At 66.5% G+C, this 44,001-nt stretch carries 30 protein-coding genes and 3 pseudogenes; 14 read left to right on the top strand and 19 right to left on the bottom strand.

Going from position 1 to position 44,001, the window contains the following annotated elements; translation table 11 throughout:
* Positions 1-38: 38 nt before the first annotated feature.
* Both AC0V2Y_RS10615 and AC0V2Y_RS10610 read left to right on the top strand, forming a co-directional pair.
* A pseudogene (locus AC0V2Y_RS10615) lies at positions 39-311 on the top strand (helix-turn-helix domain-containing protein); the annotation flags it as partial.
* 80 nt (positions 312-391) lie between these two features.
* Positions 392-910, top strand: coding sequence for an N-acetyltransferase family protein (locus tag AC0V2Y_RS10610; RefSeq protein ID WP_475417615.1), 519 nt, complete (start codon positions 392-394; stop codon positions 908-910).
* A 14-nt stretch (positions 911-924) separates the two neighbouring features.
* On the opposite strand, the gene AC0V2Y_RS10605 is transcribed toward AC0V2Y_RS10610, so the two are convergent.
* The 9 genes from AC0V2Y_RS10605 to AC0V2Y_RS10565 all read right to left on the bottom strand — a co-directional run bounded on the left by AC0V2Y_RS10605 (position 925) and on the right by AC0V2Y_RS10565 (position 11,671).
* A complete protein-coding gene (locus AC0V2Y_RS10605) occupies positions 925-1,350 on the bottom strand; it encodes a Fur family transcriptional regulator (RefSeq protein ID WP_070218730.1) in 426 nt (141 codons plus the stop codon).
* Positions 1,351-1,452: 102 nt separating this feature from the next.
* Positions 1,453-2,817 (bottom strand): alpha/beta hydrolase, encoded by a 1,365-nt coding sequence (locus AC0V2Y_RS10600; protein ID WP_475417616.1) that lies wholly within the window; start codon positions 2,815-2,817, stop codon positions 1,453-1,455.
* 108 nt (positions 2,818-2,925) lie between these two features.
* Positions 2,926-3,804 (bottom strand): proteasome-type protease, encoded by an 879-nt coding sequence (locus tag AC0V2Y_RS10595; RefSeq protein ID WP_475417617.1) that lies wholly within the window; start codon positions 3,802-3,804, stop codon positions 2,926-2,928.
* 91 nt (positions 3,805-3,895) lie between these two features.
* Positions 3,896-4,705, bottom strand: coding sequence for a transglutaminase family protein (locus tag AC0V2Y_RS10590; protein ID WP_475417618.1), 810 nt, complete (start codon positions 4,703-4,705; stop codon positions 3,896-3,898).
* Positions 4,705-5,649, bottom strand: coding sequence for an alpha-E domain-containing protein (locus tag AC0V2Y_RS10585; protein ID WP_475417619.1), 945 nt, complete (start codon positions 5,647-5,649; stop codon positions 4,705-4,707). The genes AC0V2Y_RS10590 and AC0V2Y_RS10585 overlap by 1 nt, the downstream gene beginning before the upstream one ends.
* The gene (locus tag AC0V2Y_RS10580; RefSeq protein WP_475417620.1) at positions 5,643-7,112 is read right to left on the bottom strand and encodes a circularly permuted type 2 ATP-grasp protein; all 1,470 of its coding nucleotides are present in this window, start codon (positions 7,110-7,112) and stop codon (positions 5,643-5,645) included. Before AC0V2Y_RS10580 ends, AC0V2Y_RS10585 begins: the two co-directional genes overlap by 7 nt.
* 174 nt (positions 7,113-7,286) lie before the next feature.
* Positions 7,287-8,414: a sensor histidine kinase gene (locus AC0V2Y_RS10575; protein WP_475417621.1), complete on the bottom strand. Its 1,128-nt coding sequence runs from the start codon at positions 8,412-8,414 to the stop codon at positions 7,287-7,289.
* Positions 8,415-8,497: 83 nt separating this feature from the next.
* Positions 8,498-9,373, bottom strand: coding sequence for a hypothetical protein (locus AC0V2Y_RS10570; protein WP_475417622.1), 876 nt, complete (start codon positions 9,371-9,373; stop codon positions 8,498-8,500).
* Between the two features lie 99 nt (positions 9,374-9,472).
* A complete protein-coding gene (locus AC0V2Y_RS10565) occupies positions 9,473-11,671 on the bottom strand; it encodes a TonB-dependent receptor (RefSeq protein ID WP_475417623.1) in 2,199 nt (732 codons plus the stop codon).
* 232 nt (positions 11,672-11,903) lie between these two features.
* On the opposite strand from AC0V2Y_RS10565, the gene AC0V2Y_RS10560 reads away from it, so the two are divergent.
* Complete coding sequence (locus AC0V2Y_RS10560) at positions 11,904-12,575, top strand: hypothetical protein (RefSeq protein ID WP_475417624.1); 672 nt, start codon at positions 11,904-11,906, stop codon at positions 12,573-12,575.
* 192 nt (positions 12,576-12,767) lie between these two features.
* Positions 12,768-13,718, top strand: a complete 951-nt coding sequence (locus AC0V2Y_RS10555; protein WP_475417625.1) for a 2-hydroxyacid dehydrogenase — start codon at positions 12,768-12,770, stop codon at positions 13,716-13,718.
* Between the two features lie 15 nt (positions 13,719-13,733).
* Here the strand turns inward: AC0V2Y_RS10555 and AC0V2Y_RS10550 are convergent, their stop codons facing one another.
* From AC0V2Y_RS10550 to AC0V2Y_RS10535, 4 genes are all read right to left on the bottom strand, one after another.
* The gene (locus AC0V2Y_RS10550) at positions 13,734-24,275 is read right to left on the bottom strand and encodes a LysM peptidoglycan-binding domain-containing protein (protein WP_475417626.1); all 10,542 of its coding nucleotides are present in this window, start codon (positions 24,273-24,275) and stop codon (positions 13,734-13,736) included.
* A gap of 67 nt (positions 24,276-24,342) precedes the next feature.
* Positions 24,343-25,842, bottom strand: coding sequence for a hypothetical protein (locus AC0V2Y_RS10545; protein WP_475417627.1), 1,500 nt, complete (start codon positions 25,840-25,842; stop codon positions 24,343-24,345).
* Positions 25,839-29,519 (bottom strand): hypothetical protein, encoded by a 3,681-nt coding sequence (locus AC0V2Y_RS10540; protein WP_475417628.1) that lies wholly within the window; start codon positions 29,517-29,519, stop codon positions 25,839-25,841. The genes AC0V2Y_RS10545 and AC0V2Y_RS10540 overlap by 4 nt, the downstream gene beginning before the upstream one ends.
* Before the next feature lie 182 nt (positions 29,520-29,701).
* Positions 29,702-30,079: a hypothetical protein gene (locus AC0V2Y_RS10535; RefSeq protein ID WP_230538010.1), complete on the bottom strand. Its 378-nt coding sequence runs from the start codon at positions 30,077-30,079 to the stop codon at positions 29,702-29,704.
* Positions 30,080-30,173: 94 nt separating this feature from the next.
* On the opposite strand from AC0V2Y_RS10535, the gene AC0V2Y_RS10530 reads away from it, so the two are divergent.
* Positions 30,174-30,341 carry a hypothetical protein gene (locus tag AC0V2Y_RS10530; RefSeq protein ID WP_475417629.1) on the top strand — a complete coding sequence of 56 codons (168 nt, stop codon included), beginning with the start codon at positions 30,174-30,176 and terminating at the stop codon, positions 30,339-30,341.
* Between the two features lie 198 nt (positions 30,342-30,539).
* Here AC0V2Y_RS10530 and AC0V2Y_RS10525 read toward each other — a convergent pair whose 3' ends face one another.
* Complete coding sequence (locus tag AC0V2Y_RS10525; RefSeq protein WP_475417630.1) at positions 30,540-31,100, bottom strand: hypothetical protein; 561 nt, start codon at positions 31,098-31,100, stop codon at positions 30,540-30,542.
* 66 nt (positions 31,101-31,166) lie between these two features.
* Here AC0V2Y_RS10525 and AC0V2Y_RS10520 point away from each other — a divergent pair, with 66 nt between their 5' ends.
* Positions 31,167-32,357 carry a low temperature requirement protein A gene (locus AC0V2Y_RS10520; protein ID WP_475417631.1) on the top strand — a complete coding sequence of 397 codons (1,191 nt, stop codon included), beginning with the start codon at positions 31,167-31,169 and terminating at the stop codon, positions 32,355-32,357.
* Between the two features lie 13 nt (positions 32,358-32,370).
* On the opposite strand, the gene AC0V2Y_RS10515 is transcribed toward AC0V2Y_RS10520, so the two are convergent.
* Positions 32,371-32,901 (bottom strand): N-acetyltransferase family protein, encoded by a 531-nt coding sequence (locus AC0V2Y_RS10515; protein WP_475417632.1) that lies wholly within the window; start codon positions 32,899-32,901, stop codon positions 32,371-32,373.
* Between the two features lie 91 nt (positions 32,902-32,992).
* Here AC0V2Y_RS10515 and AC0V2Y_RS10510 point away from each other — a divergent pair, with 91 nt between their 5' ends.
* Positions 32,993-33,565, top strand: coding sequence for a helix-turn-helix domain-containing protein (locus AC0V2Y_RS10510; protein WP_475417633.1), 573 nt, complete (start codon positions 32,993-32,995; stop codon positions 33,563-33,565).
* Here the strand turns inward: AC0V2Y_RS10510 and AC0V2Y_RS10505 are convergent.
* On the bottom strand, positions 33,562-34,437 hold the full coding sequence (locus tag AC0V2Y_RS10505; RefSeq protein WP_475417634.1) for a LysR family transcriptional regulator: 876 nt from the start codon (positions 34,435-34,437) through the stop codon (positions 33,562-33,564). The two genes, AC0V2Y_RS10510 and AC0V2Y_RS10505, sit on opposite strands and share 4 nt — an antisense overlap.
* 84 nt (positions 34,438-34,521) lie before the next feature.
* Here AC0V2Y_RS10505 and AC0V2Y_RS10500 point away from each other — a divergent pair, with 84 nt between their 5' ends.
* The 3 genes from AC0V2Y_RS10500 to AC0V2Y_RS10490 all read left to right on the top strand — a co-directional run bounded on the left by AC0V2Y_RS10500 (position 34,522) and on the right by AC0V2Y_RS10490 (position 38,029).
* Positions 34,522-36,018 (top strand): MFS transporter, encoded by a 1,497-nt coding sequence (locus tag AC0V2Y_RS10500; protein WP_475417635.1) that lies wholly within the window; start codon positions 34,522-34,524, stop codon positions 36,016-36,018.
* Between the two features lie 92 nt (positions 36,019-36,110).
* Positions 36,111-37,679 carry an EAL domain-containing protein gene (locus tag AC0V2Y_RS10495; RefSeq protein ID WP_475417636.1) on the top strand — a complete coding sequence of 523 codons (1,569 nt, stop codon included), beginning with the start codon at positions 36,111-36,113 and terminating at the stop codon, positions 37,677-37,679.
* Positions 37,676-38,029 carry a hypothetical protein gene (locus tag AC0V2Y_RS10490; RefSeq protein WP_475417637.1) on the top strand — a complete coding sequence of 118 codons (354 nt, stop codon included), beginning with the start codon at positions 37,676-37,678 and terminating at the stop codon, positions 38,027-38,029. Before AC0V2Y_RS10495 ends, AC0V2Y_RS10490 begins: the two co-directional genes overlap by 4 nt.
* Positions 38,030-38,032: 3 nt before the next feature.
* Here the strand turns inward: AC0V2Y_RS10490 and AC0V2Y_RS10485 are convergent.
* Positions 38,033-39,270 (bottom strand): annotated as a pseudogene (locus AC0V2Y_RS10485) (serine hydrolase domain-containing protein).
* 249 nt (positions 39,271-39,519) lie between these two features.
* A complete protein-coding gene (locus AC0V2Y_RS10480; RefSeq protein ID WP_475417638.1) occupies positions 39,520-40,419 on the bottom strand; it encodes a VirK/YbjX family protein in 900 nt (299 codons plus the stop codon).
* Positions 40,420-40,748: 329 nt separating this feature from the next.
* On the opposite strand from AC0V2Y_RS10480, the gene AC0V2Y_RS10475 reads away from it, so the two are divergent.
* The 3 genes and pseudogenes from AC0V2Y_RS10475 to AC0V2Y_RS10465 all read left to right on the top strand — a co-directional run bounded on the left by AC0V2Y_RS10475 (position 40,749) and on the right by AC0V2Y_RS10465 (position 41,625).
* Complete coding sequence (locus AC0V2Y_RS10475) at positions 40,749-40,871, top strand: hypothetical protein (protein WP_475417639.1); 123 nt, start codon at positions 40,749-40,751, stop codon at positions 40,869-40,871.
* Between the two features lie 2 nt (positions 40,872-40,873).
* A pseudogene (locus AC0V2Y_RS10470) lies at positions 40,874-41,077 on the top strand (DUF1801 domain-containing protein); the annotation flags it as partial.
* Positions 41,074-41,625 carry a hypothetical protein gene (locus AC0V2Y_RS10465; protein WP_475417640.1) on the top strand — a complete coding sequence of 184 codons (552 nt, stop codon included), beginning with the start codon at positions 41,074-41,076 and terminating at the stop codon, positions 41,623-41,625. The pseudogene AC0V2Y_RS10470 and the gene AC0V2Y_RS10465, both read left to right, overlap by 4 nt.
* Positions 41,626-41,695: 70 nt before the next feature.
* On the opposite strand, the gene AC0V2Y_RS10460 is transcribed toward AC0V2Y_RS10465, so the two are convergent.
* Complete coding sequence (locus tag AC0V2Y_RS10460; RefSeq protein WP_475417641.1) at positions 41,696-42,712, bottom strand: DNA-binding protein; 1,017 nt, start codon at positions 42,710-42,712, stop codon at positions 41,696-41,698.
* Positions 42,713-42,969: 257 nt separating this feature from the next.
* Here AC0V2Y_RS10460 and AC0V2Y_RS10455 point away from each other — a divergent pair, with 257 nt between their 5' ends.
* Positions 42,970-43,953 carry a site-specific integrase gene (locus tag AC0V2Y_RS10455; protein WP_475417642.1) on the top strand — a complete coding sequence of 328 codons (984 nt, stop codon included), beginning with the start codon at positions 42,970-42,972 and terminating at the stop codon, positions 43,951-43,953.
* The last annotated feature ends 48 nt before the right edge of the window (positions 43,954-44,001 follow it).

Genomic DNA, 44,001 nt, shown 5'->3' with positions numbered 1-44,001 from the left:
GATGACAAAGTGAGCAGTACGCAGGCAGAGCGGCCTGTACTGGCACGCCGTCCCGTCGTTTCTTTTTCCCCGTGATGGCCAGCCTCGCCGAAATGGAACGCGAGCTGACAGTCGAAGGCACCCGTGCCGGGCTGGAAGTCGCGCGACAACTTGGTCGGAAAGGCGGACGCAAAGTCAAAATGACCGACAGCAAGATCGAATCGGCCAAAAAGCTGCTGGCGAGCGGTGTACCGCCCAGGGATGTAGCCAAGAGCCTCGGTGTGTCCATTTCTACACTGTACCGATGGGTTCCCGCTTCAACGCAGGCTTAGCGTGCGATTTTTCCGTTTTCTGAGACGTCCCCATGAGGGAAGGGCGTGGGTATAATGGCAAAAAACTGCCGAGTCCTCCCATGCCCGCCTCCGATATCGTCATCCGCCTGCTCACGCCAGCCGACGCCACCGCCTTTTGCGCGCTGCGCCTGCGCGCCATCCAGGATTCGCCCAGCTCGTTTTCCTCGTCGCGCGAGGATGAGCTGGCGCGCACGCCCGAGGAACACGTGCAGCGCATCGCTGACGGCGCCATACAGCGCAGCTTTGGCGCCTTCGATGGCGAGCGTCTCGTCGGTTTTGCCGGCTTGCGGCGCGAGCCCCTGCGCCAGCTGTCGCACAAGGCCGTGCTATGGGGCGTGTTCGTCGATGTGACGCAGCGGGGCCGTGGCGTGGCGCGGCGTCTGGTGAACGCCTGCATCGAACTGGCCGAGACGGACCCTGCCGTCATGCAAGTGCACTTGAGCGTGAATGCGGAAAACAATGCCGCCCTGCGCCTGTATGAATCCTTGGGATTTATCGCGTATGGCACCGAGCCGCGCTCGATGCGCGTGGGCGACTTGTTTTATGACGAGCATCACCTGGCCTTGCTGCTCAAGTGATGTCTTTTTAAAAATTACTTGCAGCGCGGGCACAGGCCCTTGATCAGGTAATCGACTTCGCCGCCGCTGAAGCCTTCCGGCAAGAGTACGGGCGGCGGCAGCTTGACTTCATTGAAGCAGGTCACGTTGGCGCACTTGGTGCACTGGAAGTGCGCGTGCTCGTGCGCCTGGTGGCCGGCGCCGGCGCTGAAGCGCCACACTTGGTCGGCGCCCGCGATGCGGTGCACCAGCTCATTTTCCGTCAGCCATTCCAGCACCCGGTACAGGGTGACGGAATCGATATCGCTGTCCTGCGACAGCGCCTGCTGGATTTCATGGTGGGTCAGCGAACGGCTTTGCGCCATTAAAAAGTCGAGCACCTTCACGCGCGTCTTGGTGACGCGGGCGTTGGTGTTGCGGATCAGCGATTCGGCGTGCGGTGTAGAAGATGATGTCAACATGATAAGCCTGCTTGCGGGGGATCGGCTGGCGGCGTCATCGCCGTGCCTGTGCCACCCTCTGGGCCATATCTTAGCATGCGTGCCGCACCGGATGGAACGGCGTCATGGTTTGAACGTCCAATAGCGGCCCGCCAGCGTATCGACGGGCTCGAGAAAGCGCTGGTCGGCGCGCGCATGGTTGCGTATCAGATAGAACATGTCGGACAGGGCCGAGTGCTTTTCCGCAAAGTACGAGTGCTTCATGAAGCTCGTGTCGACGCCCGTGGCGTCGATGGTTTCCACGCCCGCCACGATCAGCATGCCGGCGCCGCTGTCGCCTGCGCGCGGGTAGCCGTGCACGGCTTTCGAGGCGGCCAGGGCCAGGTCTTGCGAGGAGGCATACAAGGTGACGGGATTGCGCGCGCGGGCCAGTTGCGGCGCGATATCGTGCTTGAAGATGGCCGCGTCGATGTCGGGCGCGGAGAGGATGATTTCCGTGATCTTTTGCGCCAGCTGCGGCTGCGCGGCCAGCAAGCCGGCCACGGCCCGCGCCAGGCCACGGTTGCCCATGCTGTGGCCCACCAGATACACTTGCGCCGCTTCGGTGCTGGCGAGAAAGTCGGCCAGGAAGGCCGTGATGTGGGGCGTGCTCCATTCGATATTGTTTTCATCGATGGTGTAGGCGGCGATGTCGCCCCGCGACGGCCAGCTGTAGAACACGGGCGCGCCATCGAAACCGAGGTCGTAGGCCATCTGCCCCGTGCGCCGCGCCGCATCCTCGAAACTCACGTTGTAGCCGTGCACGAAGACAAAGGCGCTCTTGCCGGCCGAGGCGCGGATCTGCGTCTTCAAGGCCGCAAAGAGGTTGTCGCGGTCCCGCACCTCGGCCGACAGCAGCACCACGTGCTTGGCCGGGTCGTCGCGAAATTCCAGGCGCCACAGCGACGGCGATTCCAGCTGGCCCATGCGGTGGTCGCGGGGAATGCTGATGTCGCAGCTGCCATAGCTGAGTGGGCCCTCGCCGCCGTTGCCGCCATTGCCGTGACTCATTCCTGTGCTGCGTTCGCCGCTGAAGCGCTGGGGCGGCGGCTTGCCCACGTCGCGCTGGCGGTCCGTGGCGAAATACACTTTCACCACGGCATAGTTCGACACGACGGTGCTTTTATCGGCCGGGGCGGGCGCGGTCCCCACCTCTGGCAACGGGGAAGGCGGGCGCTGCAGCGCATCGAGCAAGCCTTGCGCGGCAAACAGGGTCTCCATGTCATCGGGCACTTTCGCCGTGGACAGGGCGGCCGACAGGGCCAGTTGCAGCTGGGAATTGGCAGGTTCGGCCTCCAGCGCGGCGATGGCGGCCAGGATGGCGGCGGCGCCGTCGAACTTGGCGATGGCCAGCTTGAGGCGCTGATAGTGGCTGGCGACGGCTTCCGGCGCGTGGCCGGGCGCGCCATGTCCGATGGCCGCCACCACGGCGGAAGTGATCAAGTCCATGCGCCACCTGCCTCTCTGATCAATATGAATTAAATATCAACTCATATTGCCATAAAAGCACGCGAAAAGCGACTTGTCCAGCAGCGCGCGCAGGCGGTGCGCGGCAGATCAATGCTGGCTGTCGTCGCTGAACTGCTGCGCCAAGGATTGCAGGGGCGCCACCGTCAGGCCGCCGCGGCTCACGTGCTCGGGGATGGCCACGCGCACGGGCTTGCTGTGCATGTTGCTTGATGACAGCACGTTCGTCGTGGTTTCCGGCGCCGCGTTCCACACAGGATCGACGATGCCTTCGAACACATGTTTCAATTGCTCGCCCCAGGTGTCGCGGATCATGCGGAAATACTGGTTCTTTTCATCGATGGTGACGAAGCGCGTGACGGCCAGGCTGCCCGTCTCGTAGACGAGCAAGTCCAGCGGCAAGCCGACGGAAATGTTCGAGCGCAAGGTCGAATCCATGGAAATGAGCGCGCACTTGGCCGCCTCGTCCAGGCGCGTGAACGGGTTGATGACCCTGTCGATGATGGGCTTGCCATACTTGGCTTCGCCGATCTGGAAATACGTGTTTTCATCGTGCGATTCGATGAAATTGCCAGCCGAATACACCTGGAACAATCGGCAGCGCTCGGCGCCTATCTGGCCGCCCAGGATGATGCTGACGTTGAAATCGATGCCGCAGTCGGCCAGGGCCTTCGCTTCGCGCAGGTGCACGGTGCGCACGGCTTCGCCCACGATGCGCGCCGCGTCATACATGCTGGATACGTTCCAGATGCTGCGTCCGTCCGCATCAACGTGTTCGGAGACGATCTGGCGGATCGCTTGCGAGATCGATAAGTTGCCGGCCGTCATCAGGACCAGCATGCGGTCGCCCGGGTTCTCGAACACGCTCATCTTGCGGAAGGTGCCCACCTGGTCCACGCCGGCGTTGGTGCGGGAGTCGGACAGGAAGACCAGGCCTTCGTTCAGGCGCATGCCTATGCAATAAGTCATCGTCGTAAATCAAGTCAAAAGGGCTAGCATTCTACACCAGCCGGGGCCAGGCTATCCGCCGCAAGCCCCGGCCAGCCACGTTCTTGCCGGTTCAGCCAGGCACGATCTGCACGTCCACGTGCAGGGTTTCCGTGCCGCCGCCCTGGCGCACGCCCCGCACGGGCGCCGCCGAATCGTAGTCGCGCCCGATGGCCAGGCGGCAATACGCGTCCGTCATCAGCCGCGCATGCGTGACGTCGATGCTGACCCAGCCCGCGAAATCCGTGTCTTCCGTCCAGGCGTCGACCCAGGCATGGCTGGCCGCATGGCCCGTCGTGCCCGGATCGATGTAGCCGGACACATAGCGGGCCGGGATGCCCCAGGCGTGGCAGCAGGCGAGGAACAGGTGCGCGTGGTCCTGGCACACGCCGCGCCCCAGGGCCAGGGCGTCGCCGGCCGTGGTGGTGACCATGGTGGCGCCGCTTTCATAGGCCACCTTGCCGACGATGTGCTCGGCCAGGCGCAGCAGATGGCCCGTGCCGGCCGTGACGCGGCGGTCGGGCAGGCTGGCGGCCGTCAGTTCCACGATGGCGGGGTTGGCCTGGGTCAGCGGCGTCGGCATGGTAAACAACAGCGGCGACAAGGTGTCGACCAGGTTCAGCCGCCCCTTGTGCGGGTAGATGGTTTCCACCACGCCCTGGGCGACCAGGCTCAGCGATTGATGGCTGCCGTTGATCGTCAGCATGTGCGACAGGTTGCCGTAGGCATCCGTGTAGGCGTGGCACTGGCCCGGCGTGGTGATTTGCCAGGACAGGGCCCGCTGCTGCGGCTCGATACGCGGCGTCAGGTGCAGCTGCTGGATGGTGTAGGCCAGCGGCGCACTGTAGGCGTAGTGGGTTTCGTGGCGGATGGTGAGCTGCATCAGGCCGCCAAGGGAACGAGGAAATCGCGGCTGACCCGGTTGCCCAGCTCATAGATGTTTTCCAGAAACTCCGTCAAGGTATGGTGCAATCCCGCCTTCATGATGTCGTCGATATGGCCGAATTTCAGCTCCGCATGCAGCTTGCCGGCGAACCGTTCCGTATCGGCCGACACATCATTGCGGATATGCTTCAGATTTTCCACCACGTCATCCATACAGGCCAGGAGCGACCTGGGCATGTCGCCGCGCAGCATCAGCAATTCCGCCACGCGCGCCGGCGTGATCACGTCGCGGTAGACCTTGCGGTAGATCTCGAAGCCGGAAACGGAGCGCAGCAGGGCCGCCCAGTAGTAAAAGTCACGCTGCGCGACGTCTTTCGACGTATCGCGCGCGCCGTGGAACTTGACGTCGAGGATGCGCGCCGTGTTGTCGGCCCGCTCCAGGAAGGTGCCCAGGCGGATGAAGTGGATGGCTTCGTCCTTGAGCATGGTGCCTAAAGTGACGCCGCGCGACAGGTGCGAGCGGTATTTGACCCATTCGAAGAAGGCGCTGGGGTCCGTTTCCAGCAGATTGCTTTTCAGGCGCTTCTGCACGTCGAGCCAGGTGGCGTTCTGGATTTCCCACACTTCCGTCGTCAAGGTTCCCCGCACGGCGCGGGCGTTTTCGCGCGCGCCCGTCAGGCAGGCCAGGATGGATGACGGGTTGTTCGGGTCGCGTACCATGAAGTCGAGCACGTCGCGCGTGTGGAAGCGGCCGTATTTGTGGTCGTATGCGCTTTGCAGCTCGGAAATACCCAGCGTGGCGCGCCAGCCTTGCTCCGCGTCCTGCTCGGACTGCGGCAGCATGGACGTTTGCATGTTGACGTCCAGCATGCGCGCCGTGTTTTCCGCCCGCTCCGTGTAGCGGGCCATCCAGAATAAATGATCGGCAGTGCGGCTCAGCATGTTTTCTCTCCTGCAAAAGCTGCTTTTTCTTCTGATAATGTGGCTTCCAGTACCCAGGTATCCTTGGTGCCGCCCCCCTGCGAGGAATTGACCACCAGCGAGCCTTCTTCCAGCGCCACGCGGGTCAGGCCGCCCGGCACCATGGAAATCGTCTTGCCGGATAGCACGAACGGACGCAGGTCGATGTGGCGCGGCGCGATGCCGGCCTCGACATACGTGGGGCAGGCGGACAGGGCCAAGGTCGGCTGGGCGATGTAGCCGCCCGGATTGGCCAGCAGGCGCTGGCGGAAATCCTCGATCTGCGCCAGGCTGGACGCCGGCCCCACCAGCATGCCGTAGCCGCCCGCGCCATGCACTTCCTTGACCACCAGTTTCGCCAGGTTCGCCAGCACGTAGGACAGGTCGGCCGCCTTGCGGCATTGATACGTGGGAACATTGTTGAGTATCGGTTCCTGCGACAGGTAGAACTTGATCATGTCGGGAACAAAAGGGTAGATCGACTTGTCGTCGGCCACACCCGTGCCGATGGCGTTGGCCAAGGTGACCCGTCCCGCGCGGTAGACGGACAGCAGGCCCGGCACGCCCAGCGAGGAATCGGAGCGGAAGGCCAGCGGATCGAGGAAATCGTCGTCGACCCTGCGGTAGATGACGTCGACGCGCTTGGGCCCGCGCGTGGTGCGCATGTAGACGGAGTTGTCGTTGACAAACAAATCCTTGCCTTCCACCAGTTCCACGCCCATCTGCTGGGCCAGGAAAGCGTGCTCGAAGTAGGCGGAGTTGTACATGCCGGGCGTCATGACGACGACCGTCGGGTCGTCCACGCCCATGGGCGCGACGGAGCGCAGGTTGTCGAGCAGCATGTCCGGATAATGGTCGACGGGAGCGATGCGGTTGCGCGCGAACAGTTCCGGGAACAGCCGCATCATCATCTTGCGGTCTTCCAGCATGTAGGACACGCCTGAGGGCACCCGCAGATTGTCTTCCAGCACATAGAATTCGCCCTGGCCCGCGCGCACGATGTCGACGCCGGCGATGTGCGCATAGATGTCGGAGGCGACGGCGATGCCCTGCATTTCCGGGCGGTACTGGGCATTCTTGTAGATTTGCTCGGCTGGAATGATGCCTGCCTTGATGATGTTTTGTTCATGGTAAATGTCATGGATGAACATGTTCAAGGCTTGCACGCGCTGCACCAGGCCCGTCTGCATCTGCGCCCATTCCGTGGCGGGGATGATGCGGGGGATGGTGTCGAACGGAATCAGGCGCTCCGTGCCGGCATCGTCGCCGTAGACGGCAAACGTGATGCCGACGCGGCGGAACGTCAGGTCGGCTTCTGCCCGCTTGCGGGCGATGGTTTCGGGCGATTGCTGTTCCAGCCAGTTGTTGAATTCACGATAGTGTTCACGTACCTTGCTGTCCGTACCCACTTCATCTGCAGTCATTTCATTGAAAAAATTTGCCATGTTGTGATTTCCCTTGAGCCGTGTCTGACTATAGCTCAGCAGGAAGCGTGCCAATGCCGCACACCCGAAAGTATGTAAAGAATGACCATTATTGTGGCGTAAAACCGTCATTTGCACCGATTTGGTGCGCTACGGCATCGATTTTGCCGGCAGATGGGGCGCAGGCAGGTGAGATCAGCCGTCTGGCGTGACGAAGGGCCGGCAGTCGACGGGCAGGTCGATGGTGAACGTGGTGCCCGTTTCCGGCGCGCTGTCGACCAGCGCGCTGCCGCCATGGCTTTCCGCCACGTTTTGCACGAAGGGCAGGCCGATGCCCCAGCCGGGCGCGCTGCCTTCGTGCTCGCGGCGCAGGTATTCGAAGATGCGCTGCGTCTGGTCTTGCGCGATGTTGCTGCCCGTGTTGTGCACGCTCAAGACCATGCGTTCGCGCAAATTGTCGATATGAATATGGATGGGACCGGCGTCGCCATACTTGACGGCATTGCCCACGAGGTTATCCAGGGCACGGCGCAGCGAATTTTCGCACCACCAGCCCGTCACGGAGGTGCCGCTGACCACGCACTTGCCCGGATGGCCGATATTGACGCTGTCGGCGACTTGCCGCGCCAGCGGCAAGACGTCGAAGCGCCGCAGGACCAGCGGCAGCTTTTGACCCCGGTGATAGCTGAGCGTATCGAGCAATTCCTGGATCATGACGTCGAGGCGCTTGCCGTGCTCGAGAATTTTCAGCGCCAGCGCCGCCACGTCCGGCTGTTGCGCGCGCCGCTGCAGCAGCTGCGCACTGTTGAGCATGACGGACAGGGGATTGCGCATGTCGTGCGACAGCCCGGCGGCGACGCGGCGCTGAAAGCTTGCGTGCATGGCGGTAAATTCCAGGATGGCTTCGCGGATGCCCGTATCGATCGAGGCATTGATCACCTTCCAGTCCTTGCGCCGCAGGGGCACGCCCGCCTCCAGCGCGGCGGCGGCGAAGCAGTCGCGGAAAATCTGGTATTCCTGGATCACCTGTTCCGGGCCATAGCTGGTCATGCGCGCCCGTTCATTGCCGTGCACGGCGGGAGCGTTGGTGTTGCTGGTGGCGTCGTCGCGCGGGTAGCCGGGCGTGAGCGCTTCGGCCAGGTTGTCGAAGAAGGCGGGCAAGGTGTTGATGAGGATGGGCGTGAGCAAGGCGTCGGCGCCGCGCACCTTGGCGCGCACCTCGTGTTCCCACTGCGTCAGCACGGCATCGCGCATGCTGAAGATGCGCCGCGTGCGCGCGGGCATGTCCAGCGCGTGCATTTTCTGGTCAGAGGCATAGGTCATCGCGGCTCCCCATCGGCATCCCGGCATCCGCGCGATGCAAGGCGGGAGCTAAAGTATCCTCCAAATCGGCGCGCAGGTGGTGTTCAATTCGGCGCGCGGGCGCCCGTCATGACGGCGCTCAAATGGCTGAGGGCGGCATCCCATTGCTCCAGCGAAAAGTTCTGCGGATCGTCATGACCGTTCGCATAGCCCGTATCGAGCACGGCGTGGAAGGCGGGGATCAGCCACGTGCCCTTGCGCACGCTGGCGGCGATGTAGAGCAGGGCCAGGCGCTCGTATTGCGCGGGGGTAAAGCCGGGATCTGGCGCCAGCCCGTCGTTGCCCTTGCCGCCGCCGGGCACGGAATGGCGCGGCTGCACCAGTTCCACGTGCAGGAACAGGCCCGTCAGCGACGGCTTGTCCTTTTCCAGCTTGCTGGCATAGCTTGCCGTGCCAAAGTCGCGCACGGCCAGGGAATCGCCCAGGCGGTTCACGTAGACATGGCCTTTCGGACCGCCGCCCAGCGCGGGGTTACGTAGAGTGAAATCGTTGAAATCCCAGCTGGCGTCGTTGATGTGGGCGGGAATGGTTTCTAGCAAGAAATTCGGGTAGCTGGTGTCGTGGATGACGAAATAGCGGGCCATCGGCGCGGCCAGCCGGCCCACGGCGCGCGACAGCGGTGCATCGACGGCACCGCCCGCGTCCGCCTCGGCGATATCATGCTGCGCCAGCCAGGCGCGCAGGGCGACGGGGGCGATGTCCGTGCGCTGGCCGACGCGGGCGGCAAGAAAGGCCGGCAGCGGCGCGCTGTCGCCCAGGCGCGCATACAGTTTCACGGGGCGCAGCAGACACGTGGCTTGCGCCCGCGCATCGCCCTTGAAGCCGCTTTTCCAGGCGGCATACGGGCAGGCGGCTTGCTTTTGGGCAAGGGCGGGCAGGGACAGGCAAAGCAAAAGCAGCAGGGCAGGGAGTCGTTTCATGTCGGCATTGTCGCCGAAGCGCGGCTTGCGGCACAGGCGCGCACACATAAAAAAAGCTGCCCGAAGGCAGCTTTTCGTCGTGCGACAGGCGCGCGGTCTTTAAAACGCCACGCTGGCCGACACCACCACGGTGCGCGGCGCGGCCAGCACCAGCGAGCCGATATTGAAGGACGGCACGGCCGACGACCAGTAATTGCGGTCCGTCACGTTGTCCACGCGGGCGCGCAAGGTCACGTCACGGCCCGCCACTTGCGTCAGGTAGCGCGCGCCGATGTCGAGGCGGGTCCACGATGGCAGTTGCCTGGTGTTGGCCAGGTCCGCGTATTGCGTCGAGGTGTAGATGGTGCGGGCGTTCAGGGTCAGGCCCGGCGCGCCGGGCACGTCCCATTCGCCGCCAACGCTCATCTGCGTTTCCGGTGCGCCGATGGGCTTCTTGCCGTTGTTGGCGGCTACGCCGGTATTGCTGAGCTTTGCATCGAGCCAGGTCAAGCCGCCCAGCAGGCGCACGCCCTGCATCGGCGTGCCGAAAATCGACAATTCCAGGCCGCGGTTGCGCTGTTCGCCATCAAGTTCGGCCCGCTTGCCGACCACGGCCAGCAAAGGCTTGCTTGTCGTGAACAGGGCGGCGCTCATGCCCAGCTTGCCGCCGTCATACTTGACGCCGATTTCCTTCTGCTTGGATTTATACGGCGCAAACACCTCGCCCATGTTGTCGACCTTGAGCTGCTGGCCGTTTTCCACGTACGTTCCCGTGGCCGCCGGTCCCTTGACCAGCGCCTCGATGTAGTTGGCGTACAGCGACACGTCCTTGCTGGCCTTGAAGACGATGCCAGCCACGGGCGTCGTGGCGCTCTCGTCATAGGCCTTGCCTTGCGGCGCCGAGGTGTTGTAGTCGTAACCGGCATCCTTGATCTGCTGGCGGCGCAAGCCCACGGTCAGCAGCAGCTTGTCGTCGAGGAAGGCCATGGTGTCGGCCAGGGCGTAGCTGTTGAGGATGGTTTTCTGGGTGATGCGCGGGTCGCTCATGATGCCGCCCGCGTATGGCGTCGGCGGCGGGGTCACGTCGACCGGTGTGTAAATGTTGGTGGCAAACTTGTCGCCGATCGCATACGCGTTCTTCGCTTCATTCCAGTGCCCGGACCAGCTGGCCACCAGGGTGTGCTTGACGGCGCCCGTAACGAGCTTGCCGCGAATGCCCAGTTCGCCCGTGCGGATTTCCTGCTTGCGCGCATTGTCGAAGCGTGACACCTCGGCGTCGCCATTGATCGAAGTCAACGTCGGCTCGGCCAGGCTGTTGGCTTCCCTGGTCGAGCGGGAGCCAAATGCGGCCCAGGCCACGACATCCTTGGCCAGATCCACTTCGGCGCGCGCCGTGCCGAACACATCGTGTTCCTTCGAATAGCTCCACGGCTGGGCAAAGTTCTTCGACGCATCGGGTGCGGATGGCAGCACGGCCACGCTGCCAATGCCGACGGACGGGCGCGGCGATGTCAGGTCGAAATTCTGGTAGCCGGCGTCGGCCGACAGGCGATAATTGCGGCCCCGATAGTCGAGGCCAACGGAAAACATGCCCACGTCGTGGTCTTCGCGCTTGATGCCGGTCTCGCCCTGGCGCTTGGCGGCGTTCACGCGCACGCCGAATTCCTTGTTCTCGCCAAAGCGGCGCGCCACGTCGATGGCCGCATAGGCGTGGCCGCCCGATTCCACGCCCACGGTCAGTTCCGTCAGCGGCGCGTTGCCGGCGCGCTTGGGCATCAGGTTGATGGCGCCGCCGATGCCGCTGCCGCCGGGTGCCGCGCCGTTGAGGAAGGCGCTGGCGCCACGGAACACTTCCACGCGCTCCAGCAATTCCGGCGATACATATTGGCGGGGCAGCACGCCGTACAGGCCGTTATACGCCACATCGTCCGAATCGAGGGCGAAGCCGCGGATCACATACACTTCCTGGAAATTGCCATAGCCGCGCGACATGCGCACGGCCGGATCGCTCTGCAGCAAGTCGCCCACGCTGCGCGCTTGCTGGTCGGCAATGAACTGCTGCGTGTAACTGGTGCTGCCGAATGGCGAGTCCATCATGTCCACGGACCCGAGGATGCCCATGCGCCCGCCACGCGCCACCTGACCGCCCGCATACGCTTTCGACAAACCTTGCGCCGAGGCGTCGGCCGAGGCATTCACGACCACGGTCGGCATGCTTGGCGCGTCGCCGGCTGCTGCGGTTTGCGCGTGGGCGGCGGCGCTGGCCAGCAGGAAGGCGGCCAGGGCGAAGGGAGTAGGGACGAGGCGGAAGGTGCGCATGGTATTGTTCGGATATTAATGAGAATGATTATCATTATATTCCAGCGCGGCGTCGCGCGTGAGAAAGTGTGAGAAAGCGGCAAAAAAGTCGTCATTTGTACAACAGGTGGCGTACCAGGCATTGGAATCTGGCCAGAAAAGGCGCGCCAGGCGATACCTTATGGATTTATTAATGCCTATGGATAAGTTTCGTTAGAATGGGCCATCGCGCCCGGCGCTTCCAGGAAACCGCATGCCATTGCACCGCCATCTACAGTCCGCTTCCCTGCGCATGCGGCGGGGTCTGAGCCTGAAAGGCGCGGCCGTCGCGCTGATCCTGGCCATGCACGCGCTGGGCCTGTATTTTCTCCTGCTGCCGGCGCGGCAGCTCAAGCAATATACGGAAGTGGCCTTCATGACCCTGCTGCCGCCCCGGCCCACGCCGCAAGCGCCGCCGATGGCCTTGCCGCTGCCGATGCCGGCACCCATGCCGCGCGCGCGGGCCAGCGTGCCGCCCGCTATCTTCGCGCCGCCCGCCGTGGCGGCGGAAGCCATCACCGTACCTGCCGAGGAATCGCCCGCCGCGCCCGCCATTGCGCCGTCCACTACAGACTTGCGCACGCGCGCACGCCTGGCGGCGGGCGCCGCCGACAAGGCCTTGCGCAGTGAACTCAAGCAAGACAAGCCGTGGCTGGCCGCGGCCGACCTCAAAAGCGAAAGCGCCTTCCAGAAACAGGTCGCCTCCGCCTGGCGCGGCGGCCCCGTCATTCGCGTGGAAGAATACCTGACGGCCGATGGGCGGCCCGCCACGCGCGTCGTCAGCGCCGGCGGCGCCACGTGCTACGGCATGGCCGACAATCCTGGTTCCGGCGCCGACCCGTTCAAGACGGGCGGCAAGGTCAAACGCGTGCCTTGCCCGGGGTAATCTGACAGGCTGCGTGGCGGCGCTTGTCGGCTTACGCCCTGCGGGCTAAGCCGACCTACGATGGAATCGAGCAGGCAAAGACCGTGTGCCTTGCAGGGTTTTAGGGGAGGTAATAAGGGATGCCATCCCCGGCCGGGTCTCGAATATGCTAAGTTGCGTCTGCAAATCTTGTCGACACGACCCAGGACGCCCATGCCACCCGAACTCCTCATCCTCGCCCCCAGCCCTTCGGCTGCCGTCAACGCGCAGCTGGAACAGCAATACACGTGCCACCACGCCTGGCAAGTGCCGGCGGACGAGCGCCATGCCTGGCTGGCCGAACGGGCACCCGGCATCCGCGCCGTCGTCACGACGGGCGCGCTGGGCTTGAACGGGGCCGACATGGCCTTGCTGCCGAAGCTGGAAATCGTCGCCGTCAACGGCGTGGGCCTCGACGGCGTGGCGCTCGACCAGGCCCGCGCGCGCGGCATCGCCGTCACCACCACGCCGAACGTACTGACTGACGACGTGGCCGATGTGGCGCTGGCCTTGCTGCTGGCCAGCGCGCGGCACGTCGTGGCGCTCGACCGCTTCGTGCGCGACGGCGGCTGGGAGCGCCGCGAGGCCATCGCCCCCGCGTCCAGCCTGCGCGGCAAGACGGCCGGCATCTTCGGCTTCGGCCAGATCGGGCAAGCCATCGCGCTGCGCCTGGCCGCCTTCGGCATCCAGGTCCGCTATTTCCAGCCGCGCGCCATCGCCGGCACCCAGGTGCCGCGCGCGGAGTCTTTGCTGGCCCTGGCGCAGGAAAGCGACTACCTGATCATCTGCGCGCCGGGCACGCCGGCCACGCGCAAGAGCGTCGACCGCAGCGTGCTCGACGCGCTCGGTCCGCAAGGCACGCTGATCAACATCGCCCGTGGCGCCCTGATCGACGAAGACGCCCTGATCGCCGCCTTGCAGGATGGCCGCCTGGGCGCGGCCGGCCTCGACGTGTTCGCGGACGAACCGCGCGTACCAAATGCCCTGCGCACCTTGCCGAACGTGGTGCTCACGCCCCACGTGGGCAGTCTGACCGTGGAAACGCGCCACGCGATGGGGCAACTGGTCGTCGATAACCTGGCCGCGCACTTCGCCGGCTTGCCGCTGCCCACCCCCGTGCGCTGACGCCGCGCCGCCGCGTCAGGGCCGCACCACCCAGCGCACGTCTTCCAGCGACAGCAGCAATTGCTCGGGCGCGCCGTCCGTAAAGAAGTTCAGGCGGAAATCCATGGCCGCACCGCCGCCCGTGGTCGGCTGCTGCGTGTCATACCATTGCTGCACCTGGGCCACCAGCGCCATCGGCGCGGCGGGCGGCTGGGCCGCATCGATGGGCGCGAGCACGGCCGGCAGCAGGCTGACCGGCAGCGAGGTGCGGGGAAAGTCCGCCACGGCCGGCATCACGCTGTAGGAATAGCTGCCATCCATGGCGATGCGCACGCTGCCCGAGGCGCCCGTGAAGAGGGCGTTGAAGAAGCCCCTCATGTAGGCCGCCACGTCGCTGCCGCCCACCGGTGCGACTTGCCGCAAATCATAGCCTTGCCAGCTCAGGCGCGGCAGGATGGGGTCGCTGAACTTGACGACCGGCGTCTGGTACAGGAAGGCGGACATGGTCGACACCTGCGTCTGGCTGGGCGGGCACAGGTAGCGGTTGCGCTGCACGTACAGCGAGGCCTGGGCGTTCTTGTACACCATCACGTTCAGCCCCGGCATGCGCACCTCGCGGCCGGTATTGGCCAGCGCGGCGGCGAACGACAGGTCGGGCGCGCCGGCGGCGATGGCCGCGTAGCGGTAGGCCAGCAGCGCATCGGGCGGCGCGGGCATGGCCGGCGTGGCCCGGTATTGCTGCGCATCGATGTCGAGCACGGGCACGGGCACGCTGACGGCGCCATTGCTCAGGGTGCCGGCCTGCGGGTCGTAGGTGGCGGGCGCGCCGCCGACGGTGACATTGAGCAGCGCGTACCAGGCGTCGCCGTCGTGGTCTTCCAGGCGCGCGTCGAATTCCACGGCCACGCTGGCCTCGCCTTGCGCCGCCGCCAGCCGCGCCGCGCCGAAATGCTCGCCATAGCTGGCCGCCACCTGGGTCACCAGCTGCTGGAAGGCGGTGGTGGCCAGTGTTGCCTTGGCGATACTATCGGCCGTGTCCTGCTTGCCGTCGAGGGGCGCGAGGAACGCGTCGAGGTCGGCCGAGATGAGCGGATAGTTGCTGACGAAGGCGGCCAGCGCCGTGAACAGGTCGGGACCGGCCGCCGCGGACAGCCTGGCCGCCTGCGGCGGCACGTTGAGCACGACGCTGACGTGCACGGCATCCTGCGCCGCCTGGCGATAGGTATAGCTGAAGCCGTAATCCCACTGGGCCAGCTGGGCCGGCTGCAAGCCGTCTGCGGCCAGGCGCAGTCGGCCGGCCTGCGGCGCGGCGGACGCGGTGGCGGTCTGCCGGTTGACCGTGGGAGGCACGGGCAGGGCGCGGTTCAGCACGGGGATATATTGCGTGCCATTGCCCAGCGCTACCTCGAACGGACCGGTGATGAACAGCAGCCACTGGCTTTGCGCGTAGTTTTCGATGCCGGGCACGAACTGCTGGTCGAATTCCATGTGCGTGATCTGATAGCGCAAGTCCAGCGGCACATAGGCCTGGCCTTCGACATTCTTCGAGATGAAGTTGAATGACAGCCGGCTCTGGTCCGGCGCGGCCGCGCCTTGCAGCGGCAGCCGGGTCGGGAACAAGGTGTAGTTCTGGTTGCCGTCGCCGTCCGCGCCGTCCGCGGTGCCGTCGGCTGCGCCCGTGCCGGCGGGCTGGCCGTACAGCGCGGGCGGCCCGGCCGCGTAGATGCCGTCCGCGCCCGTGACCTGGTCCACGCCGTACACCACCACGGCGCCGGCGGCAAAGGCCGGCCCTAGTGTGGTCAGCAGCTGCTGCCGCATGGTGGCGGCCGCGCTGACGCGCGTGGCTTCGTCCGCGGCGCTGCTGCTGAGCACGGGGCTGACGGTGGCGCTGATGGCGTCAGCCAGCGTCTGTTTCGCCTTGAGTACGAGGCCCAGCTGGCCGCTTTGCAGCGGATCGGCGATGCCGTTGAGGCGATCGAGGATGTAGGCGGGCGGCGCATACGTGGCCGAGAGGAACTTGTCGACGGCGTCGAGACAGCTTTGCAGCCACAGGTTCAGGTCGACGCTGTTGAACGTCAGCGCATGCGGCGCATTGCCCGGATAGGCGTCAATGCTGACCGTGCGGCTTTCCAGCGAATTGGCGACGGGCAGCGGCGCGTAGTAGCTGGCCTGCTGGCCCAGGCGGAAATGGATGCCCTGGCCGGGCGTGTCGCTGAAACGCACGGCGAACAATTGCTGCGTCTGCTGGCCGGCGCTGCCCACGCGCGTCAGCCCCGCGCCCGCGCGCATCGACCATTGCGGCGTCTTCAGGCACGCTTCGAGCGCCTTGGCAAACGTGGTGTAGCTGGACGCGCCGCCATCCGTGTCGGCCTGCGGCAGCACGGCGCTGACCACGCTGGCGCCGTCCGGCAGGGCCGCCAGCACGGGATCGAGCAGGATGGCCTGGCGCGTCAGCACCAGTGCCACGTCGAGCGCGATGCGGTTGGCGCCGGCCAGTTGCGCCAGCGGCACCGGCACCGACAGCGTGGCGGCGGGCGCCGTGGCGCTGCCGCCGCCGGCCAGGGCCTGCAGGTAGATGGCGCAGGCGGCGGCGAAGTCGCGCACCTGCCGCGCTTGGGCCTCGCCCAGCGGCTGCAGCGGCGTGGCCAGCAGGGAGTTGCTGAGGCAGATGCTCACCGCATTGCCGCTCAGTCCGGGCACGCCCAGGCCCGTATAGTCCTGGTGCAGCTGGAAGTACAGGCGCTGGTAGGTGGGCAAATCTTGCATCGCATCGGCGGGCGTGGCGTAGGCCAGGCCATCCATGCGCAAGGTCAGCAGCAGCGCGGGCGCGCCGCCCGCATCCGTGCCATACAGGTAGCTGGCCTGGACTTTCGGCCAGGAGGACAGGCCCAGCAGGCGATCCGTGTAGCGCAGCGGGGCGGGGGCCTGGTCCAATGCACCCGTGTAGCCGGCCGGCGGCGCCTCGAACGGCGTGACGGTGGTGTTGCCGAACAGGTCTTGCCAGCGCAGGGCCAGCGACGCATGGCCGCCCACGCCCAGGTAGGGATTGTCGGCGGCGGGCGGCAGGCCAGCCGGCGGATTGGCCGGCGCCGCATTGAGCGTGGCGAACGGCCGTCCCTGGCTGTTGTTGCCCAGGTAGCCCAGCGCCTGGCGGTAGTCGTAATCGGCCAGGGCCGCGGCCGCATAGCGCCGGCGGTGCGCTTCGCCATCGCCGTCGCCGTCGCCGTCGTTCGCATGGTCCTGCGGTCCGAAGGGCAGGCTGTAGGGACTGGGCAGGAAATACGGGTTGGCGCCCAGGCCGGCCGACAGCGTGTTGTACAGCGCGGACAGGGTCGCTTGCGCATACTGCCGCTGTTGCTGCGGCGTGGGATCGGGCGGCAGCACGGGCACGCCGTCGTTGCTGCGCTCGAGCTGGAACGACAGGTTGCCCGGCGCCAAGGTCGCTTGCGCATCGAGGGCCAGGCTGTCGACGTCGAGCACGGCGCCATCGGCGTACAGGCCTTCGGTGGCGGCCGCGCCCAAGGCCAGGGCGTCCACCGACAGGCCATAGTAGGCGGCCAGGGCGGCGAAGGTATTGCCGGGACCGTCAGAGGTGGCCGGCACGCGATAGACGAGCGGCGGAATGCGCATGGTCGCGCCCAGCGCCACCGTCACGCCGGGATTGTAGGCCGCGATCTGCGTCGCGCTCAACGGGGTGGCGCCGGCCGAGTAATACGCGGCCAGCCGCTCGAGCGCTTGCGCGGGCGCGGCCATGTCTTGCTGGTTCAGCTGGTGCAGGATGCCGGCCACGGGCACGCTGGCGCCGGCGCGCAGCGGCAGCACGGCGTTTTGCCGCGCCAGCTGTCCCACGCCCATGCCGTACGTGGCGGCCAGGGCGGCCAGGGTAGCCGTGGCGGCCCGCGCCAAAGGCTGGGTCCTGGCCGGCTTGCTCAGCGATTCGAACACCAGCACATCCTGCTGCGGATCGATCGCCTGCGTCGTTAGCAGGGCGTTGACGAAGTTCGGTACGGTGCCGGCGGCGCCCGCCGCCTGGCGCGCCAGCGGAACCACCAGGGTCAGCGTGGCCGTGCCCGTGGCGTCAAAGACGGAAGGGGGCAGGCCGGAGCCCGACACCATGTCCTCGAAATACAGATAGTAGCCGCCGCCGCGCACCACCGATTGCTCCCACAGCAGCTTGATGAATTGCGAGGGGCTGTTGGCTATACCGCGCGGCAAGGCGGTATTCGCCGCGTCCAGCAGCATGCGGCTGGCCGGCGGATGGCTTTCCGTGGACAGATTGGTTTGCGTCAGGAAGCACAGGTAGTCGGCATCGGCCTGGCCCGTCAGCGCCACCTGGTCGCTGCCGCCTTCGCTGTACAGCAGGAACAGGCCGGCCGCCAGGGTTTCGCCCACGGCGGCCATGCCGCTCAGCAGGTATTGCAGGCGCTGGGCATCGGCGGCCGACGGTCCCACCAGCTCGTAGACGTGGGCCAGGGTAGCGGCGCTGGCCAATGCGGTGCCGCTGGCGTCGTTGGTGGCCACGGTGGCGGCCGGCATGCGCGTGATCTGGAAGTCCACGCGCGTGGCGTAGGCATAGCCGCTCACATCCTGGAACACCGTGCTGCTGCTGTTCGGCGGCGTGTTGCCGATGCGGGGACGATAGGCGGGCATCAGGGCCAGCATGTCCGCGTATTGCGCCTCGGCGTACAGCGCCTGCAGCGTATCCTGGCGCTGGGCGATGCTGGCCAGCATGGCGTCGGGCAATTGCCACAGATACGGCGCGGGCGCGGCCTGGCTGGCGGCGGCGCGCGCCGCCGTAGCGTCGCCCGACGTCACGGCCGTCAGGCGCGCCAGGTCGGCGGTGATCCAGGCGGCGTAGCCTGCCGCAGGGAATTGCCGCGGCTGCAAGGAAGCCAGCGGCAGGATCTGCAGCGTTGGCGACGGCACGAAGCTGCCCGCCTGCGCATACGCCAGCACGCCCGACAGCAAGCCGTAGGCGGCGTCCAGGTCGATGGGCAGGCTGGTGCCGGGCGCGCCGGCGAAGGTGATGAAATCGAGGGCGACGCCATGCGACATGGCATTGCGTCCCAGGCCGATGCGGTAGCCGCCGGCGGCGCTGGCGGGCGTGGGGAATTGCTGGCCCGTCAGCTGGTACAGCGCGTAGTCGGTCTGCGTCTTGCTATACAGGAAGGACGGCGACAGGCTCAGGCCCGGCGCCACCGGCAGACGCAAGCCATAGGTGACGAAGCGCGCGACCTGGCCGGCGGCCTGGGCCACGGCGCCGCTGGCCTGCACGCCTTGCCACAGTTGCTCCAGCGGCAAGGCGTCGAGGCGGGCGATGGCGAGCCGGCCCGGGGCCGCGGCGAACAGATTGACGACGCCGGCATTGTCGCGCCCCAGCGCGGCGACCGTGGCGGCGAAGCGGCTGGCGATGCCGGCCAGGGTATCGCCGGCGACGGAAGCATAGGCCAGCGGCGGCACGGCGAGGATGGCCGTCGGCAGCAGCAGGTCGGCGCGCGCATACAGCGACGCCTGCTGCGCCAGGGCGGCCAGCGGCACGCCCAGCGCGGCGGCGATGGCGCCGAAGCTGTCGCCGGGCGCGGTGACGTGGCTGACGGCGCCGGCGCCGAAGTCGAAGACCAGCGTCACGCCCGTGCGCAGCGCGCGCGGCGCCGCATTCGCGCCGATCAGCTGGGCCGCGGTGGTTTGCCAGCGCCCGCCGGCGCCGGCCGGATCCGTGTAGCGGGCGGCGATGGCCGCCAGCGTATCGCCGGCCTGGATCACGGCGGACAAGCCGCCGACCTGCAGCGGCAGCGCGCCGTTCAGCGGGTACGCGGCATTCGGCAGCGACACGTCGTCCGCGTCGATGGCGTTGCCGGCCCCGTTGAAGGCGGCGACGATGCCGGCGATGCTGTCGCCCGGCTGCAGCGCATAGCTGTAATTGTCGAAGGCATCGATGGCCGATTGCAGCAGCGCGCGGCCGATCAGGCTGAAGACGTCGACGAAGATGAAGGCCGCCATCGATTCGGGCTCAGCATCGTCCTGCGCCAGCAGCGCGGGCCTGGCGGGCGCCTTGCCCACCCTGGCGGCCACCTGGCGCAGCACGCCGGCCACCGTGCTGCGGTACTGTTCCGTCGCCGTGGCGTAGGTCTCGAGGTCGATCGCCTGCGTGCCGGCGCCGCCTTGCGGGTCGGGCACGTCCAGCCGCAGCCCGTCGAACAGGGGGAATAGCGTGGCGCCGTCCATATTGGCGCCCGGCGCGCTGATGTTCACGGTGAAGCTGTCGGCGAGCAATTGCAGCAGGTCGCCCATGCCGAATGGCTGCATGGCGGGGTCGGCCAGCACCTGGATGCCCGCCACCAGCTGCGCCAGCGTGACGCTGGCGGTCGCGGCGGCAGCCAGGTCCAGCGCCGCGCCGTCGTCCCGCGTCGCCGGCTGCAAGGCGTCGAGCAGCCACGGAAAATACGCCGTGCACAGCAGGTCGAACGAGGTCGTGCCCGTTCCCGCGCCGCCGGCGGCCGGGTCCGGCGCGTCCATGGCGAACAGGCAGACGAACGCGCCTTGCTGCGCGCTGCTGGCGGTGGCGCCCTGCGGCGCCAGCACCGTGAATTGCGGCGCCGTCACCAGCTGCAGCACCGGCTTGGCACCGGTGCGCAGCACGCGGCGCGGCTGGCGGCGCGGCCCGGCGCGCAGCATGGCGGCCTGCAATTCCATCGGCAAGGTGCGCGCGCGGCCGCGCGCCAGGCTGTCCAGGCGCAGCGCGCCGCCGCCGTCCCACGGCGCGCGGCTGTCGCTGCCGATGCGGAATTGCGCGCTGACGGTGGCGGAAAAGCCCACGGAAATGGTGAAGCTGAAGATGCCCAGGTCGATCTTGACGCGCAGGCTGATGCGCACCGAGGCCGTCACGGACAGGGGGATGGCGCGGTAGGATTCGTAGCCGATCTGCACCGACACGGTGATGTTGACGAGCAGCGAAGCGCTGATGATCTTCAAGTCCACTTCGCCGTACAGCATGCCGATCACGCCGAACGTGCCCGTCAGCTTGAAGTAGCTGCTTTCCTGGACGCTGCCGGACGCGCCGGCGTTGGCCAGCGCGACGGCGTTGGCGCGGTCGTACGGATGGTAGGTGGCGATCACGCCTTCGATGATGCCGAACACGGTCAGCGCGAAGCCCGCTTTCAGCGGCCCCTTGACGAAGTTGTAGCCCAGGCCCAGCTGCAGGCCCAGGCCGAAGACGATGACGGGATTGAAATAGCCGAGCTCGGTTTTCGGCACCTGCGTCGCCGTCGCGCTCGACAGCTTGCCGAAATACACGCCGCCCGAGCCCATCACCGGCACGCCGTAGACGATGGCGCTGAAGCTGAACGAGCGCGTAAAGTCCATATTGTAGGGAAAGCCGATGTCGATCAGGAAATCGCCATTCGTGTAGATCTTGATGCCGATCATCGGCAGCACCACGCTGACGGCGCCGAAGTTCAGGTTGCGTATGCTGTCGGGGAAGGTGAAGTCGATCTGGAACAGGCCCACGTCGTCGCTGATCTTCTTGTACAGGATATCGACCACCAGGCCGGCCAGGCCGCCCATCTTGGGGCTGCCTAGGGTCAGGCGCAAGCCGTACAGGTTGGGATCGTTGAAGACGATCTGCACGTCGACGGCCCACACGCCGGCGGTCTGCAGCACGCCGAAATGCGCGGCGATCAGCCAGTTGCTGTCCGGCTGGTAATACGGCTGGCCCTGCACGCCGCTGCCCGGGTTGACGGGATTGTTCTTGCCCGTGGTGGGCGGCACGCCGGCCAGCGCGTCGATGACGGCCTTGGTCGAGCTGAAGTCGGACGCGCCGTTGATGGCCACGCGCTGGCCCAGCATCAGCAGGAAGACCTTGAAATAGCTGGAACCGGCGCCCGGCACGCTGGGCATCTCTTCCACGTCCTGGCCCTTGGCCGGGTCCAGCAGGTCGCCCATGCTGCCTTTGAGCAATGGCGGTACGCTGGCGTCCAGCGCCAGGGTCACCTTGCCGTCCGTATTGCGCTTGAAGACGATGCTGCGGATGACGATGAATCCCAGGTTGAGGGGCGAACTGAGCGTGTAGGTGGCGCTGAGGCGGTTCTTTTCGCCGCTTTTCAGCGACACGTTGATGGACAGGCCGTCCAGCGTGACCTGGTTCAGCAAGTCCCACGGCGACGGCAGCACGAAATACGGATCGCCCAGCGTGCGCACGAGCGCCTGGATCAGGCTGCCCAGCGACCAGCCCGCCAGGGTGAAGCTGAGCATCTCGTTGCCGCTGGTATAGGTTGCCGTGAAACCTTCCCAGCTCACGTACAGCGTGTGGTTCGGCCCCTTGTCCGTCGGCTGGAATGCATAGCCGAAGCCCAGTTTCAGATTGATGGCGGTATAGATCCAGACGGCATCGGCCTTGCCCGAGAATTGCTGCGCGGCCGGCTTGGCGCCGTCATACTGCACCGAGAGCGTGGCTTTCTGCAAGCCGATCTGTTGCTGGCCCAGCAGGAACAGCCAGGTGAAGGTGGTGTCGACCGTGTAGCTGGTGGCCAGGTCCGTGCTGGGCTTGCCGCTGGGAATGACCGCTTCGATGGCGAACGCGGAAATCTTCAGGTTGCCCGGCAAGAAGACGGGGAAATCATAGATGCCGCCGGCGGCAAAGAATTGCTTGATCATCTCGCCCACGTCGAGTTCTTGCGCGAGCGAGGCGGAGAGGGTCCAGCGGGGCGGCGTTTCCTGGCTGCTGTAGGCCACGCTGACGGCCGCCTGCAGGCTGGCGCCCACGCCCAGCAAGCCGGAAATGGAGCCGGCCCAGGCCGTGCCGGCGCCTGCCTTGCCGGTGTCGGCCAGGACCAGCGCGCCTTCCTGCTTGTCCGCGGCCACCGTGGCGCTGATGCCCGACAGGCTGATCTGGCCTTCCGAAATGCTCAGGATGGGCGCGCCGCCCACCGTCAGGAAGGACAGGCTGATGGCGTAGTCGCTGGAAAACGCGAAGGACTGGGCCGCGCCGTCTATGCTCAGCACGATATTCGACACCTCGGCCTGGATGCTGTCGGGCAGGCTGACGAGGCCGTTCGAGACGACGGACAGGAAATCCGACAGCGTGGCCTTGCCGGGAAAGCTGGCCTGGAACAGCTGCGCCGAGTTGAACTGCACCTCGAATTCGCCGCCCGGCGTGCCGTCGAGGTTGCGAAATACCGTGGGCAACAGCGTGAAGGTGGTGCCGAACAGGTATTCGTAGCGCGACTTTCCGCTGGCCTTGCTCGCCAGCGGCTGGTACGCCGTCCAGTCGAGGAAGAACGAGGTGACGGTAAAGCTCAGCGCCGGCGTGGGCGCCGGGATGGGTTGCCAGCTCAGATCGCGCACGCTGCGCAGCTGCAGCGTGACCTGGTCCACCGTGGGCGCCGCCTTGGGCGGGATGCTGCCGCTGATGGTCATGCCGCCGAGGCCGAACGACGTCAGGAACTCCTGCAGCACGGCCGGGGTGGCGCGGAAATAGCTGGCGCCCCCGCCGATCAGGCTGATGGCGGCGCCGGGACTGAGGGGCGGCCCGTCGCTGCCCGCTTCCAGGCTGACCGTGTAGTTGCCGTCGCCGTCGGCGTTCGATGGCTGCAGCAGCAGCGACAGCGTGTAGTCGGCGGCGCCCGCGCCTTCCACGCTGAGCGTGGCCGTCAGGGCCAGCGTGGCGGCCTGGTCGCCGTCGGCCGCTTCCTCGTCGGCCGGTTCGCCTTCGCCGCGCAGCAGCAGCTGCATGCCGTCGTCGAGCAGCAGGGCGTCGGGCGGCGGCGCATCGACGGGCGGCGGGATCGTCACGGTCAGGCTGGGCGCGGCCACGCGCAGGTAGCCGGCGAACGTGCAGTCGAGCTCGCTGAGCGTGGCCGACAGCACGCCGCTGGGCATCAGGCCGCCCAGCTCGAACGTCTTGCCGTCGTACAGTGCCATGTCCAGGTAGCCGCCGATCTGCAGCTTGCCCGGCGGCGCCGCCAGGTCGGAAAACAGTTCCAGAAAGGGCGTGACGAAGGCGGGCAGGGCTACACTGGCGCTGAGGTTCTGCTTGGCGCCGCCCATGACGGACAGCGCGCCGTCGCCGCCCCAGGGATAGACGCCGTCGGCGCTGGAAAACACCAGCAGCGCGTCCGCCAGCGGCAACTCGCTGAACGGCCAGCCGCCCATGAAGGGAAAGCTGCTGTCCCAGTTCCAGTCGGCGGGACTGGCGGCCACCTGCACCACCAGCACGGCCGCGTCATCCCCGTCGTCATCATCGTTGGCGCCCGGCGCGCGCGCGGCGGCAGGCTGCGTGGAAAACACCAGCGTGGCGGGGGTGTGCAGCAGGCCGCCGATGAAGGGCAGGCTCACCTTGCTGACCGTAAACACGCCGTCGCTGACGGCGCCCACGTCGGCGGCCGCGCAGCTGATCAGGAACCGCGCCGCGTCGATCTGGAAGGCCTGGCCGATGATGGCGTCGAATTTTTCGGGCGGCGCGACGTCCGGGTCGGCCAGGCCCGCTGCCAGGAAGGCGGCATCGAGGGCGAACGGGCCGCTGCTGGCGGCGTTGACGATGGCTTGCTGCAGGTTTTCCAGCGCGGTATCGGTGGTGGCCATACGAACTTGCTCCTTGAATCAGTCATGATGTCCAGGGCGGACGCTCGCACCCGCCCGGACGCTCTGTCTACAGCACGGCAAACAGCGCCAGGTGGTCGCTGGTGCTGCGCAGGTAGCCGTAATTGGCCCAGCCGTTCAGCGTGCGCGCCTGGCCCACGGCATACACGGCCGCCGGCGATTGCGGCCAGGCCATGCCGGCAGGCACGTTCGGAAATTGCGCGGGCAGCGGGCGCGTGCCGGTGGGCACGCCAGGGGGCATGGCGCCCGCCAGCGCGAACGGCGTGCCCGAGACGGGATTCATCACCGTGAACTGGTAGTTATTCGCCGGCACCAGGGGGTTGACGAGCATATTGTCGATCGAGAAAAAGTTGCTGACCATATCGCTGCCGATATAGTTATAGCCGGGATACGGCGACGCCAGCAGCGGGCCGCCGGCCGTATTGTCGGACCACAGGAAGCGCGATTGCTGCGTCAGCTGCTGCTTGGTGCGCTTGGGGCGGATATGCGTGGCCAGGTAGCCCTGGTAGGCGTCCAGCGTCAGGTTGGCGGCCACCGGCATGACGGGCGGCGGGTCCAGCAGCGGTATGTAGTTGATCGCGCGCAACTGGTCGTAGGCTGTGGTTCGTCCGCCCGCCGCGGGCGGCTGCGCGTAGATGGCGTTCAGGTTGAAGTCGCCGCAGATCAGCTTGATTTCATTGTGCGGCGCGCCGGCAGGCGCCGCCGCCACGTCGAGCACGCCACGCAGCAGGATATTGATGAAATTGGTGGCGCCGCCGTGGTTGGGCGGCGCATGCACGGCAAACAGGGTCAGGTTGCGCGTGATGGCGTTGGCCTGGTTGGTTTCCACGAAACTGACCATGAAGGGCTGGCGCAAGCCGTTGAAATTGACCAGGCCGCCAGCGATGGGCGGCGTGGCTGGCGCCAGTGCGGGCGCGAAGGCGATGCGCGCCGCCGCCATGCCCTCGGCCAGGCCGCCGTTGTACTGCGCGCCGGCCGGGATGGTGCGCGCCGGCTGGCCCGGCGGGTTGAGCAAATCCTGGATGTTGGACGCGCCGGCGCCCCCGGCCGGGTAGGCGGCGGGCACGGCGCCGGCCGCCACGGCCGACACGCCGCCGCCCGTCCACACGTTCGGCCCCGTGAAATAGCGCCGCACTTCCGTGGGCGTGCCGGCCGTGCCCGATATGCCGCGGTACAGCACGGCGACCGATTCCGTGCGCCCGCCCGTGCCCACTTTCAGCGGCGGCACCATGCGCCAGGCAGCGCGGTTGGGGTCGGCGACGTCGTTGCGCAGCTGTTGCAGCAGGAAGATCGCGCCCTGCAGGCCGCCCGTGTCGGGCGCCAGGTCGCCGGCGCCGGCCGCGCTGGCCGACACCTCGATCAGGACGAAGATATCGGGCTGCGTGGCGCGCAGGATGGTCAGGATGTGGTTGCAGCGCTGCTGCGCGGCCACGGCCGGCAGGTTGCCGCCGCAGCGGCCGCCTTCACCATAGCGGGGCCGCTTGCGGCTGGGATTGTTGACCTTGTTGATGCCGAAGTTCTCGATATTCCAGTACACGACGTTGGTCATGCTGCGCTCCCCAATGAGATGGCGGGCAATGCCAGCGCGGCCGGCTCCTGCTCCTGCTTCGGCTCCTGCCGGGCGGCCGCATCGGCGATGTACGCGGCATACCAGCCCAGGCTGCCCGTATTCTTCGGGTCGCCAAACAGGAAGAACTGGATGTTCGCGTCGGGCGGCAGCTTGGCAATGCCGAGGAACTTGATGGCGATGTTGTCGAGCCGCAGGCAATAATAGTAGGAGTCGCCGCCGGGCACTTTTTGCCGCATCAGCCCGATATTGTCGATGGCCAGCTTGAAGATGCCTTGCAGGCTGATCAGCCTGGCGCCCGGCGCCGCGCCCGGCAGCGACAGGCCGACGAAGACGGCTTGCTCGTCGTCGCCGGCCGTGCTGGCGGGCGACCAGGCCAGCAGCAGGGTCGAATGGAAGCCGGCGGCCGAGACGAGCGCGCCCGGCCCGCCCATGGTGACGTCGTACACGACGCCGTGCCAGGGCCCGCCAAGCGTGCCCAGGTTCAGCGCCGTGCTGACGGGCAGGAAGCCGAAATCGGCCGGCTTTTGCCCGTCAGCGGCGGCGATAAAGCCCGACAGTTCCAGGCCGAAGCCCTTGAACAGGCTGTCCGGCCTGGCCTGGCTGGCGTCGAGGTCGTAGGCCAGGTTGGCCGTCACCTCGTCGAAGCGCACGGCCGACGGCGTCGTCTGCGGATAGCGCATGTCGATCACCAGGTTGGAAAAGGCCAGGCCTTCGCCGTCCGGCGGCAGGTCCGGCGCCAGCGCGCCGAACGACAGCAGGTCCAGCGCGGCGCCCGTGCGGTCGTCCAGGCTGGCGAAGTCCAGCGTGCCCCAGACGGAAAAACGGTTCAGCACGGTCGCGCCCGCGTCCGTGGTGCCCAGGCAGTTGAACTGGATGCGCTGGAAAGCCACGTGGCGCAGCAGGTTGCTGTCGAGACTGAATATCGACGGCGTGGCTTGCTCGAAGATGTAGATGCCGGTGCCATTCTGGTCGATATAGCTGCCGTCGAGGACCACGCCGTTGTTCGGCATCGCATTGCCGCCGAAGGTGGTGGCCGTCACGCGCGAGCCGAGCAGGCCATTCACGGCCAGCTGCACGTAGCTCTTGAAGGTCTTGATGACGGCATTGTCGAACAGCACCTGCAATTGCAGCACGCGGAACGCATAGTTGTCGGTGTCGGGCAGGGCGATGGGCGTATCGGGCGGCAAGCCGTTGCGCTGGCCGGCGGCGAAGGCCGGGTCCTGGTAGTCGACCAGGCCGAAGGTGCTGGAATTGCCGTCGAGGGTGATGCTGCCGTCGCCATGCACCGTCACGCGGCTGGCCGTGAAACCGAAATGGTGGGCGACGAAGCGCGTCAGGTCGAGGCCGGCCGCGATGCCCTGCAGGCCAGCCGGCAGGCTGGACGGATCCAGGTCCGCCTGCAGCACCAGCACGCCCGTCCAGGCGGGATCGCTGACCAGTTCCAGGAAATGCCGGTACGGCGATTCGGGCTTGTCCGCCGCCAGCACCTCGGCCGCTTCGATGAGATCCTGCAGCCACTGCGACAGCCCCGTGTAGGCGATGCCCTGAACGCCGGGGCCGGCGTCGGCGGCCAGCGAAAAATCGGGCGCGCCCGACCAGGCGTTCGGATTGGCGACGCGTTCCCTGACACTGCCGCTGCAATACTTGAGCAGCATCACGTTGCGGTAGAACGTGGGCGTCACGCCGACGCCCACCTGCGCTTGCATGGTCCAGCCCGCGATGCCCACGGTATTGTCGAAGCGCGCGCCGCCGTCCGACAGGTGGGCCGCGTTGACGGCCACCAGGAACAGCTGGTTGGTCTGCAAGGCATCCTGCAAGGTGGCGTCCGGGAAGCGGAAGCCGAACGGCAAGACCTGGCCGCCGGCGCCCAGGGTCTGGCCCAGGGTCACCGACAGGAAGGCGTCCTGGTCCTGCGCCTGGCTGGACACGGTGGCGACGGCGCCCTGCGGCGTGGTGCGGTAGTGCGGCGCTTCCGCCACCGCTTCGCCGGCGGCCAGCCCGCGCACGCGGCGGCTGGCGGCCGCGCGCGCCTGCCAGGTGGCGCCGGCGCCGCTGGAAATGACGGCCTTGCGCGTGGCGGCCACGATGCTGCTTTCAAAGCTCGACAGCAGGGCGGCATCGATGTCCAGCGGGCCGCCGCTGACGGCGCCGCCGTACGGCAGCAGGGGAAAGGCGTGCGCGGCGCCCTGCGGCACGGGCAGCGCGGGCGGGGTCGAGGCGAGCACGGTGTCGGCGGCCACGGCGCGCAGCAAGGCGGCCTCCCGGGCGGCCGGCGGCAGGCCGTACATGGGACTGCCCGCCGGCTCCGCATGGTATTGCGGCCTGGCCGCGCTGCCCTTCAGCACGCTGGCCCAGCAACTGAGGTAATCGGCCGTCAGCGGCGTGGCCACGTTGCCGGAATCGGGCAAGTCCAGGGTCGCGGCCTGGAACGGGAAGACGGGCGCGAAGGCGGGCGAGGCGGGCACGAACAGCAGGCTGTCATTCTCCGGCGCGGCGCCGTCATAGGTGGTCATGCTCAGCTGTTCAGAGCCGAAGATGCCGCATAACAAGTTTATCTGCGTCCCCGCCGCCTGGCCGCTGGCGCTCAGGCCGAAGCGCCCGGCCGGCGTCACCAGGGCCTTGCTTGTCGCGGGCGCAGACGGTGAGCGCGCGGCGCAGCCAAAGGCCAGGGCGCCCGACTGCAGGCCGATCACGGGCGGCTGCCCGCTGGCGGCGCCCAGCGGCAGCAAGGCCGTCGCATGGCCCAGCGCCGTGCGGTAGGTGGACGGCAAGGCGGGCTGGCCGGCCGGCAGCAAGCCGCAGCGCAATACGCCTTCCAGCCTGGCCTGGGCGGACAGCTTCTGATTGTAGGGATCGAGCGGGTCGACCGTGCCGACCCAGGCCAGGCTGGCGGGCAGCGCGGCGGGCGCGCTCAGCGCCGGGTAGAACAGCTGCTGCAGCTGGCCGCTGGCCGTGTCGCGCGCGCTCAGGGGGAAGCCGACGGCCAGGCCGCCGGGGCCGAAGGTGACGGCAGGGTTGACTGTAGCCGTAAACGTCAGGCAGCCCGCATTCGCGCCCTCCAGTGGCACGAACGTGCGGATCGTATTGCCGCTGCCCGTGACGCGTATGCCGATATCGCCGGCGTTGCGCTGGAAGGCCAGCGCCGGCGGCGTCGCCAGCGGCGCGGACAGCCGCAGGCTGCCGTTGGCGGCGTCGATGGACAGGCCGACGCCGGACAGCACGTTGAACAGCAGGTCCTGTCCCAGCCGGAAATTGACGTTGGTGCTGGTGGCAAAGCCCTTGGTCAGCGGGTTATAGCTGTAGCTGCAGCCGTAGTTCTTGAAGGGATCGGCCGGCGCCGCATCGGCGTCGCGCAGCCACAGCAGCGCGTTCAGGTTCAGTCCCGGCGCCGACGACTGCTGGTCGATATACGCGGCGAGGGCGGCGATGAAGGGGCCGGGCGCCGCGTCCAGCGCCGCCGGACGGGCGCTGGCAAACACGTAGCTGCCCATGCGCTGCGGCGACAGGCTGTCGGCATAGCCGATGCTGTCCGGGGGCGTGGCCGGCGGCGCGACGGGCGGCAGCAAATAGCCGGCCCAGGCATGGCCCGCCCGCGGCGGCGCTTCATACAGGCTGACCTTGCTGGCGGGATCGGTGGCGACGAAGCTGAAACCCATGACAACCTCCACTCAAGACGCGACTCGGGCTGCGATGCGGCGGCATGGCGCGCCGCGCGGCATCGCAATCGTTTACAACGGGTGGGCCCGGAAAGGGCGGCGGATGGCCAGGCGGGCTGCCTGGATGCGGTGGCGGGCGGCCATCCGGGGCGCCCGCCCGCAGGCGGACGCGGAACCGCCGCTTACTGCGAGTTGGAGGTGAAGGTGGCCAGCACGAAGCCCGTGTAGGTGTACACGGTGCCGCTGTCGACGATGTCGCCGGACAGCAGCACGTTGTACAGCCCCGTGCTTTGCGGCGAGTAGGTGACCGTCAGGCCGGCTTTCCACGTGACGACGCCATTGCCCGTGTCGCTGGCCAGCTTGGCCGTGGTGAAACCGGTGCTGACGCTGGGATTCCAGTACGTGGTGCGGCCCTGGAACTGGAAGGCGATGCCGGTCTGGTTGTTGCTGTCGCTGCTGGCGATGGACAGCGCGAGGCTGTTCGGCGTGGTGTTGGTGGTGACGCTTTGGCCGGCGGCCAGCGTATGGTTGGTGACTTCGACGCGAGGTAAGTTAGACATGACATTCTCCATGAGGTGATATCGGCCTGCACTTGCGGTGGGCGCCCCGTGGCCGACAGGTCCGGGGCAGTTGGGTAAGTCGGTGGAAAACGGTATGGCAACGGCTTTGCGACCATGCCATAAAAATATGGCAGGACAATACGCAATTTCAAATAAAGACAAGACATTTGATATTCATCAATCCGGAATGGATGAATATATTTCTTATTTACTTATTCAAAAAATAGTTTCCGGCTATTCGGCATATAAGCATGCCGGTTGATGCGCATCACGAGTAGCGATTCTATGCCTATTTTTTTGCGCGATTCTCTCGAATTGTCGCAAAGGCAAGAATGGCGCGGCATCCGGGCGCGGCGGCAGGAAAGCCGGGGCTAGGCAGGCAGGGAATGCAATTGAATATAAACGGTTTATTGATTTAAATAGAGGGCATGCGGGGATTTACTGCGCATTTATCGACCCTTTACGGCGCGGTTGGCGCGGGCAGGGCCGGACAACGCTCAAAAACGGCCACCACCTTGCCAGTCAGCGTGTATTGCGTGCCGTCATCGAGGATGGGGCCATCGATGAGGATTTGATATTGCTGCGGACCGAGCGCCTGGAAACGCAGGGTCAGTCCTTTCTGGAACGTCACGATGGTATCGCCGCGGTCGGCGTCCAGCTGCAGCAGGATAGTCGCTGTCGACAATAAAACCGTCCAGTACGCGGTACCGTTGGCGCGCAGCGCCACCAGGGTGTTGTCATTGATATCGTTGCTGGCCGTGGCGACGGCGTCGCTGTTGACCGTCAGCGCCATGGTTTGCGGCGCCCGGCACGCGGGGGCCGGTTCGGCCAGCTGGCGCGCCAGCGCCGGGGCGTCGCCGCCGAGCGATAGCAGCAGCACGGCAGCCAGCCAGGGGCCGCGCCAATTCAGCTGATACATGGTGGAGGTGGTGTCCCGCGCATGCGGCCCATCGTAGCGAAATTCGGCCGGAAGAGCAAACGCATGGCGGCCGCGGCGCGGCGCCACGACCGCCATCCCCATCTGCTATCATCGTGCCGTTTTGGCCGGCGCCGCGGGCGCCGCTCCCGTATTTATGCAAGGAAAAAAATGAATAATCGCATTTCCCTGCTGCGCCAGCGCGGCGCGCAGGACAGCGGCAAGGTGGGCATGATCGAGCTGTTCTTCGACCTCGTGTTCGTGTTTGCCGTGACACAGCTGTCGCATGGCTTGCTGGCGCACCTGAGCACCATGGGTTGGCTGCAGACGGGCTTGCTGCTGATGGCCGTCTGGTGGGTGTGGATTTTTACCTCGTGGATCACCAACTGGCTCGATCCCGAGCGCATTCCCGTGCGCATCAGCCTGTTTGCGCTGATGCTGGGCGGCCTGATCATGTCGGCCTCGATTCCCGAAGCGTTCGGCACACGGGGCCTCGGTTTCGCGCTCGCCTATGTGGCCATGCAGGTGGGCCGGCCCCTGTTCGCCTGGTGGGCCGTGCGCCATGAAGCGCTGGCGCGCCGCCGCAATTTCCAGCGCATCGCCCTGTGGGCCGTGCTGTCCGGCATCTTCTGGATCGCCGGCGGCATCGCGTCGCCCGAGCAGCGCATCTTCTGGTGGGCCGCGGCCCTGGCGATCGACCTGGCCGGGCCCTGGATGCTGTTCGGCATGCCGGGCCTGGGCCGCTCGACGACGGCCGACTGGGACGTCGACGGCAGCCACATGGCCGAACGCTGCGGCCTGTTCGTCATCATCGCCCTGGGCGAATCCCTGCTGGTGACGGGCGCCACGTTCGCGGGCCTGGAATGGACGGCCGGCAACTGGCTGGGATTCTTGTCGGCCCTGGTCGGCAGCATCGCCATGTGGTGGATCTATTTCGACACGGGCGCCGAGGCGGGCCACCACCGCATCGCCCACTCGAAGGACCCGGGCCGCATCGCGCGCAAGGCCTACACGTATATCCACGTGCTGATCGTGGGCGGCGTGATCGTTTCCGCCGTGGCCGATGAACTGGCCCTCGTGCATCCGGACGAAGCGAGCTTCGCCGGCATCAGCGCCTTGCTGGGCGGCCCGATCCTGTATCTGCTGGGCAATTCGCTATTCAAATGGGTCAGCAGCGACCGCGCCGCGCCGCCCCTGTCGCACCTGCTGGGCATCCTGATCATCCTGGCGCTGATCCCGATGGCGTATGGACGGCTGTATGCGCCCCTGACCCTGGCCTGCATCACCAGCTGCGTGCTGGTACTGGTGGCCGTGTGGGAACACATGGCGCTGCGCCGCCCGCCGCCGGAGATCGATCCCTGATGCCGGCGTGACCTTATCCGGCCGGCGCGATGCCGTCCGGATCGCTGCGCGCATCGAGCTGCAGCTGCAGGAACGCCAGGTCCAGCCAGGCGCCGAACTTGGTGCCCACCTGGCGCATCAAGCCCACTTCCTCGAAGCCCAGCTGCTTGTGCAGGGCGATCGAGCCGGCATTGCCCGCCTCGATGCCCGCCACCATCACGTGCTTGCCCAGGCCGCGCGCCCGTACAATCAATTCCCCCATCAAGGCCTTGCCGACGCCGGCGCCCCGGCGATCGGCGCGCACATACACGGAATGCTCGACCGTATGGCGGAAACCCTCGAACGGGCGCCAGTCGCCGAACGAGGCGTAGCCAGCTACCTTTTCCTCTGCATCGATGGCGACGAGCACGGGATAGCCGGCCCGCTCGCGGTCGGCCAGCCAGGCGGCGCGGTTGGCCGCGTCAACCGTCCGTTCATTCCAGATGGCCAGCGTATTGCTGACGGCATCGTTGTAGATGGCCGTGATGGCCTCGATATCGCCCGCGTGGGCATCGCGTATGCGCATGTTGCTCTCCTTGCTGGTCGTCTACTATAATGGACAAATCATAGAGCGGCGCCCACGCCTTGTCCAATAAAATCCGAATGGATGCCGATACATGTCCACTAAACCAGACGAATTGAACCAGCGCATCGGGGCCAGGGTACGCCTCGAGCGGGAAAGCCTGGGCTGGTCGCTGACGGAGCTGGCGGCCCGTTCGGGCGTGTCGCGCGCGATGGTGCACAAGGTGGAGCGGGGCGACTGCAGTCCCACGGCCACCTTGCTGGCGCGCCTGTCGGGCGCCTTCGGCCTGAGCATGTCCGAACTGATCGCCCGCGCGGAAATGCGCGAGGGACGCTTGCTGCGCAAGCTTGAGCAGCCCGTGTGGGTCGACCCGCAGAGCGGCTATGTGCGACGCCACGTGTCGCCGGCCTCCGACATGCCGCTCGACCTCGTGCACATTACCTTGCCGCCGGGCGCCGTGGTGGCCATGCCGGCCGCCGCCTATGTGGCGCGGCGCCAGCTGATCTGGGCGCTGTCCGGCAGCCTCGTCTTCATCGAAGGCGACACGCGCCACGTGATGGACGAGGGCGACTGCCTGGAACTGGGTCCGCCGGCCGACTGCGTATTCCGCAATGAAACGACCACCGCTTGCACCTATGCCGTGGCCGTCTTGAAGAACCGAGGCTAAGCCAGCGCTACAGCGCGCAGCTGGGCGATGAAGGCGCGCGCGGCGGGCGCCTGTTCGTGGCGGCGGAAGGTCACGGCGATTTCCGAGCTGATCTGTGGCCCTTGCAGCTCGCGGAACACCACGCCGGGCAGGTGCACGCTGGCCATCACGGAGTGGGGCACGATGGCGCAGCCCACGCCCAGCGACACTTCCGTCAGCACGGCCACCAGGCTGCCCGGGCGCGACACAACCTGCGCCGCAAAACCGCCGCGCCGGCTCACCTCCAATGTTCCCAGTTCCTGTTCCGGCACGATTAAGGCCTGCTGCGCCAGCGCGGCCGGTGCCGCTATTTGCTGCCGGGCGAGCGGGCTGTCCGCCTGCAAGGCCAGCACGAAGCGGTCGCGCAGCAACACCACGCTGTCCAGTCCGTCCGGCAAGTGCAGCGGCGGGCGCACGAAGGCCAGATCGACGCGGCCCTGGTCCAGCAAGCCGGGCAGGGCGTCCATCGCGTATTCGCGCGCAGCGATATGGATGCCGGGGTGGCTGGCGCGAAAGCGGGCGAACTGGCCCTGCAGCACGCCGGCATAGGCGGCCGAAGCCACGTAGCCGATTTCCAGCCGTCCCAGCTCGCCCCGTCCCGCCCGGCGCGCCACGTCCTGCGCCTGCGCCAGCTGCTCCAGCGCGCGCGCCGCTTCCAGCACGAACAATTCTCCGGCCGCCGTCAGGGACACGGCGCGCTTGCTGCGCTGGAACAGCCGCGTGCCCAGCAACTGTTCCGTTTCCTGCACCTGCTTGGTCAGCGCGGGCGGCGAGATGCCCAGTTCCGCCGCCGCCCGCGCGAAATGCAGGCTGTGCGCCACGGCCAGCACGCAGCGGAAATGCCGCAATTCCATGTCTTTTTCCGTATTCACCATGAGTGAATTATAAGGCGCTTGTCTTATAACAGGAAATAACACCAGCCTGCTTACAATCGAGGCATGAAGAATACCAACTGGACTTTATATACGTGCTCGGGCGTGTGCGCGCTGATCATGCTCGACACCAACGTCGTCGCCGTCTCGCTGCCGTCGATCGCCCGCTCGCTCAACGCCAGCTTCGTCGACGTGGAATGGGTGGTCAGCGCCTACATGCTGGCATTCGCCTCGTTTTTGCTGCCGGCCGGCAGCATCGCCGACCGCCTGGGACGGCGCAAGGTCATGCTGTTGGGCCTCTCCGTGTTCGCGCTGGCCTCCTTGCTGTGCGGCCTGGCGTGGACGCCGTTCGTGCTCAACGTGGCGCGCGCCGTCAAGGGCCTCGGTGCCGCGCTGCTGCTCACGTCCGCGCTGGCCGTCATCGGCCACACGTTTCACGCGGAAAAGGAGAGGGCGCGTGCCTGGTCCGTGTGGGGCGCGGCCATGGGCGTGGCCATGACGGTGGCGCCCCTGTTGGGCGGCCTCGTCACGAGCGCCATCAACTGGCGCTGGATTTTCTACCTGAACCTGCCTGTCGTCGCCATATTGATGTGGCTGGTGCGCAAGCATGTGGACGAATCGAAGGATGCGTCCAACGCCAGCTTCGACCCGGCGGGGGCGCTGCTGTTTTCCGCCGGCCTGTTCTGCATCATCTGGGGCTTGATCGACGCCAGCGTGGCCGGCTGGTCCAGCCGTGCCACCATGCTGCGCTTTGCGGCGGGCGCGGCGCTGCTGCTGGTCTTCGTGCTGGTGGAACGGCGCCAGCGCGCGCCCATGGTCGATTTGAGCCTGTTTGGCCAGCGCGTGTTCGTCGGCGCCGTGCTGGGCATGTTCGGCTACGCCATCGCCGCGCAAGTGATGATGACGTTCTTGCCGCTGTACCTGCAGAACGGTTTCGGCTTTTCCGCCGTCCTGGCCGGCTGCGCCATGCTGCCGTTCGCCGTCGCCATGGTGGTACTGTCCCGGCTGGCGCCGCGCGCCATGCGGCTGCTGGACGACCGCGGCATATTGGTGACGGGCTTGCTGATCGTCGCCGTGGGCAACGTCGCCACGGCCCTGGCCGCCGCCAGCCTGCAGTACGGCTGGGTGGCAGCCGGCATGGTCGTCACGGGCGCGGGCGCAGGATTACTCAACGGCACGACGCAGAAGGCCATCCTCGCCTGCATCCCCCGCGAACGCACGGGCATGGGTTCCGGCATCAGCACCACCACGCGCTTTGTCGGCATCGTGCTGGCCGTGGGCGCGCTGGGCGCCGTGCTGGCCATGCGCACGGCCGCCTCGTTTGAGAAGCTGGCGTGGCTGCACGGCTTGAAAGCCTCGCCCGAGATGATCGGGCGCATCGTCGCCGGCAACGCGGCCGAGGCCTTCGGCCAGCTGCCGCCCGCGCTGCAAGCCGTGGCGCAGGAAGCGGCCCGCCACGCCTTCATCGACGGCTTTGCCAGCGTGCTCTACCTGGCCGGCGGGCTGGCGGGCGTGGTGGCGGCGCTGGTGTTCGTGCTGGCCAGGCCGCTGAAAAAAGTGTAACTGTTCAGCAATATGCGCGTGCGCCGCCTCTGCTTGTAATATGATGCCATCGAGCAATACATAGCAATCATATAACTACCACAGGTATTCGCATGCGCAGAAAACGCATTATCGTGACCAGCGCGCTGGTGGCCGTCATCGGCGTGGCTGCCCCCCTTAGCCTGGCCTTCTACTTGTCGTCCGTGCGCGCCGAGCAGGGCGAGCAGGAACGCCTGCGCCTGCTGGCCGGCTATGCGCTCGAGCGCGCCCACCGTTCCATCGCCTCGGCCGGTGTCGCCCTGCGCAGCGCCGATGCGCTGGACCTGGCGCCGTGTTCGGAGGCGCATATCCAGCAGTTGCGCCGCATCACCATCACGACGCGCAGCATCGACGATATCGGCTACGTGGAAAACGGCTTGCTCAAATGCACGTCCACGGGCATCGAAGAAGCGCGCATCGCCGTCACGCCCGCCGATTTCACGCTGGCCAACGGCATGGGCATCGATTTCAACCTGCGCCCCGTCGTCAGCGGCGGCAAGCGCATGGTGGGACTGTCCCACCGCGCCTACAAGGTGCTGATCGATCCCGTGCGCTTTTCCGACGTCATCGTCGACAGCGATATCCAGATGGCCGTGGCCATCGGCAAGGAAGGCGTGCTCGACACCTTGCACCATCCCGACCCCGCGCTGGTGCAAAGCTTGCTCGCCGGGCTGCCGGCGGCCGTCGACGCCGCGCCCGACGGCAGCATCCACGCGATGCTGTACCGCGATGGCTTGACGGCCGTCATGATCGAGCCGCGCAGCAAGCTGAACGACAGGCTGCGCCGCGAACAGCTGCTGCTCCTGCCGATGGGCCTGCTGATGGCCGCCTTCATCGTCGGCGTCGTCGTGTGGCTGTCGCGCCGGCGCCTGTCGCTGCGCGGCGAACTGGAAACGGCGGTCGAGCGGCGCGAATTCTTTGTCCATTATCAGCCGATCATCGCGCTCGACACGGGCGTGTGCGTGGGCGCCGAGGCGCTGATACGCTGGCGCCGTCCCGACGGCAGCATGATACGGCCCGACCTGTTCATCCCCGTGGCCGAGGAAAGCGACCTCATCCTGCCCATCACGGACCAGGTGATCGCCTGCGTCATCGCCGACATGCGCGCCGCGCTGCTGGCCGACCGCGAGCTGCACATCGCCATCAACCTGTGCGCCAGCGACATCGAGACGGGGCGGGTGCTCGACGTGCTCGAACGCGCCCTGGCCGGCACGGGCATCGAGGCGCAGCAGATCTGGCTGGAAGCGACGGAGCGGGGCTTCATCAACGTGGAAGCCGCCCGCGCCACCATCGAAAAAGCCAGGGCGCGGGGCCACGCCGTGGCCATCGACGACTTCGGCACCGGCTATTCCAGCCTGTCGAGCCTGCAAAACCTGCCGCTCGACGCCTTGAAAATCGACAAATCCTTCGTCGACACCATCGGCACGGACGCGGCCACCAGCAGCGTCACGCCGCACATCATCGACATGGCCCGCACCCTGAACATGCTGATCGTGGCCGAAGGCATCGAAACGCGGCAGCAAGCCGATTATTTATTGGAACGCAAGGTCGAATTCGGCCAGGGCTGGCTGTTTGCAAAAGCGCTGCCGGCCTTGGACTTCCTCGCCTTTTACGCAAGCCGCCGCCTGCCATCATCCACATGAAACAGCCACGCTTTCCCTATCCATTGCAGCCGCTGCGCGTCCCGGGCGGCTGGCACATCACCGTCAACACCCTGTTCGAGGTAGAGCCTGGCCCGGATACCATGCAATGGTTCAGCAGCGCGCTGCTGCTGTGGGGCAGCTGCCGCGACAGCGGTTACTGCTTCAATTCGCACTTCGAGCCGGAAGACGATCCCGCCGGCGAATTCGTGCTGGAAATGGGCAAGGTGGCATACGACCGCCACGGCAAGATCGTCCAGGGCAGCGACGCCTTCCTCGGTGAATTCCGCACGCGCAGCAAAGCGCAGTTCGTCGCCAGGGTCGAGCAATTCATGCTGGACCCGGCAGCCTAGGTTTTACTGCTTGCGCGGCAAGACCACGTCCTGCCCGCCTTGCGTGAGCACGGCGCCGGCGATCTTGCCCGCCGCATCGCGCGTAAACGCCAGGTCCGCCTCGATGGCGCGGAAGAAAAATGCGTCTTTCGCGCTGGCGAACAGGGCGGCCGAACCGACGCCCGTGCCGGCCGCTTCCAGGCCGTGCTTGCCCAGGCTCACCGTCAACGTGAAATCCTTGTCCAATGGATACTCACCCACGTATTCGGCCAATGTTGCGCGCGGCAGCTCGATGGCCGCTTGCGGTTTTTTCAGCGGCGGCAAGGGCGTGCCCGGCAGCAAGGCGGACACGCCCAGGGCGTCGATATCGCGCGCCGCGTTCGTCAAGACCACCACGCCCCGCTTGCCATCCGTCGTGAACGCCGCATAGCTGGTGTAGCCGCCCGTCTGCCCGCTGTGCCAGGCGTAGGCTTGGCCCTGCCGCTGCTCAAGCAACCAGGCCAGGCCGATTTTCGTGTCGTCGCCGGACGCCACCGGACGCTGCGGCTGGATCGCCAGCGCATACGGGCGCAGCGGCTTGAACATGTACGCTTGCAGGTAGGCGACCATGTCGCGCGCGCTCGAATACACGCCGCCGGCCGGCGCCACCACGTTCAAATCCCAGGCGGGAGTGGGCTCGCCCGACAGCAGGTGGCCGGGCGCCAGGCGCGCCAGCATGCCGTGCGTGGGCGTGTTCGAGGTCGAGCGCATGCCCAGCGGCACGGCGATGCGCTTTTGCAGCAGCGCTTCATAGCTGATGCCGCCCTGTGCCGCCAGGGCCGTGCCCAGCACGGCATAGCCGATGTTCGAGTAGTCAAATTTGGTGCCCGGCGCGCGGGCAACTGGTAGGCGGCGAGAAACTGCCGCTGTTGCGCTTCCGTGTAGTCCGCATACGGATTGGCGGGGTCTTTCGGCGCGAAGTTGTCGGGCAGGCGCGGCAGCGAGGAGTAATGCGTGGCCAGGTCGAGCAGGCTGATCTGCTTGCCGTCGAAGGCCGGCATGGTATAGCCGGGCAATACAGTCGCCACCGGCTCGTCGAGCGTCACCTTGCCTTCGACGACGGCGTCGGCCAGCAGCAAGGCCGTCATGGTCTTGGTGACGGAACCGATCTGGTAGACGGTGTCCGCGCCCGGCTTGGTATTCTTGCCGGCATGCACGCTGCCAAAACCGTAGATGGCGCTGGTCTTGCCGTCGATCACGGCGATGACGATGCTGGGGAGCATGCCCGTGCGCGTGAGTTCCTCGGCGCGCTGGCGCACGGCGTCGTCCAGGACGGGCGCGGCCAGGGCGGCGCCGCCGAGCAGGCAAAGGGGGAGAAGGGCGAAATTGGGTGTCATGGGAAACCTTGTCCAGGGTGGGCCATAGGCGCCAGCGCCTGGATAAGGCGGCTGGCATGTCAAGTAAAGGATACGGCGCCAACATGAAGGTTGCCTGAGTTTTATGTTTGCTGGTATGGCAACGCTTGCGCTTGCTCAATGTTCAGCCAGCAGGCCCGCCAGCTGCGCGCGCATGCCGGTGGCCATGCCGAGCAGCAATTCGCCGCGTCGGCGCGCATCGGCGCGTTTCTTTGATGCTACCCCGGCCAGATCCGGCACGCGGTAGGCCGCGCAGGGCAAGTGATAATTGCCGTCGCGCATGCGCAAGGCATGCAATTCCTGCCACGCCAGGTCGTAATCGGCGGCGATATGGCGGCGGCGCCGGGCATTCAGGGCGATGCGGTTGTCATTGCTGATCAAGAACAGGTTATTGCAAGCGAAAAAATCGCCGAAATCGCGCAAGGCCGTCACCATCAGGTTTTTCGGACGGCAACCGTGCAGCGCCCGCGTGGCGTCCTTGACGGCCAGCTTGCCGGCTTCCGAGCGCAAGCCTTGCAGCGCGCCCAGCTGCAAGGACACGCCATCGGCACGGGGCAGGAACAGAAAGCTGGCCAGGTAGATCGCTTGGCCGCCGCGCGTCAGGCGCAGGCACAGTTCGCCCTCGCGGTAGCTGTCGTGGATGGCCGTCAGCTGCAAACGGAATTGCGCCCCATCCTTGCCGTCGAACGCGGCCAGCACCACGGCTTCGCGCGCGGCCCGTTCGACCAGCGCGCGCGCACCCGCTTGCCACAGGAAGCGGTAATGTCCTTCCAGCAAGGCCAGGCGATCCGCGCAGCCCAGCTGCCGCGAGGCATAAGGGCGGTAGATCTTGAAGCGCAGGCAGGGATGCAGCTGCGCCAGCGAATTCAGGCCCGGCATGCTGCCGAGAAAAGCTTGCCAGCGCGTGCGCTGGCGGGGAAAGAAGAGGGCGCCCAGGGCCGCTTTCAGGCGGTGCCCGCTGGCGTGAGGTCGTGGCACGGCGGCGCCGTGGTGCAAGGTCAAAGCGATGTCATTCATGGTTCTGCGGGAAAATGGCAGGCGCTGCACATTGAGGGCCTTGCCAATTTGAATGCTACGCGCGCCAGGTGAATTTCATATTAAGACGCTATTCCCAAGGGAATGTAAAGGATGAGAACTAATCATTTGCCTTATAGCAAGATTGACGGTTATCCTGCCAGTACCTAGCCCCGATGACTGATACCGCCCCATGAAACTCCGCCATTTGCTTGCCATCCCGATGCTGCTCGCCGCGCAGTGCGCCCACGCGCGTCGTCAAGATGGCGGCGGGGGAGCGGCCGGTATCGACGGCCGACGGCTATCGGCTGATGTTGTTCCGCAGGAGCCGCTTGCCCCTCGTGAATCTGAAGATCGAGCGCAGCGCCGCAGGCCAGTTTGCCGCCGACCGCGAGACCATCGTGGCCTACATGCAGGAGATGTCGGCCAGCAGCAGGCCGCCGTGCGCGCGCTGATCAAATTGGCCGTGAAACTCACCTTCGCCAAGGGCGCCGCCTTGCCCGATCCGGCCGGCCTGTTCAATTCCAGCCTGGACGGCAACACGCGCCGGGCCATCGACATCCACGAAGGCGAGCATCTCGATGCCGCGGCGTTCAAGGCGCTGATACGCGCCGCCGTGGCTTTGAATACGACACCCAAACCGAAACGAACGACCACTTGAGACATTATCTGTATATCTGGCACGACCCGGCCGAGCGCATGCTGGTCGCTTCCGGCATCGAATTCAAGGATTTTCTCCCGGCCCTCGGCGAGTCCGGCGGCATCGTGCTGCGCAAGGGCCGCGCCGGCACAATCAAAAAGTCTGCCGCCTGGCAGACCTTGACGCGACAACAATTGGCGGCCTTGGCCCAGGAAGACCTGTACGCCTGCGGCAGCCATGCCTGGGCCGATTGGCAAGACACAGCACCCGCTTTGCATGACGCGGACGTGGCCGCGATGCTCGACCACCGTGGCGCGCTCACGCCGCCTGCCGCCTTGCGTGGCCGCTTTCTCGCCTTTGCCCACGACGACGGCTGGTACCTGAAACTGCTGTATGCGGCATGGGACGATGCGGCGGCCTTGCTTGCCGGCGTCATCCCGCCAGCGCTGGGCACGCTCGACATGGGCGCGCTGCAGCGGGGAGGCGACGGCTACTGGCTGCAGGACGGCGCGGTTCAGGTCGAGCTGAAAACCCACGATATCGACAGCGTGCTGAACCGCCGCCTATGAGCATAGGTTCGGACGCGGCTCCCGGCCCGTCCGGGACCATCATATAGATCCCACACCATGTAGACGGGGTTCAAACATCGCGTTTCCCCTTGTTGTGCAACGCCAGTCGCGCGGCCATGCCGGCATTGTCGCGCAGCAAGCCGTCGCGTTCCAGCGCCAGCGCTTCGGCGCGCTGCTGTGCCGCCTGGGTATTTTCCGTCAGCATGTCGAGCTGGCGGTCCTGTGCAGCCAGCGCCACCTTGGCGTCGTTCAGCGCCAGCAAGGCCGTATCGAGCTTGGCCAGCAGGGCGTCGGCCGAGGCGGCCGCCTGCAGGTATTGAAATTCAAACTGGTCGCGTTCGGGGCGCACGGTGGCCAGCGCCGCGCGGTCCGCGGCCGCCTCATCTGCCAGGCGCGCGTGTTCCGCCTGCATCTGTGACAGGCGCATCTCTTGCTGCACCAGGGTCGCCTGCTGTCCTTGCAGGCGCTGCTGCAGCTGCGCGTTGTCCTGCTCCAGACGGCTGATCCGTTGCTCCGCCTGGGCCCGCTCCTCGCTGCGCTGCGCGGCGGCCGCTTCCTGGTAATGGTCGAACTGCGAGCGCACCTGCGCCAGCTGGCGGTTCAGGGCCGCGATTTCCTCGCCGCGGTCGGCCAGGCGCTGCGTCAGGCCTGCGTTATCGCTGTGCAGGGTCGCCAGTGTGACGGCGCGGAAATGGTGTTCTTCCTTCAGTTGCGCCAGCGCATGCTGGGTGGCGCGTAATTCCTGGGTGAGGGCGGCGCGCGCCTCCGTCAGTTTCAAGCGTTCGCTTTCCGTCTTCTTGAGTTTTTCCAGCGCCGCGTCCAGTTCGGCGCGGTTCTGCTGCATGCCCGTTTCGAGCTGCTGCGCCACGTCGCGCTGCTGCTTCTCGTACACGCCGCGCATCGCTTCCATCAGTTCGGCCGGCAGGCCTGACTCCGTTTTCACGGCGCCCGCGCCCTGGAACTCTTCCTTCCAGCGCTTGAGCAGGGGTGCGATCGTGCTCTTGCTGCCCGTGCTGCCCAGCGCTTCGCGCACATTGTCGACCGTGGGATTGCGCCCATCGGCAGCGACGATTTGGGCTGCTTTCATAACATCAGAGTACAAAATACCGGTGCGGGCCATGAAATCACCTATGAGCGAAATTTAGTAACGTATTACATGATACGTAATATCGAATAATATTACGATATAAATTTTGATGGTTCTTGATAAATATAACTCACGATAAGATTGCTTATCGCGTGTTATGGGGGTGTCTGGCATGCTATTCTGTGACCCTCCCAGTACAAAACCCCGATTTCGCTGCCGCCATGCCCGATTTGCCCCTTCCGAAACGCCGTGTTGGCGTGTCAAAGAACACCGCAATCGCTGATGCGCCGTTACACGGCGCCTTGATCGATGCCGAGCTGGCCGCGCGCCACCAGGCGTTTCTCGCCGCCGCCACGTCCGACAACACGCGCCGCACCTACCGTTCCGCCATCCGCCACTTCCAGGCCTGGGGCGGGGGGCTGCCTGCCGACGAGTCGACCGTCATCCGCTATTTGATGGCGTATGCGGACAGCCTGAACGCGCGTACCCTGGCCCTGCGCCTGACGGCCCTGTCGCAATGGCATGTGTACCAGGGCTTTGTCGACCCCGCGTCCACGCCCACCGTGCGCAAGACCCTGGCCGGCATCGCCCGCCTGCACGGCAAGCCGAAAAGGAAGGCGAGGGCGCTGCCCCTGGAAGACCTGGAACTGATCGTCGCCAGGCTGGCCGCCCTGGGCACCAACAAGGCCTTGCGCGACAGCGCCTTGCTGCAGCTGGGCTTTTTTGGCGCTTTCCGCCGCAGCGAACTGGTGGGATTGAGGCTGGAAGACATCCGGTGGGAGCCGCAAGGCCTGGTGATCACCTTGCCCCGCTCGAAAACGGATCAACTGGGGGAAGGTATCGTCAAGGCGATCCCGTTCGGCGACGGCGTCTGCTGCCCGGCCACGGCCTTGCGCGCCTGGCTGGGCGTGGCGGGCATCGCCAGCGGCCCGCTCTTGCGCACCGTCAACCAGTGGGGCCATGTGGGCGGAAAGGGATTGCACGCGAGCAGCATCAACACGATACTGGAAGGCTGCGCCCGGCTGGCCGGGCTCGATTACGTGCCGGAACTATCGAGCCACAGCCTGCGCCGCGGCATGGCCACCAGTGCGCACCGCGCCGGCGCCGATTTCCAGGCCATCAAGCGCCAAGGCGGCTGGCGCCACGACGGCACCGTGCATGGCTATATAGAAGAAGCGGGGCGTTTCGAGGAAAATGCGGCGGGGAGTTTGTTGAAGGGGAAGAGGAAGCCGGCGGGATGAGGCGAGCGACAACACCTCGCGGCAGGCCTTCAGCGGATGGCATGAATA

The organism is Janthinobacterium sp. BHSEK (assembly GCF_056174685.1).
The sequence above is the reverse complement of the archived record's forward strand: the minus strand, read 5'-3'. Positions and strand labels throughout refer to the sequence as shown.

Bases quoted from the DNA above. Each gene is read 5' to 3' on its own strand.
- AC0V2Y_RS10610 (WP_475417615.1), top strand. From the start codon at position 392: ATGCCCGCCTCCGATATCGTCATCCGCCTGCTCACGCCAGCCGACGCC.
- AC0V2Y_RS10605 (WP_070218730.1), bottom strand. From the start codon at position 1,350: ATGTTGACATCATCTTCTACACCGCACGCCGAATCGCTGATCCGCAAC.
- AC0V2Y_RS10600 (WP_475417616.1), bottom strand. From the start codon at position 2,817: ATGGACTTGATCACTTCCGCCGTGGTGGCGGCCATCGGACATGGCGCG.
- AC0V2Y_RS10595 (WP_475417617.1), bottom strand. From the start codon at position 3,804: ATGACTTATTGCATAGGCATGCGCCTGAACGAAGGCCTGGTCTTCCTG.
- AC0V2Y_RS10590 (WP_475417618.1), bottom strand. From the start codon at position 4,705: ATGCAGCTCACCATCCGCCACGAAACCCACTACGCCTACAGTGCGCCG.
- AC0V2Y_RS10585 (WP_475417619.1), bottom strand. From the start codon at position 5,649: ATGCTGAGCCGCACTGCCGATCATTTATTCTGGATGGCCCGCTACACG.
- AC0V2Y_RS10580 (WP_475417620.1), bottom strand. From the start codon at position 7,112: ATGGCAAATTTTTTCAATGAAATGACTGCAGATGAAGTGGGTACGGAC.
- AC0V2Y_RS10575 (WP_475417621.1), bottom strand. From the start codon at position 8,414: ATGACCTATGCCTCTGACCAGAAAATGCACGCGCTGGACATGCCCGCG.
- AC0V2Y_RS10570 (WP_475417622.1), bottom strand. From the start codon at position 9,373: ATGAAACGACTCCCTGCCCTGCTGCTTTTGCTTTGCCTGTCCCTGCCC.
- AC0V2Y_RS10565 (WP_475417623.1), bottom strand. From the start codon at position 11,671: ATGCGCACCTTCCGCCTCGTCCCTACTCCCTTCGCCCTGGCCGCCTTC.
- AC0V2Y_RS10560 (WP_475417624.1), top strand. From the start codon at position 11,904: ATGCCATTGCACCGCCATCTACAGTCCGCTTCCCTGCGCATGCGGCGG.
- AC0V2Y_RS10555 (WP_475417625.1), top strand. From the start codon at position 12,768: ATGCCACCCGAACTCCTCATCCTCGCCCCCAGCCCTTCGGCTGCCGTC.
- AC0V2Y_RS10550 (WP_475417626.1), bottom strand. From the start codon at position 24,275: ATGGCCACCACCGATACCGCGCTGGAAAACCTGCAGCAAGCCATCGTC.
- AC0V2Y_RS10545 (WP_475417627.1), bottom strand. From the start codon at position 25,842: ATGACCAACGTCGTGTACTGGAATATCGAGAACTTCGGCATCAACAAG.
- AC0V2Y_RS10540 (WP_475417628.1), bottom strand. From the start codon at position 29,519: ATGGGTTTCAGCTTCGTCGCCACCGATCCCGCCAGCAAGGTCAGCCTG.
- AC0V2Y_RS10535 (WP_230538010.1), bottom strand. From the start codon at position 30,079: ATGTCTAACTTACCTCGCGTCGAAGTCACCAACCATACGCTGGCCGCC.
- AC0V2Y_RS10530 (WP_475417629.1), top strand. From the start codon at position 30,174: ATGGCAACGGCTTTGCGACCATGCCATAAAAATATGGCAGGACAATAC.
- AC0V2Y_RS10525 (WP_475417630.1), bottom strand. From the start codon at position 31,100: ATGGGGATGGCGGTCGTGGCGCCGCGCCGCGGCCGCCATGCGTTTGCT.
- AC0V2Y_RS10520 (WP_475417631.1), top strand. From the start codon at position 31,167: ATGAATAATCGCATTTCCCTGCTGCGCCAGCGCGGCGCGCAGGACAGC.
- AC0V2Y_RS10515 (WP_475417632.1), bottom strand. From the start codon at position 32,901: ATGCGCATACGCGATGCCCACGCGGGCGATATCGAGGCCATCACGGCC.
- AC0V2Y_RS10510 (WP_475417633.1), top strand. From the start codon at position 32,993: ATGTCCACTAAACCAGACGAATTGAACCAGCGCATCGGGGCCAGGGTA.
- AC0V2Y_RS10505 (WP_475417634.1), bottom strand. From the start codon at position 34,437: ATGGAATTGCGGCATTTCCGCTGCGTGCTGGCCGTGGCGCACAGCCTG.
- AC0V2Y_RS10500 (WP_475417635.1), top strand. From the start codon at position 34,522: ATGAAGAATACCAACTGGACTTTATATACGTGCTCGGGCGTGTGCGCG.
- AC0V2Y_RS10495 (WP_475417636.1), top strand. From the start codon at position 36,111: ATGCGCAGAAAACGCATTATCGTGACCAGCGCGCTGGTGGCCGTCATC.
- AC0V2Y_RS10490 (WP_475417637.1), top strand. From the start codon at position 37,676: ATGAAACAGCCACGCTTTCCCTATCCATTGCAGCCGCTGCGCGTCCCG.
- AC0V2Y_RS10480 (WP_475417638.1), bottom strand. From the start codon at position 40,419: ATGAATGACATCGCTTTGACCTTGCACCACGGCGCCGCCGTGCCACGA.
- AC0V2Y_RS10460 (WP_475417641.1), bottom strand. From the start codon at position 42,712: ATGAAAGCAGCCCAAATCGTCGCTGCCGATGGGCGCAATCCCACGGTC.